Below are 57671 nucleotides of genomic sequence, written 5' to 3' on the forward strand. Positions count from 1 at the left end.
ACGATGGTAAGGTGAAAATCTATGACAAGGAGGACGACGGATCATGGAAGAAAAAAGCCACCATTTCCCATGATGAAGAAGTTAATTCAGCTTCCTTCAGCGCCGATGGTCACCACGTGGTGACCATCGGTGAAGATAACAAGGTGAAAATCTGTAGCCGCAATGACGATGGTTTATGGGAAGAAAAGACCACCATTACCCATGATCGCTTCGTTGAGTCAGCCACCTTCAGTGCCGATAGCCGCTATTTGGTAACTGCCAGTGACGACGGCACAGCGAAAATCTATGGCTATGAAGACGATGGATCATGGAAAGCAAAAGGGACCATTTTTCATGATGAAGGCGTTAATACAGCCACCTTCAGCGCCGATAGCTCTCATTTAGTGACCGCAAGTGACGATCACACAGTGAAGATCTATAGCAAGGTGGGCGATGGGCTATGGGTGGAAAAAGCCACAATTGAACATGATGACACTGTCAGCTCAGCTACCTTCAGTGCCGATAGCCGCTATTTGGTCACTGCCAGTGAAGATTGCACGGCGAAAATCTATGGCCAGGAAGAGGGTGGGACATGGGAAGAAAAAGCCAAAATTTATCATGTTGATTATGTCGATTCAGCTACCTTCAGCGCTGACAGCAGCCATCTGGTGACCGTTAACAATTGCACGGTGAAAATCTATGGTCATGAAGATGATGGGCCATGGAAAGAAAAAACCATTATTTTACATAAGGAAGAGGTCAACTCAGCCACCTTCAGCGATGATGGCAGTCATTTGGTGACCGCCAGTATTGATGGCAAGGCGAAAATCTACGCCCAGGAGTACGGAGAATGGAAAAAACAGACCACCATTCATCATGAGGACGAAGTTTATTCAGCCAACTTCAGCGCCGATGGCCGTTACATGGTGACCGCCAGTGGCGATGGAAAGGTGAAAATTTATGGCCATGACGACGATGGATTATGGAGAGAAATAGCCATCTTTTCCCATAATGGAGAGGTCTTCTCGGCCACCTTCGGTCCCGATGGCCGCCATGTGGTCACCGCCAGTGGAGATTTAACGTCGAAAATTATTGGTCTGGTGGCTGATGGATCATGGGTAGAAAAAGCCACAATTTCCCATGGGAGGAAGGTCAAATCAGCCACCTTCAGTGCCGACTGCGGCCATGTGCTTACCATCTCCGACGGCTATGACAGTGGCTATCACAAGGTGAAAATCACGGAGCTACGAATGAATAATTGATTGTTTGCTTTAACTCTCCAACATCTTTGATAAGGCAGGGAGCGTCATTTCAAACTGCTCAACATTCTGGCAATCGCCGCTTCGGCTCTGGCCAGTCGCGTCTCATTGCTTAGTCCGGGAACTATTGTGCCCTGGGCAACCCCTTTCCATAGGGCATCTCCGGTATTGGCTCTAATCAGGGCAATGGCTATGGTCAGTTTTTCCTGGCCCGGCTCAGTGACCAGTCCCGGCGTTGTGCCAAAAAAGTGAACCAGTTCTGCGTCGGAGACGATGGAATCAGAAGCAATGCCGTAGCGGACAATCAATGAATTCTGGGGTATTTGGTCAGGATCAATCTTCATTTTCGCTGACAGCTGTTTGGCTATCTCGAATTCTATTGTTTGATAAGCATTCTCCCGGTTAGGGAACATCGGGTCCTTTTCTTCAGGGGTGATGGATTCGAACATCAAGCCATCAAAATCGGCTAAAGAGAATCGATGCAGGGGAGAAGCGGTAATCGATAATGGGGCGACCTTAGGGTTTTCCTGAGGAACGGTAACGCTTACGCAGCCTGCAAGTACTATGGAAACAAGCGCCAGCATAGCAATGGATATTATTCTCATTCTTTTCTCCCATGAAGTGGATGAGCTGATTCTATCATTCGCAGAGATAAAATCAGCTCAAGCCCTTCACACCTGTTGGAACTGATAGACTGAGCCCAGTTGCAGAATGTCGGTTAACTCATCCAGTGCTGTACGGGATTCAATCAGAAGTTCAGGATCAGCAAGATCGGCTTCAGTCAGCCTGTCACGGTAATGTTTTTCTACCCATTGGCAGAGTGTTGTATACAAAGTGTCGTTCATCAGGCAGGCCTGATTGGTGGCAGCCAGTTCTTCTGGAGTCAGGACTACTCTCAGACGCAAACAGGCAGGTCCGCCGCCATTATTCATGCTCTGACGCAAGTCGAACACTTTGATGTCATTAATGGGGTTCTCGCGCGCAACCAGACCTTCGAGGTAAGAAGAAACCTGTCGATCACTCTGGCACTCAGAGGGCACAACAATAGTCATATCATGATCGGAAGTGCTGAGCAGCTGACTGTTGAACAGGTAACTTTTCACCGCAGTTTCCACTCTTATCTGACTTTCAGGCACCTCAATAATGCAGAAGTCATTCCGGCTGTTTTTTAGCTCAAGGCTATAAGCACTTCTCAGGTCGTTGTAAACCTGCGCCTGATTCAGGAAGGCTTTCTCGTGACAGAACAGTACATTGCGGTTACCCACAGCAATGACATCGTTATGAAAAACTCCCTGATCAATGACTTCCGGATTTTGCTGTGCAAAGACAGTTCGATGGCTATTCAGTTGATGGTTACGGGCAATGGCCTGGGAGGCCTCCAGGGTTTGGCGAGCCGGAAATTTTGTCGGCGCTGGCTGAGCATCATCAAAGCTGTAACGGCCATAAACAAAAAACTCAACACCTTCGTCTCCATAGTTCTGACAGAAACGGGTGTGATTGGCCGCGCCCTCATCGCCGAAGTGAGAGGTGCTAATCAGGGCTGGATGATGAGTGAAATGCTCCTCGCTGGAGAAAACGGCTTTCAGGATTTTGCCTGTTATTTCATGCTCAATGGATCGGTGAAACTTACTGCACAGGTTTGCCGGTGTGAAATGTACGGTGCCAGACGTTGTGTCGGCGCTGGGTGATACTGTAGCGGCATTAGCGGTCCACATGGTGGATGCAGAACTGCATGCTGCAAGAATTTTGGGTGCCTGTCTTGAGGCCCCGGCAAGAACCTGTCTATCACTGCCGCTAAAACCTAGCTTGCGCAGGGTATAAACGTCGGGTCTTTCATGGGGTGCCAGCACTCCTTGTACTAAACCCATGTCGTGCAGTGCCTTCATTTTAGCCAGACCTTGCAGAGCAGCCTGTTTCGGGTTGGAAGACGCCGACTGGCTTCGGGTTGAGGCTATATTGCCCAGAGAAAGGCCTGCATAATTATGGGTTGGGCCTACCAGGCCGTCAAAATTGGCTTCAACAGTACTATTCATATTTTTTCTGTTCCGATCTCGGTCAGCTTCCTGATGGCATGCATCTGTTCATTAAAGCTTTAAACCCGGCGCCAGTTTTTCCGGTAGTGACAGGCTCTCAGCTTCTACACTGGCAACGGGGTAAGCGCAGTAGTCAGCAGCAAAGTAGGCACTGGGGCGGTGGTTACCGCTGTCACCAATACCACCAAATGGCGCAGCGCTGCTGGCTCCGGTGATGGGCTTGTTCCAGTTGACGATTCCGGCTCGACTCAGGTGCAGGAACTGTTCATAGTCTTCTCGGTTGTCAGCGAAAATACCGGCGGACAGTCCATAACGAGTGTTATTGGCTTGTTCGATGGCTTCGTTGAGCTGGTTGTAACGAAGCACCTGTAGCAAAGGGCCGAAGTACTCTTCATCGGGTAGTTCTTTAATGGCGGTAACATCAATAATGCCGGGAGACAGTAAACCGGTACCTTCCTTCAATTTTCTGCTCGTCAGTAATGATTGACCGCCCAGCTGTTGCAGGCGTGCCTGTGCCTGCAAAATACTGTTCGCAGCCGCTTCTGAGATAACGGCTCCCATGAAGGGCTGGTCTTCATCATTCCATTGGCCTATTTTGATGTTGCCTGTGGCTTCAACCAGTTGATCAATGAAAGTATCACCCCATTCTGAGGCAGGCACGAACAAGCGTCTGGAGCAGGTACACCGCTGACCCGCAGTAATAAACGCTGACTGTATAGTGTCGTGTATCGCCGCTTTTCGATCTTTGACTTCAGTAATGATCAGCGGATTATTGCCACCCATCTCCAGAGCCAGAATCTTGCCTGGCTGACCCCCAAACTGCTGGTGGATGAGCCTTCCTGTATTCGAGCTGCCGGTGAAGAACAGGCCGTCAATGCCTTTGTGCCCAGCCAGAGCCATACCGGTCTCTCTCTCGCCCTGAACCATGTTCAATACGCCTTCCGGTAGTCCGGCCTGCTCCCAGAGTTTGATGGTTTCTTCAGCTGTAGCCGGGGTCAGTTCACTGGGTTTGAAGACAACCGTATTGCCCGCCAGCAGGGCCGGAACAATGTGTCCATTGGGCAGGTGTCCCGGAAAATTGTAGGGGCCAAAAACAGCGACGACACCGTGAGGTTTATGTCGTATAAAAGCACGGGCTCCCGGCATGATGTTTTCTGTCGTTCCGGTGCGCTCACTGTAGGCTTTGATAGAAATTTCAATCTTGCCTTTCATGGCCGCAGCTTCGGTTTTGGATTCCCACAAGGGTTTACCCGTCTCTAAGGCAATGATCTCGGCCAGCAGGTGAGCGTTTTGTTCAACCTGCCCGGCAAACTTACGCACCAGACTAATGCGGTCTTCCAGAGAGCGTGCAGCCCATCCCGGCTGGGCTTTCCGGGCTGATGAAATGGCCTGGTCAACCTGTGAAGGCTGGGCGGCAGATCCACTCCAGACGGTTTCACCACTGGCCGGATTCAGAGAATGGAATGTCTGACCTTCACCCTGAAGCCATTGTCCCTTAATAAATAGAGAACCTTTCATAATGTCACTCCTAATGTATTAGTGTTCAGGGCTGTTTATTGATAATTGTTCCGTTGTGGATTAAAGAGTGGCACGACTCTGAGTTCGTCTCCGTCTCGCACCTTCAAGGCTTCAGCCTGTTTCTGACTGATGTTGACGGATTCCAGTCCTTCAAACGACAGTTGTCCTGCCATGCAACGAAAGTTGCGGAAATGGCTGTTGGCCATTAGCCAGACCGTTTCATCCGTATCCACAAAGTCATGAACCCTGACCCGGTAGCGGCGGGAATCCCTGATTGCCCGGATATCTCTAGGCCGGGTTTCCAGCACCGGACCGCCATCAAAAATGTCGATATAGCCGGTGTATCGGAACCCTTCGCTCTCCAGTAGTTTTCTTGCGGGCACAGTATCCTGATGAGTCTGACCGATGACACTTTGGGCTTTTGCGGGTAACAGGTTGCTGTAGATGGGGTTGCGTGGCATCAACTCGGCGATAAAAGACTTACCCCGGGAGACCTGCTGGTCAGCTTCGACAAAGTCCACGGCAAAGAAATGTCTGCCCAAAGCTTCCCAGAAGGGAGATTCGCCATCTTCATCAGAGAAGCCACGAAGCTCGGCAATGATGTTATCGTCAAAGCGAGGCTCATGAGCAGCCATGAAAAGAAAACGACACTTGGACAACAGGTGTCCATTGCTGGATTTACGGTATTCCGGTGTCAGGAACAGAGTGCAGAGTTCTGAATGACCGGTGTAATCACTGCAAAGCGTCAGGGTCTTGATGCGGGTATAGACATCCAGTTCTCTGGAGGCATGTACCTGAGTGTTCACCTTGTAGTTGTACCAGGGGTCTTTCAGGCCTACTGCGGACTCAATGCCGCAGACACCGACTACTTTTTCCGTTTTCGTGTCTTCCATGACGAACAGGTAGTAAGCTTCTTCCAGAGGCTTTTCAGCCCTGAAGGAGTTGACTGCCCAGTCGAGTTTTTTTTGCACCATGTCGGGATCAGGTTGCAGGGAAGAGAAACCCACGCCGGTCATCCGGGCAATCTGCCAGAGTGCGTCGTGGTCCTGTTCGGTAATGGGTCTGATTAACATCATAAGAAAATGTCAGGCCTCAGTGGTCGTTTTTTATGATTATCGTGATAGAAAAGAGCAGCTTGTGAAAAAACTGTTCTGTCACTTTTGCCTTCCTCAATGACTGAACAAAGTCAGATCATTGGGTTGACCTGGTATCGGTACTTTCAAAAATCTTGTCAGCAGAAACCGCTACGAACCCCTGGTAGAGCTTACCATTGGGCAGTGAGTAGCGCTTGGCAAACTCATAGAAACAGCCGGGGATCGCCCGGTCACCATCGGAGAAGCTGACGCTGACTTTGCCGGCCATGGTGGATGACTGTTCCAGAAGGACTTCGGGAGAACCTTTCACCAGACCTCCGCTTTCATTCAGTATGAAACCATTATCCTGCAGCATACGGTTCAGGACATGGATGTCATCATGAGATTGCAGGTGATTGATGGAGACAGTGAAGTGGTTGGGGCGGTAACCGAGGGCTGCCACCCAGGCAGCGTACTCACTTTCCTGTAATAGCAGGTCATAGTCTTGCAGGCTGACTGTCCAGGGACGCCCTGAAAAGCAGAAGTTATCCAGAAGAACAGATCCTTCAGTCACCTGGTCGACGAGGCTGTGGATAATTTTCTGAGCTTTACCTGATAGTGCCTCAACCAGCAGCTCACTAATAAATACTTTAGGCAGAGTGTCGTCTGGATGCTGGAAATGTTTAGCCACCAGTTTTCTGCCTGGAAATGCATAGTCGCCGCCGACAACATAGCCTGCATCGAGAAAGGGGCGGGCTACTGTTTCGAGATTGACCTTGTCCAGATTATAGGTGCGCAGGGCAATGTGGTCGTTGATCACCATGCCATTATTCTGACTGGCAAAGAGGTCATGGATTGTCCGGGCATCGGGGGTCAGTTCCAGATAATTCTGCCACATGGCTTCCAGAAGGGTTTTGATTTTGTTTGTTTTGGCTTCTGTCATTGCCGTTTCCTCTGGCTTTATGAGCCCATAGTCTTTTAATAGCTGGCTGCCACTCTGACGGGGTCTCCGCCACCCAGTTGCAGCAGATCCGTTTCTTTCTGTGTCAGAGCCGGGGCTTGCGGGTTGAAAGCTGTGCTGATGCATCGAAAAGATCGGGTCGATGTATTGGCTACAAGATAATCGTTGTTTTGTGTATAAGCTGTTTCAGGCTCTGGAGAGTTTATGTGTAGATCAGGTTGATAGATCTGACTGTCACGCAGAGTGGTTAGCCGGTCGGTTCCAGCTTCAAGAGTGGGGCCGGCATCAAAAATATCTACATACCCCTGATAGTTGAATCCCTCCCGTTCAAGGATGTGGAACACTGGTTCCCGGTCAGGTCTGGGTTCACCTATCACCGCTCTTGCCTGTTTGGCGAGCAGGCGTGTGTAAATCGGATATCGGGGCATCAGGTCAGCAATAAAGTTCTTTTCCTGAAGACCGGTCAGATAATTGGCTTTGGACATGGCCATTGGCAGAAAGTGACTGCCCAGACTGTCCCAGAATGCCGAGCGATTGTTTTCATCAACAACGCCCTGAATCTCTGCCAGAATACGGTCAGCAAACCGATCACGATGTTCCGCCATGAACAGCAGTCTCGCCCGGCTCAGCAACTGAAGGTTAGACCAGCTGTCGTGTTTTTGAGAGATGAAGAGAGTGCAGAGGCTGGAGTAGCCTGTGTAATCCTGACAGAGCTTTAAGACGGTCATCCGGTTAATGGTATTTAAGGTTTCGGATGCATGAACGTCTTCATCAACACGAAAGTTATAGAAAGGAACAGAAAGGCCCACTGTGGCAATAATGCCGGATATGCCAAGAATCTCACCGCTGTCCAGATCTTCCAGTACAAAGTGGTAGCTCTCTTCTCGGGCACTCTCGACGTTTTGACTGAGTGAGTCGTGGGTTTTGCAAATCAGTTCTGCCAGATGATCACGGTTTGCAGGCAGGGTCGTCATTGAGTCTCGGGCACTGCTGGCGAGTGCTTCCAGGGCACTAAGGTCTCGATATTCTATAGGTCTGACGACTTTCATTGCCGCGCCTCTTTGCTCTTCAGCCAGGCGTTTCCGCTACCCAGAGCTTCATTGCGGGCCAGTGTAAGCAGTAGGGCCGCACTCAATTTGGCCCTGGGCACCAGACTGCTGATTTTCAGGTACTCCTGTTCACTGTGAATATGTCCACCCTGAACGCCCAGAGTATCGATATTGGGAATGCCTGCTGAGGCCAGGTTATTGCCATCACAGCAGCCGCCGGTGGGTTTTACATCAATGGTCAGTCCCAGTGCATGACCACACTGTCTGGCCAGCTCTAACAGTTGCTGGTTGGCAGGGGAGAGTAGTTTGGGTTTTCTGCTGAAGCCGCCGTGGAGCTCCAGACGGATGCCATTGCGACTGCTGATCTCATTCACGATCATTTGCAGTTCCCGCAGGCACCAGTCTTCATCTTCCGGTTTCTCAAGGCGAATATTGAAACGGCTTATGCATTTGTCCGGAACAATATTGGTTGGGCCGCCACCGTGAATATAGCCGGGATTAAACGTGACACCTTCACGTTTGCCATTCAGGTCGTCCATGGCAGAGACAAAGTCGCACAGAGCACGTATAGCATTTCTTCCCAGATGATGTTCCCTGCCAGCATGAGCCGCTTTGCCATAACAGACGGCGGTAAAGTTTCCGCTGCCCTTGCGTTGACCAGCGAAGCTGCCATCAGGGAAGCAAGGCTCGTAAATCATGCCAAGGTCTACACGGCTGGCGGCGTCTTTTATCAAGGCGGCAGAACCCGGTGAGCCAATTTCTTCATCGGGGTTGAACAGGATTTCCCAGCCGATTTGATCTGCCCAGGGGCTTGCTTCCAGTATTTTAAGCGCATTCAGCATCACAATGATGCCGCCTTTCAAGTCGGTGACACCCGGACCATTGATGGTATCTTCATCAAGTTGGACAACCTTTTGGAAAGAGCTGTCTTTGGGGAATACAGTGTCCATATGGCCGCACAGTAAAACCTTAAGCGGAGCCTCGGGGCGTTTGCGGACTCTCAAAGCCTTGCCTAACTCGTGTTGAACCAATTCTCCCTGATCGTTAATTACTTCATAAGGTGCCAGATCAATGACTTCTTGTTCTCCACCCAGGGATGCTGTCATCCGTCTGAGCCGCTCCATGACCTGGTTAACCCCTGTGGCATTGAGACTACCGGAGTTGATTTCAGCCAGTTCAATGGTGTGCTCAAGCATTTCGGCCTGAAGGTTGTCCAGACGGGTTAACTGGGATTGGAGCGGGGCAAGAAGGTCGGACATGAAACACCATTTTTTCAAAGATGGTTTTTGTTGGAACGCACTATAAACCGGCATTCCCTTCTGATATTTGTTTTGGTTTGGCTATTTTTTCTGAGCTCAAGGCTGTTTCTGAGCCTGCAGCTGTTTCAGTATACGAACTGACGAGCATGATCGCTCTTGATTTTGCGACAGGAAGTATTCTGATACGGACAGTTTGGGGTTGTGACACCGGCCAGTAACACGAGGCCGGTGCAGTCATTCATTATGGATTGACTACCTTGGCCACTGCCCGTTCCAGAGCTGCCATACCCTCACGGATATCTTCGTCCGGAATGATCAGTGACGGTGCCATTCTGAGAACATTGGGGCCAGCTACCAGCATCATCAGACCTTCTTCTGCAGCGGCCGCGAGAAAATCCTTGCCTTTACCGTGCCAGTCTTCGATCAGCTCGGCACCAATCAGCATGCCTTTGCCACGAACTTCCTTAAAGATGCCAAAAGTTTGGTTAATGCGTTCCAGCTCACTTCGGAACAGTTCATGCTTACTGCTGACATTGGCCAGAACCTGATCGTTGTGGATCAGGTTGATGGCTTCGAGAGCCACTGCGCAGGCCAGTGGGTTCCCCCCATAGGTGCTGCCGTGGCTGCCAAAGCCAAAGCTTTTGGCGACTTCGTCGGTGGTTAGCATGGCGCCCACCGGGAAGCCGCCGCCGAGGGATTTGGCTGTGGTCAGAATGTCTGGGATGACGCCGGTGGACATGTAGGCATAAAACTCACCGGTACGGCCTACACCGGTTTGCACTTCATCCAAAACCATCAGGGCTTTGTATTCATCACACAGTGCCCTAACGCCCTTCAGGAACTCAGGATCTGCCGGAATCACGCCACCTTCACCCTGGATGGGTTCCAGAACGACTGCACAGGTCTTCCCGGAAATTGCCGCTTTCAGGGCATCCAGGTCATTGTAAGGCAGGTGAGTCACACCGCCCGGAACTGGTGCGTAACCTTCACAGTAACTCGGCTGACCACCCACTGTTACGGCAAACAGACTGCGACCGTGGAAGGAGCTTTTGAAGGATATGATCTCATGTTTTTCGGGGCCAACATGATCAAAAGAATACTTCCTGGCCAGTTTGAAAGCAGCTTCGTTGGCTTCTGTACCTGAGTTACAGAAGAAGACTTTTTCGGCAAAGGAGATCTCGGTCAGGCGTTGGGCCAGAGCCAGAGCAGGCTCGTTGGTATAGACATTACTCAGATGCCAGAGTTTGTCACTCTGTGCCTTGAGGGCCCTGACCAGTTGAGGGTGGCAGTGGCCGAGGGCATTAACAGCAATACCTCCTGCGAAATCGACGTATTCACGGCCTTCCTGATCCCAGACTCGAGAACCTTTTCCGCGAACGGGGATGATCGCCTGTGGTGCATAGTTAGGCACCATGACGTCGTCGAAGGTCGCTCTGTTAACGGAGTATTCGGTCATTTTTTGTCCTCGGGGCACATGGTTTTTTTATAGTGAGCGCTCTTCAACACAGTATCGAGTGACAAGCGCTGCTTTCGATCATGGCTGATTTAGCTGTTTGACTCCCAACTATAGATCAAAGCCGGAGCAAAGAGTTTACACCAGGCGACCCGGAGTTTTCTCTGAGAACCGTTTTACTGAGAAAATTTTTTCTGAAGCGTTCTGCTATTTTTCATCCTTAAGTTCGCTTCACAGTGATATCAGCTTATGGAATACACAGAAGAAAAAGCTTGGGGGTATGCCAAGGAAAAAAATCACCTGGGATTTATGATTCAGAGAGACCTGCCCGGACTGTTGGCTAAATACGTCAAACCGGGAGCTCGGACACTGGACTACGGCTGCGGTGCAGGATCGATGATTCCGCTATTAAAACGTGCCGGGTTGAATGTAGAGGGTATGGACATTTCAGCCAATATGCTCTGCGTGGCTTTGCACGACCATAAGAACACCGCATTTACCCGCATTAATTCTGCTGCTATCCCCCGTCCTGATGCGTCTTATGATCTGGTGATGCTGTCTTATGTCCTGGTTGAAATAGCTTCTTTATCTGAGATGAAGGCGGTTATCCGCGAAGTGAAAAGGGTGTTGAAACCAGATGGTGTAGTGGTGGTTACTGTGAGTTCAGAACGAAAGTTCCATGGAAATTGGTTGATGGTCAATAATAATTTCCCCGAAAACAGGACGCTTACCAGTGGCTGTCGCGTTAAATGCTCTGTGGCAGACTCTGAGGTGGTCTTTGAAGATTTCTTCTGGACTGATGAGGACTACCGTTTAGTATTTTCTCAATCGGGTTTAAGCGTGCTGGGGTTTCATCAGCCTTTGGGGAAACCGGAAGATGGAATGCCCTGGAAAGATGAGCTTCATTCACCCTTGTTCAGTATTTACGTTTTGGGACGTTGACTGGCACAGCCCTGAGCAGGGCAACAACGTTCATTGGGTATTAAAAGAAGGAGCCTTTAGTTGTTATCATGCGTTTTAAGAGTCTTGATTTTGTCTTTAAACGTATGATCAAGCGTGCTTTTCGAGTATTTTTTCACTATGAATAATCATTGTTTTTTCGGTTCCGGAGATGGCAGCGCAGAGAGGGGGGGTGGGTGAGCAAGCCTTGCAAGGTGGGTTTTCTTTTATATCCTGGCTTCTCATTGCTGGGTTTATCTTCAGCTCTGGAAGTGCTGAGAGCCGTCAATCTGGTGACCGGGCAGAGGGTTTATGAAACTACTGTCATTGCGGAATCATCTGTCAGGAGTAACGTGGGTCTTTCACTTGAGCCCTCTCAGTCGGCGCCGGAGTTTATGGATGTGGTGATTCTGGTCGCTTCAGAAACAGGCGTCGATATTCCTTATGCCTCATTGTCCGGAATTTCTGTTTTGGGAGGGATTGGTAAAGGTGCCAACCTGCTGGCGAGTGCGGGCCTTCTCAGTGGTTATCGGGCTCGACTGGAAGGGGCTGCCGACGCTCTTCAGGCACTCTATCCCCAAGTGGAGTTGAGCCAGACAGCTTTTGAATTGGACCGAAACAGGATGACCTGTGGTGCAGGCACAGCCGCTATGGATATGATGCTCTCTCTGGTTGCTCGAGAGCGGGGAGTTGATCTTGCGGCCAGTGTCTCGGAATTGTTGGTCAGGGATCGTCTCGGTGAGCCGGTGACTTCTTCTTTTGCAACAACTCCCGTCAGAAGGCAACAGCCACAGATTGAGGAAGCAACACAGTTGATGGCTTCTAACATAGAAGAGCCTCTGGGCACCGACGAACTGGCTTCTCTGGTGGGTATTTCTCGCAGACAGCTAGAACGTTTGTTTCGCAAATATCTGGGTACGGTGCCTTCCAGATACTATCTGAAGCTCAGGCTTGAGCATGCCAGAAAGCTGCTCAGGGAGAGTGACAGGTCGGTTCTGGAGGTGGGCATCGCCTGTGGTTTCTGCAATGCTTCACACTTTAGTACGGCGTATAAAAACCATTTTGACCTGACACCCAGAGAAGAGCGTCAATCGTGAGGTTGCCTTATACGGCGGCTTACTGAACAGGACGTCAATACAGGCTGAAAACCTGTTTGCCATCGACAAACGTCATCAGGACTTCGTGGCTTCTGTTTAAAACCGCTACGGATGCACGCTTACCGACTTTGATGCTCCCCAGTTCTTCATGCAGGCCAAGCAGGGTCGCTGGTGTCAGAGACGCCATGTGCACTGCGCTCAGGGGTTCTACATCCACCTTTTCGATCATATTGGCAACGGCGCGGTTGAGTGTCAGGGTGCTTCCTGCCAAAGCACCCGATTCGGTTCTGGCAACGCCATCCTTGACATGAACTGTCAATTGTCCCAGCTGGTATTCACCGTCGCTGAGACCACCTGCGCACATGCAGTCTGTGATCAAAACGGTTTTATCAACCCCTTTGAGGCGATAGACCAGATCCATGACAACGGGGTCAACATGGACACCGTCAGCAATCAATTCTGCATAGATATCCCGGTGGTGCAAAACGGCACCGGCAGTTCCGGGTTGACGATGATGCAAGCCGAGCATCTGGTTAAAAATATGAACGCCACCAACGGCACCGGCTGCGAAGGCTTTCTTGCAGACATCGTAAGTAGCGCCTGTGTGTCCAATCATGACGCGGACATTCTTGCTGGTCAGGTATTCAACAGCTTCAATACCGCCCTCAACTTCAGGGGCCAGCGCCAGTGAGCGGAGGGTGCCACCTGATGCTTCCAGCATCTCGTTTAGTCTCTCTTTGGTGGGGGTCAGGAAGTAGCTGCTTTCATGGGCGCCTTTGAAACGTTCGGAAAAGAATATGGCTTCGCTGTAGGAACCCAGTACTTCTGCACCATCAACACCCTGCCTGATGCAATGCTCAACGTTGCCAAGGGCTGCAAGGTTTCTTTCCCAGGTATCGGTTACCGTGGTGGCAAGGAAGCCGACGACGCCCTTGGCCGCAATGGTTTTTGAGATGGAGTTAATGGCTTCGTAGCTGGCGTCCATGACGTCAAATCCGCCACAGCCATGAATATGGAGATCAATGAACCCCGGAACAATACGACTGTCTCCCAGATCCAAAATGTCCGCGTTTTTTTCAGGCACACAGTCGATAGCCGCGATAAGACCGTCTGCAATTTTCAGAAAACTGTCCTGAAGAATGCCTTCTTCAGTGAAGATCTCTTTTGCCTTCAGATAAAACGTCGTCATGTCTCAGACCTATCAGCAGGAAAATGAGTATGATTGTACCATGGGGCTAAACAGGCTCCGTAGGGTTATGATTACCTACGCTCGGGGGTTATCTGTCCAGAGCCCGGTGAGGTTGTCATCGGTTGTTACTGATGTGAGCTGACCCTGAGAATTTCTTCACGCACTTTAGTGAGCGCTTCCCGAAAGCTGCCATCGTATTGTTGCAGTTTTTCGATGACCTCTGGCAGCATGTCCTTCAACACAAGGCCCGGGTGTTCAGGCAGGGTTTCTGGCATCTGGCTCAATATTTGATTCATTCTGCCTTCTGCCTGAATGATAATGGATTTCAGGCGCTCAAACTCCAACCCCTGATTCTCCAGGTCGGTTTTTCTGCCAGAGCGCGACAGAGCCAGCTTGTCCAGCATTGCCTGAAGCTTGATATCGTGGTTTCCCATCATGCCTTCAATGTGTTGAAGGCCAGCCAGATAGGCAGCAGCGCTGGCTTCTCCCACGGGTGCAACGGGGGTTGCTCTGACGGCGTCAGAAGCTTCTATCAACGCTACTTCTGGTTGCTTACCCTGAGTCATGTCAGCCCGATAGGGGCTGATAGCCGCAATCTGCCCCAGTAGTTCATGGATGATGGTGTAATTGAATTGCAGCATCTCTTCCATGTGGCTTTTCAGGTCTTTAAAAGTGAGTTTTACTTCTTCTTCGACCTGTTGCTGAGCTGAAAGGCCCAACTCTGGATCTTGTCGGGGGGCAGAAGGGGGAGTGGGGCGGTTATTGATGTCTTCGATGGCCATAAGAAATCCGTTTCTGTATGTCGACAGACTTAATTCTAGCCGGAACTAAGGAAATTAAGGCTCAAAGCCTGAATCAGCCCCGTCAAAGACTGACAGGGCAGAGGGGTTCACTTCTCTGCTACAGCCCCTTTGTTAAATCCTTCAAAGGCTACCACCCGGACTGAGTGGTCCGGGTGACGGGTTTTTAGTGTGGAGGCGATATGCTCTGCCAGAAGCTCCACGGTGCTGTCAGTATCAATCAGGTAGCAGTGATCTTCTGCCAGTGTCAGCTCGAAGTAACCCTGGTCGGAGGTGTAGCCAAAGCGAAGGTGATCCCGCTTGCCTATGGTCACTTTCTCCAGCAGATCTTCACGGGTGGCAATGTAGATATCTTTCCAGGTTTCGGCCCAGTCTGCTTCCAGAGTCGGGTCGCGCTTGCCGTCCAGATAGATATGGATAGGAGAGCGATGTCCGTGTGCAATTCGCTGGCAATCACCGAGATGCTTTTTCAGACCGTGGCTGTAGTGGTAGAAAGCACCGGAAAACTGTTCCGGATAAATGTGCAGTTCAACATCACTGACGTTGTCCGGCAGTTCATCCAGCAGGGTTTTTTCCAGATAGGGGATCAAGGCTTCGGGTGTTATTTCCTGAGTATCGACCAGTAAAATGGCAGGGGCGGGAGCCTTGCATTCGATGACGTCACCGGTACTGGTCTGCATTTTGACAGAAAGGTGTTCCTTATTTTCTGTTTTGACGGCTATTGCCTCGTTAGAAGCCGGTATCAGTAGACGGTGGTCGGCAAGAATGTCCAGAGAGGCCTTGATCTGCTTTTTGACGTGACCAAAGTCAAAGACCATACCTTGTTCATCCAGATCGCCCCGGAGCACGACATCGACCAGCCAGGTTTCCCCTACAACCCCGCGCTCCGGAGAAAGGTAACTGAAATCAAGAGTGGTAAGTTGATTGACGAACAGTGCGGTCATTGGGTTCTGGTTCTACTTTGGTTTGAGAAAAGTGGATGAAGAAAAATAATGAGTTAGTTGGGAATTGTAACTCATTTCTCGAGGCGATTCAGTGTTCAGTCAAATTCTGTGAAATGGTTTGTGTTGGGCCGTTATCGGTGAATTGTTGTGTTGAATTGGCATATTATTCGTAGTTTTCTGAATATTTGAAGACGTTGGAGCCCATTGTGGATCGTACCATCACACAGTCTGATCTTGAGTTTGATGCCCGGCATATCTGGCACCCTTACGGGACAACGCCCAGCCAGTATGAACTGTTTGCTGTTGAAAGTGCCTCAGGGGTCAGGCTTCTCTTGAGTGATGGCCGGGAAGTGATTGATGGAATGTCGTCCTGGTGGAGTATGGTCCATGGCTATAACCATCCGGTTATGAATCAAGCCATTAAGGATCAGGTCGATTCAATGTCCCATGTCATGTTCGGTGGACTGACCCACAAACCCGCCATTGAACTGTCTCGCAGACTGGTTGCCCTTACGCCCGAACCGATCAAAACTGTGTTTTTTGCAGATTCAGGATCTGTCGCCATAGAAGTAGCCATCAAGATGGCTATGCAGTATTGGCAGTGCAAAGGCGAGATTCACAAGAACAAGCTGCTGACATTCAAAGGCGGTTACTTTGGCGATACGACCGGCGGTATGGCTGTGTGTGATCCTGACAATGGTATGCATCATTTGTTTACCGGTATTCTTCCTGAACATCATTTTGTACCCCGGCCCGGCTGTGGCTTTTATGAGATATTGGAAGACCACCACATTGAGACGTTTCGCTCTGAACTGGAGTCCCTGAGTCTTCAGGTGGCTGCGGTTATCATAGAGCCTATCGTTCAGGGGGCTGGCGGTATGCACTTCTACTCCCCCGATTTTCTGAAAAAAGTCAGAGCGCTTTGCGACGAGCATGAAGTCTTGCTGATTCATGATGAGATTGCCACGGGTTTTGGTCGAACCGGGAAAATGTTTGCCTGCGAACACGCTGGTGTGATCCCGGACATCATGTGTGTAGGTAAGGCCCTGACCGGTGGCTATATGACGCTATCCGCTGTGATGTGCACTGAAGAAGTCAGTAAGACTATCTGTGCCTCTGGCCCGATCATGCACGGTCCCACTTTCATGGCTAATCCTCTGGCTTGTGCAGCCGGTGTGGCTAGCATGGATATTTTATCCACAGGTGAGTGGGTCAGTCAGGTGGCCAATATAGAGAAAAAATTATGGGACGGACTTTCTCCCTGTAATGATCTGGAGACGGTGGATAACGTCCGGGTTTTGGGGGCCATCGGTGTGGTTGAGTTGAAAGAGCCGGTAATCATGTCTGAAATTCAACCCCGTTTTCCTGAACAAGGAGTATGGGTCAGGCCTTTCGGTAAGCTGGTTTATGTGATGCCACCTTATATCATTTCAGATAAAGACCTGGATACCTTGTGCAAAGCGATTGGTAAGGTTGTGGAATCCATCCGTTAGAGGGCGAAGCCCAAATCACAATCAGTGTTTGAGGACTGGGCAGGGCTGTAAAATTTGGTAATTGGTTATTTTGTTCCAGTCGGCTCTAAAAAGATTCATGCCATCTCTGGAGTTTGTCTACAATTTCACGTGCTATCCGGTCAGGATGGTCAGTATTAAAGTGCGGGGGAATCTTCGTTCAAGCTCCTGGCCTGGCACTTTCCAATGATGGCTGCCTCTGGAGGTTTAATCATGGCTCTCCGTTTTGATTTGCCCGATTTACTGGAAGACTTTGAGGAAGATCAGGATTCTTATGACAGAGAACCCTGCTTTCCCTACCCGGTTGTTGGCGGGTTTCCAGATGATGTCGCCATGAGGCGGCTGATAATTGGCAGTTCATTGACCAGACTGAATGTGCGAAGTGCTCACGCCAGCCTGCGGCTGAGTGTTTCTGTGAATCAAGGTCGTGGACGAATGAAAGTATTATTGAAGCTTCCCTGAGAGTGAATGAGTGCGACAGGGGCATTATCGTGTCTCTGTCAAAGGATTAAACAGATAATGCACATTACCCACACTCTGTTTTAGAATGTTCGGTCATGAGTTTTGGGGCGATTAGCATGACCGAGCGGAATCCATCACTGATAAAAGAGACATTTCCTGTGGGGCCTTTGCAGTGTAACTGCACCATCATTGGTGACCCCATCACCAAAAAAGCCATCGTGATCGACCCTGGTGGTGATCCTGATCTCATCCTTGCCAAGTTGGAGACTCACGGACTAAAATCAGTAGCGTTGATTCATACTCATGCTCATTTGGATCATTTCCTGGCCAGTGGCGAAATCAAGAAAAAGACCGGTGCCCCTATTCATCTTCACAAAGAAGATAAATTCCTCTGGGATAATCTCGAAACACAGTGTCGTATGTTTGGTGTGCCTTATAACCCTGTTCCAGATCCTGATTACTGGCTGAATGATGATCAGGAGCTGCCTTGTTGTGGGGGAGTGGCGATGCATACGCCCGGACATACCCCGGGTTCCATGTGTTTTCACTTTGATAAAGAGAATCTATTGATCGCCGGAGACACACTGTTCCGTCGTTCAATCGGTAGAACGGATCTCTGGGGTGGAGACTTCAAGGCAATAGAGAAGTCCATTCGTGATCGTCTGTACACTTTGGATGAAGTGACCACTGTGGTTACAGGTCATGGTCCGGATACCTGTATTGGCGAAGAAATCCGGGAAAACAGCATTATTCGCGGCTAGGAGAAGTGAACATGATGATGCAGCTAAAAAGAATGTCTTTGGTCGTTGCCGTCGCTGCAATCGTGGCGGGTTGTCATACGACTAACCCTTACACCGGTGAGAAGGAAGTCAACAAAACCACCGCATACGGTGGCATTGGTGCTGTTACCGGTGCTGTTATTGGTGGTTTGATTGGTGGTGGCGAGGGAGCTCTGGAGGGCGCTGCAATTGGTGGTGCGGCCGGAGCCGGTTACGGTTATTACACGGACAGGCAGGAAGCAGCGCTCAGAAAAGAGCTGGAAGGAACCGGTGTTCAGGTGCAACGGGATGGAGATAACCTCAAGTTAATCATGCCCTCTAACATCACGTTTGATACCAATAAGTCAGCGATCAAGTCCAGTTTCTACCCTGTTCTGGGTTCTGTTGCCAAGGTCGTCAAGGAGTTCGATAAGAACCTGGTCGAAGTCGTTGGCTATACCGACAGCACCGGTGGAGACAAAATTAATCGACCTCTCTCTGAGGATCGGGCCAGAAGTGTGGCAGACTATCTGATGTACCAGGGGGTTGCCGGATCCCGCATTACATACTCTGGTGCGGGTGCCTCAAATCCTATTGGTGATAACAGCACCATGCAGGGGCGTGCGCTGAACAGACGGGTAGAGATAAATCTGATACCGGATCCCAAACACCAATGAATATTTAAAAGCCAGTATACCGACGCTGTTCTGAAATGAGTTGTCGGTTTCACTGGCTCGTTCTTGGGTCGGCAGACAGGTCATCCTGCCATTGATTGGTTTTTCTCATAGTGTGAGGATTCCAGAGCTGCTTGCTCTTGCTTGCGGATCACTCGATAGCTTCTGCTTTCTTTCTGGCTGGTCGGGCAGGGGTGAGTGCCGCGAGAACAGAAGATACAGCAGTCACCTCTTTGTGGAGTCATCAGGTTTTTACAGCTTCTGCATTCATAGAGGTAGACGCAGGCGTCCAGTGGCATGGTTTCAGTTTCGGAATGTCCGCAGCTGCTGCAAGTGACGGTTGACTCTGTATTAAGATGAAGTTTCATTGTTAATTTCTCTACTTTCGTTATTTTCTCCAGGGCGTAATGATCCAATGTCGACATTTTGTCTCCTTACTTGAATGAATATTCATCTAAATGGTATGCAAGAAGTGTGACAGTTATGTGTTACTTCGCGTTGCCGGGAGTCAAAAGGTTTTGACCAGAGTAATAATGACGAAGGCTGAATGAAAATACGACGATGAGATGAAATGTTGGATCTGAACATAAGATGGGAGAGACATTTTGACTCTCCCGATCAATGGCAGAATCAGGCTTTTTTGGCGGCAGCCTGAATGGCGGTGAGAGCAATTGTGTAGACAATATCGTCCACCAGAGCGCCGCGGGACAGGTCATTCACCGGCTTGTTCAGGCCCTGTAGCATTGGGCCCACGCTGATGACGTTGGCGCTGCGCTGCACAGCCTTGTACGTGGTATTACCTGTATTGAGATCAGGAAACACGAAGACAGTTGCACGACCAGCAACGTCTGAATCGGGCGCCTTGCTCTTGGCAACAGATTCTACAGACGCTGCGTCATATTGTAACGGGCCATCAACGACCAGATCCGGGCGCTTCTCGCGTACCAGCTGGGTGGCATTGCGAACACGTTCAACGTCTGCGCCGATACCTGAAGAGCCTGTGGAGTAGCTGATCATCGCGATGCGTGGCTCAATACCAAAGGCCTTGGCAGAGTCGGCACTCTGAATGGCAATGTTAGCCAGAGCTTCTGCGTCAGGGTTTGGATTAACGGCACAGTCGCCGTATACCAGAACCTGGTCGGGCAGCAGCATGAAAAAGACGGAAGATACAAGTCCTCCGGCGTCTTTTTTCGGTTTAATCAGCTGAAAAGCCGGGCGGATGGTATTGGCAGTAGTGTGGACGGCGCCGGAAACCAGTCCATCCACCTCGTCCATAGCCAGCATCATGGTGCCCAGAACCACCGTATCTTCCAGCTGAGCTTCTGCCATAGGGGCATTCAGACCTTTATGCTTGCGCAGTTCGACCATGGGCTCAATGTAACGTTGGCTGATACTCCTGGGGTCCATAATAATCAGCCCTTCCGGCAGATCAAAACCGTTATCACGAGCAACCTGTTCAATGACTTCACGGTTACCCAGCAGGATACACTCGGCAATGCCACGCTCCTGACAGATGATGGCAGCCTGGATGGTTCTTGGTTCATCGCCCTCTGGCAGAACGATGCGTTTACGTGCGGCTTTTGCCTGTTGCACCAGACTGTAGCGGAATGCTGGAGGTGACAGGCGACGCTCTGTCAGGCTTCCGCAGTGCTGCTTGAACCAACTGTTATTAAGATTCTCTGCAATGGTGTTCATCACCTTTTCAATACGTTCCATGTCGTCCAAAGGTAACTCATCACTCATGCGGTCCAGACGGGTAGCAGTCGTATAGGAATCATCCTCAGTCATCAGGACCGGCAAGCCTGTAGAAAAGGCTTTGGTGCAGAGTTCCCGGACAGCGCTGGACATTCTGATACCACTGGTGAGTAACAGTCCGGGCAAGGGAACACCGTTGGAGGCTGCCATTGAGGTCGCCAGAACGATGTCATCACGGTCGCCGGCAGTAATGATCAAATTACCGGGCTTCAGGTGATGAATCATGTTGCTGGGAGTTCTGGCACTTAGCGTGTAGGAATTGACACGACGCTGGGCAATGTCACCTTCGTTAATGACTTCACAACCCAGGTGGCGGGCAATATCCAGAGTACGATGTGAGCTCAGTTGAGGGTTATAGCTGATGTAGCCCAGAGGCAGGAAATTCTTGCGAGAGAACTCGGGCAAGGGTCTGAATTGATGATCTTCAGTCAGTTGTTCAACCAGCTCTTTGTCCAGCTTGTTCAGGATATAACCGATGACATTGGGGTTTTTGATGCCACCGAAGCTGTCGGCGGCAATTTCCAGTTTGTCTGCAACATCTTCCAGAGAATCCTTGCCGGGTTCTGAAACCAAAATTATGTCGGCGTTCAGTGTTCTGGCCATATCGCTGTTAAGGCGGTTGGCATAAGGCATGTCACGGGTAGGAACCAGGCCTTCAACCACGACGACTTCAGCGCCTTCGGAAGCATCGTCGAACAGAGCGACAATCTCTTCCATAATCTCATCACCCTTATTGTCTCCCAGCAAGTTTTCAACCTTTTGGGTGGTAATCGGTGTTGGTGGCTCATGGTCCATAATACGCTGAGCCAGTCGTGTAGAACGCTCAGGTCCTTTGTCCGTCGTGTGCAGCTGGGCAATAGGTTTGAAGAATTTTACCCTCAGGCCAAGGGTGTCCAGTGCCCGCACCAGACCCAGAGAGACTGAAGTCAGGCCGACTCCATAGCGGGTGGGGGCCAGAAAAAACGTACGCATAATGCAGCTCCGGAAATGTTTGCAAACAAGTCAAACATGGGGCCTTAAAACAGACCCCAGGCTGAATCAGGCGATCAGGGCCTGAGTGTCACGGGAAATCATCAGCTCTTCGTTGGTGGTAACTACCATTGCAACCGTAGATCCCTCCTGAGTAATTACACCGCTCTTGCCCCGGAAAGTTTCATCATTGAGCTTTTCATCTACCTCGAAGCCGAAAATGCTCAGACGTTCAATGACGTTCTTGCGAATGACACTGGAGTTCTCTCCGATACCGCCGGTGAATACCAGGGCATCAATCTTACCCATGGCCGCAGCAAAACCAGCTACTTTCTCAGCCAGAACGTGGCAGAAAACATCCAGAGTCAGTTGGGCACGCTCATTACCTTCAGCTGCAGCGTCTTCAATAACACGACAGTCGCTGTCCATTTCAGACAGACCCAACAGGCCGCTCTTCTTATTCAGGAGGTCGGTGGCTTCCTCAAGGGTATAGCCCAGAGTTTTATTGAGGAAGTTGAACAGGTTAGGATCAACATCACCGGAACGAGTGCCCATAACCAAACCTTCCAGAGGTGTCAGGCCCATGGTGGTATCAATTGACTTACCATTCTTGATCGCGCAGGCAGAAGCGCCGTTACCCAGATGAGCCACTACCAGATTGCTGTCGTTGATGTCCAGACCCAGCATATCGGCAGCAGCCTGACCGACATAGCGGTAGCTGGTCCCGTGGAAACCGTAGCGACGAACACCGTGTTCTTTGTAAAGATTGTATGGGATCGGGTAGAGGTAAGCCTCTGCTGGCATGGTTTGGTGGAATGCAGTATCAAAAACAACAACATTGGGCATGCCCGGGAAAATTTTCTGAGCAGCACGAATACCCGCCAGATTGGCCGGGCTATGCAGAGGGGCCAGCTTTATGCCGTCTTCAATGGCTTGCAGAACTTCATCGGTCACCAGGCAGGACTGAGAGAACTTCTCACCACCGTGAACAACACGGTGACCAATGGCGGAGATGCCTTCAATCAGACCTTCTTCACGCAGAAGGCCAATAAGGGCTTCCAGAGCTGCTTCGTGTGCAGCCAATCCCAGCGCCTGAGAGCCTTTTACTCCGTTGATTTTCCAGCGCAGAACCGCTTCGCTGCTGTCCAGGCGTTCAGCGATGCCGTTGATTTTCTCTTCTTCCGTTGTCGGGTTGATCACTGCGAATTTGAGGGATGAGCTGCCGCAGTTGATGACTAGAATGCTATCTTTGCTCATTGAAAAAGTACCTAACAGGATACGGGCAATGAGAGGTCGACCGATTGACTCCGGTCACCTCCTGAAGGGGTATTTACCAACAGTATTGCACTCTGCGCACTGAAGCACGCTGAGTGCAATACTGAAGTGTTTGCGTCATGGTGGCCCGTTGGTTTGATGTTCGAAAACCGGGAGTGAATAGAGATAACTTGCAATTCACCAGACGAACATCCGGTCAGAATACGGACGACATTATAAAAGTTAGGATTATAACCACTGAAGCAAGTCAGTGGACTGCGTAAAGATGCGTATTCAGATGCTGTTTTTCAATGCTTCTATTGAATTTTTACAGTCTCGACGGGCGGTTGTCCGCAGAGAGGCAAACCCTATCGTAAAAACCTGCTCGGGATACAAAGGTAATTTAGCCTTTTATCCGCGATACTCAAGGCCTGTCCATTCCGAGGTGACTTCGGGCAACATCTGAATCCACGCTACCAGTTGTTCCTGATAGAGATAAGCGCCCGCGACACCAATAAGTATCAAAGACATGGGAACATAAATGCCCAGTGCACGTGTCAGGTTGGTGGGGGGTAGAGGAGGCTCTCCGTAGTTGTTTTTTTCTTTTGTGCCTGCGCCAATACTGAGCCAGAAGAGGAAAAGGATGTTGACGACGGGAATGACAAGAAATAGCGACAGCCAGCCGCTCCGATCCATATCATGAAGTCGGGTGATGACCAGATAAAGTGTGAGCATGATGGCCAGAATGTGAATGCCCAGGGCCATTGACACAGTCTGTTGAATGGTCAGGGCTGCGCCGATCAGCATCGGTAAATAATCAGGCAGCAGAATGGCAATCGCTTCTATAGCCACCACCAGCCAGCTCATTGCCAGATAACGGCTTCGTCCGATGCGTCTTAACAGCCGCAATGGCTCATTGCTATTTTGTCTGGGGCTTCCTGATAACGGCGTTTCAGTAAAGATAGATGAGTGGTTCTCTTCAGTGGGAGGCAATTTTTTCGAGCCATCCAGGGACATAATCTGACATTGTCCGCCGGCCTTTTTAATGGCTTCTTCGTATTTGCGGGCTTCCTTCTTGGTGACAGGTTTTCGAACCGCATAGGGTTTGCCTGAAAATAGACGGTCAATGCGCTGGGCATCGGCATTGAAGAGTCGAGCCAGATTATTTCTGACTTCAGCTTCGGAAAAGTCAGGCAGAATCTGTCCTTCAAAAATAATTTTATAATCTTTGCGCTTCATCACACGATCCCCTGAGCTCTGGGAAACACCTGTTCAGGGTGTCTCCACTCAGGGCGTCTTATCGGCAGGTATTCAGGAAACGCAAGTCGTTTACCTTCAGAAAGGGCGGACAACAACCAGAATGACAATTCCTATCAGGAACAGAACCGGCACTTCATTAAAAATACGGTAGAACTTGTCTGATTTAGTGTTGGCATTATTGGCAAATTTTTTTAGGAACGCGCCACACATGTGGTGATAGCCAATGAGCAGAACCACCAGTGCCAGTTTGGCGTGCATCCAGCCACTGCTCATATAATAGGACGGGTTGTAACGGAGTAACCAGATACCCAGCACCAGAGTGGCGACCATGGATGGCAGGGCAATGCCTCGATACAGCTTACGCTCCATGATCTTGAATCGTTCATTGCTGACCTGATCTTCGCTCATGGCATGATAAACAAAGAGTCTTGGCAGGTAGAAAAGGGCCGCAAACCAGCAGACCATCGCAATAATATGAAAGGCTTTAACCCAGAGCATTCACAGGATCCTTGAGTGTTGAGTACTAATGACGAACGGAGAGTTACGAACAGAGAGTAGCGGAAAAGAGTCCAGGTTTCGATATCAAGTTGCACAGCTGAGCGGGCTCATGGTCATTGTAGACATTGCTTGCCGTGTGCTGAGCGTTGTTTTGCTGAAACCCGGCTGCTAAAGTGATTTGCCGTTCTGAAGGGGCATAAGATGTCTGAGAGGATTCTCAGATATTTTTTGAAGTTCCGGGTGAATGGCACCACGTTTGAGAGAGAATATTTCCGAAGCGAGTCTTGAAAGACTTTGTATAAATAATTATTCTTATTTTTTAAATAAGTATTCTATTTGGGGCATCGTATCCATGATCAAGGCAGGCATTGTTGGTGGTACCGGTTATACCGGGGCAGAATTGCTGCGTCTTCTCGCGGTTCATCCCGACGTCGAAGTTACGGTGATTACTTCAAGAAAAGAGGCAGGTAACTCTGTCAGTGGGCTGTATCCAGGGCTGCGAGGCAAGATGGAATTGGCCTATTCACAGCCTGATGATGATGTCCTGGCTGCTTGCGATCTGGTTTTCTTTGCAACACCCAACGGAATTGCCATGAACTCCGTGCCTAAGCTGATGGACAAAGGTGTGAAGGTAGTGGATTTGGCCGCTGATTTTCGTCTGGCCAGTGCCAGTGACTGGAAGCAATGGTACGGTATTGATCATGCCTGTCCTGATTTGCTGGCAGAGGCGGTTTATGGTTTGCCAGAAATGAACCGGGAGTCCATTAAATCTGCACAGCTGGTGGCCAATCCGGGTTGTTATCCGACTGCTGCGCAACTGGGTCTGTTGCCGCTGATGGAAAACGGCCTGGTAGAAGGCAATGTCATTATAGATGCCAAGTCCGGAGTCAGTGGCGCTGGTCGCGAAGCCAAAGTGGCCAGTTTGTTGTGCGAAGTTTCTGAGTCATTCAAGGCATACGGTGTGCCAGGTCACAGACATCTGCCGGAAATCAGGCAGGGCTTAGGGAGAATGCCTCTGGAGGGAGTTCAATGCTTCAAAGGCGAGCTGGTTTTTGTGCCTCACCTTGTTCCAATGATAAGGGGGATTCATGCAACGTCGTATGTTTCGGTAAATGATCATTCCATTGATCTTCAGGGGATGTATGAAAACAGGTTCAGTCATGAACCTTTTGTTGATGTTTTGCCTGCTGGCAGTCATCCGGAGACCCGTTCAGTCAAATCCTGCAATCAGTGCCGTATTTCCGTTCATCGTCCACGGGGTGGTGATACCGTAGTGATTCTGTCGGTTATAGATAATCTGGTGAAAGGAGCAGCAGGTCAGGCGATCCAGAATATGAATATCATGTGCGGGCTGAAGGAAACAGCGGGCCTTGATGCGCCTGCTCTGATGCCTTGACTTTTTCAAGACAGGGTTCGCAGTAGCAGGAGGTGTCAGCTTCAGGGATCAGCATTAAAACAGCTGGTGTATTGACTGAGGGTTTCTTCAAGTCTTTCATACACCAGCACTGTTTGGCAGGTTTTCCTGCACTGATGGCGCAATGATTTTCCTTTTGGCAAAGGGGGCAGCGTTTTGGATTCACGGATTATTCCTGTTTTGAAAGCATGATACTACGGCAGCTTTTCCAGTAGGTCCGGTCTGATTCTGGCCATTTGGTAGGTGCTGCTGTACTGGCCTCTGCGGAAGCAGTCAAAGCGGGAGGTCCCTTCAATTTCAAAGCCGTACTTTTTATACAGGGCAATAGCTTGTTTGTTCTCTGTGAACACGCCCAGTTCAATACGAACAACATTCAGCCAGTTATCACAGAGCTGAATCATTTCATCAACCAGCCTTGATCCTACTCCTTGTCCCTGAAAATCAGGATGTACACTGATGCCGAAAGTCACAACGTGTTTTTTACGTGGCTTACTGAACATACGAATACCGAGATGACCTGCAACCTTGCCGTTGACTTCTGCAACCAGTTGAATAGATTCATTGCTTCGGGACTGGAACAGTTCTTTCCAGTGGTCGCAGTGGTTATAGGGGATCTGGGAGGTGTTTTCTGCCAGGTCTTCATATTCAAACATTTCTGCAATATGAGGAAAGTCCCGGTCTTCCTGGTGTCGTATTTTTATTTCCATGATCTCTACTTCTATGTGGTACCCTGAAAACCTCAGTATTCTCTACCAGAATGTTCGATGCAAGTTGTATGACAGAGTGTTAACGGAGGCCGGATAATTGACGATGGCTGTCTTCCAGTCGCAGGTTCTGACGGGAAATAATGAAGAAAGGTAGTGGTTATGAGAAATAATCATGCAGATTGTCTCTATATCAATGTTGCAGGGGTTGTATCTGCTGATTTTCACGATATCTTTAATCGTGTTGTACTCATTGCTTCTGGAGTTAATTGAGATACAATTAGCTTAGCTTTAAGTTATGCCTTATATTTATGTCTTGCGTTTCGAAGTTCCATAGTTGTAGATCTTCCTGATAAATCATAAGTAGTAGCGACGCTTTCAGCTAAGCGGTCATGTTGTGTGACCACCCTATTTTTGTTCAATTTCAGGAATTGATTATGTCTGCTTCCACAGGAACAGTTAAGTGGTTCAACGAATCCAAAGGTTACGGCTTCATCAGCCAGGACTCTGGCCCGGACGTGTTTGCTCACTTCAGAGCGATCGTTGGTACAGGCTTCAAAACTCTGGTTGAAGGCCAGCGTGTTAAGTTTGAAGTGACCCAGGGCGCTAAAGGTCCTCAGGCTGAAAACATCGAAGTAATCGACTGATTACTCTTCACGCTCCCTCTGGGCAGTGAATAATAAAGGCAGCGCTTAGCGCTGCCTTTCTGCGTTTAGACGATCTCTTTGATGATTCTGGCCACCAGCATGACCAGAATCAGGATGATGGCTATTTTCGACAGTCTTGACTGTTTCTCCCGGCTCATGGGTTTGCCAAACCGTTCTGTTGCCATGACCACCACGGCCAGCGCAATAAAGAGGAGAAACAGTATCTTCAATAATTCCATGGTTGTCTTTCACTGTGGACGTCGAGCTCGTCTGCCTGCCTGATGGTCTGGTAACCCCCCCAGACTCTTGTCGTGGTCGTCAGGATACAGATTGCAGCAAAAATTGCAGCTAGAATCGGGAAATACTGAGGGAGCAAACAGAAGAGCACAAAAATAGCGATGGTTTCTGTGCCTTCCGCCAGTCCATTCAGGTAATAGAAGGACTTGTTGCTGAAGTTAGGATCTGAGAGACCTTTCTTTTGAGCCATAATCGCGTAGGCCAGAAAGCTGGAGCCCGTTCCCATAAAAGTGCAAATCAGTAGACTGGCCATCAGGGCGTTTTTTTCAGGATCAGCAAAGGCAAAACCAAGCACAACGGCTGAATAAAAGATGAAATCCAGGGTAATATCCAGATAGCCACCGGCATCCGAGGTGTGTGTTATCCTTGCCAGGGCGCCATCCAGCCCATCCATCAGACGATTACAAAGAATGACCGCAAGAGCCGGCAAGTAGAACTCAAATGCCAGCAAGGGTACGGCCGTTAATCCGATCAGGAAACCGGTCAGAGTGATCTGATCAGCCCGAACACCCATTTTTTTTAGTGGACGGGCGAGAAGGTTCAGAGGCGATCTGATCCAGAGGGAAGTCCATCGATCAAGCATCATTGTCTCAGGCAGTGAGTAGTCACGGTGGGCTATCATACCTTGATCGTGCTATAAGAGTCGAAGTGTTACTATTCTGAGCCGCCGGAGTGGCGGTTTGTGATGGTGAGTAGGCTTGTGTATAGTCTTGCGAATTTGAATGCATTGGGTTGTCAGGAGCTTCTTGGGATTATTTCTGAAAGCATAAGTTTACCCGAAAAATTCATTATGCCGCTTTTTTATCAGGATAAGTGAGATGCCAGATCCTCTTTCTGTTTTTCAGGGCGTCAAGCCGCCGGGTAGTATGAAGGTGGTGCGTCATGACCCCGGCAGGGAGCTTAAAATCAGGCTTTTTGTCCTACTGGCCTTTGTTCTGGCTTCGGCTCTTTCCTATTATCTTGGGGGACGGTTTTCCGATACCGAGGCAGCCATACTCAGGCAGGAAAACTCAGAACTCAGGAATCAATTGCAAAGCCTGGCGGGTGTCGAGGAGTCGCTCAGGCAGGAACTGGTCATCCTGGAAAGAACCAGTAAGGTGGATCGCGAAGCTGCAAACAGTGTTCGCACTGTTATTCGGGATCTGGAAGATGAGAAAGCTCTGCTGAGTAAGGATCTGGCATTTTACAAGAGTATTCTTGCTCCGGAAGATACTGCTGAAGGTATAAAGCTCTACGCATTTGATCTGCTAAAGGGTGAAGAGGAGAACCAGTATCGCTTCAGAATGGTGGTCTCCCAGGTGGCCAGAGACAACCCGTTTCTCAAAGGGACTCTGAATGTCTCTGTCAGGGGGGTGAAAGATAACAAGAAAGCGTCTTTGTCCCTGATGGAGCTGGCCGGGCTGGAAAAATCCCAGGCACTTGAGTTCCGTTATTTTCAGGCTTTCCCTGAAAATCGTGACTATATCGATTTGACTCTTCCCGATGGGTTTAAGCCCGAGAAAGTGACAGTCAGCATCAAGGTCAAAAGCGGTGCAGTGCGGAGCCTTACCAGCGTTCTGGACTGGCAGGAAGAGCTAGACGCCGATATAAAAAATGAGTTGACCGACAGCGGTTGAGTCCTTGAGTAGTTGACTGCTTTACTGGGTTACTTGGATAATGGGCTCAGCCTATTATTACAGCTATACATATCAGAGGTGCTATAGAGCAGGGCTCTGAAAGTAGATAGAGACAGCGTGGCTGCCTGTGGCGATCAGGTAGCACGGGAGGATAAATGAGCGCAGCAGTTGAAACGGTAATGCCGGACCCGATCTTACTGACGGATGATGCCGCAAATAAAGTCAATCGGCTCATGGAAGATGAAGATAACAAGTGCCTGAGGCTTCGTGTTTACGTGACTGGTGGTGGATGTTCAGGTTTTCAATACGGCTTCAAATTTGACGATCAGCTGGCAGACGATGATACCCTGGTTAAAAAGAAGGGAGCTGAAATGGTCGTGGATTCACTGAGTTATCAGTATCTTGTGGGTGCCGAGGTAGATTACGAAGAAGGATTGGAAGGTTCCAGATTTCTGGTGAAAAATCCCAATGCAACCGCCACTTGTGGATGTGGCTCTTCTTTTTCCATTTGAATGCTCTTCCTATCGGGCGGGCCCCTCCGCCCGGATATTCCTTCTCTCTCCCGCCATTTTTTTGACCAGAGCAATGCTACAGGAAATATACTCTTTCAGGAGTCTATGACTCGAAAGTCGTCGCAATGCGTTGAACTTGAAGGACTATTATACTGATAGGAATATCAATGCATGCATGGATGGTGTGTGATGGCAAATGTCTCAGGTTCTCAGGGAAGTAATGGATCCTTATATACTCCACTGCCCGTTGAGGGGGGCTGGAAGAGTGCTGTCAAAGCACTGCTGGGAGGCATGCTGAGAAAAATCAGAAAAGCAGACCCCCATGGTCTTCCTTCTCTGAAGTCTGAACAGTCGAAAGGCAAGCAACGACTATCGAACCCTCCAATAGAGCTTAAGTCAAGAGCGGCAATGAAGACTGAATGTAGGATTTTTATTCAGGTGCTCCCTCAGGAAGGTCGATCTGTTTCTGCTTTCACTCCAGAGCCAGGGTTGCGAAGGTCCGGCCAACAGGAGAGGAGTGGAAATGAAGTTGAGTCAAATCAACGCATTAAGAAGCAGCCGCCGACAGTGGCTTCCAGAAGAGGTAAATCAGTGCCCAAGCAACCTCTTCAGCCAATGGTTCAGGTCGATGAGCTTGTTCAAAACAGGCAGCAAGAGCAACCGGGCAATAAAGAAAAGCCAATTCCTGTCCCTCGAACGAGAAGAAAAAACAGGGATGACCTCAACCGCTCCCCGGATCGAGGCATGACCCCTCAAGCAAAGCCACGTAACATTGTCAAACGACCAATTGCTGAACATGTAAAACCTGAGCGGGTCAATATTTATGATGTACCCAATAATCTAAAAAAAGAACCACTATATGATGTACCCAGGAATCTGAAAAAAGAGTCACAGTATGATGTACCCGGGAATCTGAAAAAAGAGCCACAATATGATGTACCCAGTCATCTGAAACAAAAACCAGAAGATAGTTTGCGCGGTAACCCAGAGAACACTGCTGTATATGTTGTCCCCAAAAGTTTGAACGTTAGTACATTACCCCTGTCTTCGAGCCAATCAGTGACGGATCGTTCTGATTCTATCGACCCATCTACCGGCGAACATGTGTACGAATCGATAGATGATAAGGACTTTGAGCTGGAGATGCTTGAAATAATGCTTGAGTTGGAGAATGACTCTCAGAATCTTGATGATGCTTTCAGCCTTCACTCATTGTTCAATGATGTTATTCGGCTTGAGCAAGAAATGAACCCCCTGGTTAAATTCTTCAAGCGTCAGAGACCCCCAAAGTCAAATCCACGCGAGAGGGCTGCGCACATGAAACAGGAGCAATTACTGATGAAGCAGCAATCAGATAACAAGGGTTTTGCTAAATTGAGAGAGTCTATTGAGTCTTTAACGGCTAAAGGTTTCAGCTCTATTCAGGAAGGGGACAAGGTGAGAAGTCGTGTCGATAAAATTAATAAAGCTCTTGCTCCGGCACTTATAGCCAAGTACGGTGCTGATGAAGCCAAAAAACGACTGTTGAAAATTCCGAAAAGTTAACAAATACCCCGATATTTCTTTGGACTTTTTGCTGATCAAGCGTTTTCACAAATTTTCAGGGTCAGTTACCCAGCCGGGAATATAGCCCCAAGAATCCGCTCATCAGAAGCCCCTGTCACAGCAGGAAGGTTGCCAGGCTTTCCTGAGAGTGTCTGTCTGGCGAGCCAGGCAAAGGCTACTGCTTCTACCCAGTCAGGTGCTATGCCAAGCGAGCCTGTGGTTGCAATGGACAGTGGGGTCAGCTCATTTTCAATGAGTTTCATCAGCAGCGTATTATTGGCCCCGCCACCACAAACCAGTACTTCTTTGGCCGATGGGGCGTATTGGCAGATATCCAGGGCAATGGTTTTTGCTGTCAGTAAAGTGAGTGTGGCGGCAACGTTTTCAGGTTGCAGTCCAGAAAAACCTCTCAGGTGAGAGTCCAGCCAACCTGAGTTGAAGAGTTCCCGGCCAGTGCTTTTGGGCGGTATTTCAGAAAAGTAACTGTCATTCAGCATGGCATTCAGCAGTTGGTCATCCACGGTCCCTGATGCGGCCCATTGACCATTGGCATCAAAGCGTTGGTTGAGATGCTGCTGGCACCAATAATCGATCAGCACGTTACCGGGGCCTGTATCAAAGCCTGTGACAGGCTTCCCAGAGTCTGCGGGTAACAAACTGATATTGGACATCCCGCCAATATTCAATATGACTCTGTCCAATGTGGGGTGGCTGAAAACAGCATGGTGGAAGGCAGGAACAAGAGGGGCTCCCTGACCGCCTGCCGCGACATCCCGACGTCTGAAGTCAGCAACAACGGTTATGTTTGATAGCTCAGCAATCAGGCTGGGGTCACCAATCTGCAAGGTGAAACCTTTTTCCGGGCGGTGGCGGATGGTTTGTCCATGACTGCCGATGGCAGAAATCTGGTCCGAATTAAAATTGGCCTGCTCTAACAGTCGCCTGACTGCAGCAGCCGATTCCCGGGCAAAGGCAGGCTCTGCTACTGCCATTCGTTCAATTTCATCAGGACCTGGTAGTGTCAGGGAAAGAAGCTGTTTTCTGAGATTTTCGGGGAGAGGATGGGAAATAGCTTCTAGTTGTCGACAGTTTCCTGATGGTGAGTGTTTGGAGGTCTCGCCCTCAAATTCAACCAGAACTGCGTCTATAGCATCAAGGCTGGTGCCTGACATCAGGCCAATAAAGTATTCAAGCATATCTCTGGTATTCCTTCATGCCTCCTTCCCTGGGAGCTATGGTCGTTGTTTCGACTCTTTCTCGTTCTTGGCCAGCATCGTTGTTCCGTGCTTTTCCAGCTGGGCCATGGTTTTGTTGGCAAATGCCATAAAACGTGCCCTCTCCGATTTGGGTATCGGTGAGGCATCAGGCAGTTTGACGGTGACCGGGTTTCTGTGAACACCATTGACCCGGAACTCGTAATGCAAGTGCGGACCCGTTGCCCAGCCAGTCTGGCCTACATAGCCAATAGTTTGTCCCTGCTTAACCTGGCTGCCTGTCTTGAATCTTTTGTTGACACGGCTCTGGTGGGCGTAAACGGTAACAATATTATGGGGGTGCTGGATAAAGACAACGTTGCCAAAGCCATTTTGCCAACCTATAAACTGGATTTTGCCGTCTCCTGCCGCTTTGATGGGAGTTCCGGTAGGAGCAGCGTAGTCTGTCCCGTTATGGGGGCGTTTGGTTTTGAAAATTGGATGAAGACGGTTAGGGTTAAAGCTTGAACTGATTCGGGTGAAGTTGACAGGCGTTCGCAGGAAAGCCTTTTTCATGCTTTTGCCATCCGGCGAGTAATAGTTGCTATTACCGTGGCTGTCGGTGTAGCGAATGGCGGTAAAGGCCTCACTCTGGTTAACAAAGGTCGCTGCGATAATATTGCCGTCACTCAGCTTTTCATTATCCAGATATTTCTCTTCGTACATCACGTTGAAACTGTCGCCACTGCGAATATCCAGAGCGAAGTCGATGTCCCAGCCAAATATGCCCGCCAGCTCCATGGTCATTTTCTCACTCAGACCGGCATTCTGGCTGGCAAGAAAAAGAGAGTTTTTAATGGAAGCTTCTGCGAAGGCAATACGAACTTCGGGCTCAAGAGTTATTTTTTTACCAACGTAGCCATCTCCCTCTCTTTCATAGAGGATGCTTTCAAGTTTGTTCTGAACATAGTGCAGCTGAGTCAATATACCTTCACTGTTTACACGATATTCAAACGTTTGCCCTGGGCGGATATCGGTCAGGTTTTTGCCCAGTTGCGGGGTTTTGGCGACTTCATAGACAACCCTCGCACTTAAACCCATATCGTCAAACAGGGTTGAGAGATTATCGCCGGACTCAATGGTAATCCTTTTCCGGGAGCCCAGAGTGGCTTCTTCTGTAGCCAGGCGCTCGGCCTCATCTCTGGCAAGGCGTTGAGCTTGTGTTTCCAGAGGAGCAGCCTTTTCTTCAAAAGCCAGTTCTTTCAGTGTTTCTTTGGGGGATTCGGGTTGAAACTCATCAATGAGCAGCTCGGTTTCGGAGCGTTTGGCTTCAACTTGTGGAGAGGGTAGCAGGCCAACTACGGTCATCACCGCAGCGGCCACACCCGTTACCAGCAACAGGTGTCTTTTGGGAAAACGCTTGATGCCACCGGCTCGCTTGCGCGTGGCACCTCTGGGAGAAAAATTGGTCATTGCACTTTTTTGCTTTTGAAATACCTTTACGGGTGCCTGCCACTTTCATGGTTCGGATTAGAAGATATTTCTTGTAGCTCGTTGCTGTTTGGTTAAAGTTTTGTGACGAATATATAAATTATATCTCTAAAAGCTACATAATGAATTGACTTATAGCTATAAACGAATTGTAAATGTTTTGTCGGTGGGTGACAGAAAATCGACGTCGGCTCGCAATTTCGAACATCAACAATGGCAATAACGGCTGGTGGCTCTATACATTAATAGTTGAAAGCTTCCAATCTGCCCGATTCTGTTTGTGGCTTTTTCTGAAATTCGGTAACCAAACCGCTCTAAAGGTTAATTAATGTAAGTAAACCCTTTTTTCCGGCTTTGTTCTGAAGTCGTTTTATTGTACTTTTACCCGCTAAATTGAGTCCAAGGCTGCTTCGGCAGTGTTCAAATCAAGAGACTGGCCTTTTGCGATTTCTCCCGGTCTCTTTGACTTCATAGCAGGATAGGTAAATGTCTGAGAGTCAAAATCCGCTTCTGAAAGATCTGCAGGCCCGCCAGCTTATCGCGCAGACCACTGCCGTGGAAGAGCTGGACGCTCATCTGAGCGAACAGCCAAGAGTTCTTTATTGCGGCTTCGATCCGACTGCAGACAGTCTGCACCTGGGGCATCTGGTTCCTCTGCTGGTCCTGAAACGTTTCCAGATGGCTGGGCACAGGCCCATTGCATTGGTGGGTGGTGCGACCGGCCTAATCGGGGACCCCAGTTTCAAAGCGGCTGAGCGACAGTTGAATACACCTGACGTTGTGGCCGGTTGGGTTGACAAAATCAAGGGGCAGGTCAGCCAGTTTATCGAATTTGACTGCGGTGAGAATGCAGCATTGGTCGTCAATAATCTGGAGTGGACCGGTGAGATGACGGCTCTGGATTTTCTGCGTGACATCGGCAAACATTTTTCCGTCAATGCCATGATCAACAAGGAATCCGTTCAGCAGCGACTGAATCGGGAAGGTTCCGGCATATCTTTTACCGAGTTCTCCTACGCCCTGCTTCAGGGAATGGATTTCGCTGAACTTAACCGCCGTTACGACTGTACTGTCCAGGTAGGTGGCAGTGACCAGTGGGGTAATATCGTGGGTGGTATCGATCTGTCCCGTCGTCAGAATCAGGCCAGAACCTTTGGCCTGACCGTGCCTCTGATCACCAAGTCCGATGGGACCAAGTTTGGTAAAACCGAAGGTGGTGCGGTCTGGCTGGACCCTTCCAAGACTTCCCAGTACGCTTTCTACCAGTTCTGGATGAATACTGCGGATGCTGATGTATACCGCTTTATGAATTTCTTCACTTTCCTGCCACAAGAAGAGATTGAAGCGATCAGGCAAGAAGACGAAGCCCGCGAAGGTCGTCCACAGGCACAGAAGATTCTTGCCAAAGAAGTCACCCGCCTTGTACATGGTGAACAAGGCCTGAAAGCTGCCGAACGTATCACGGAAGCCTTGTTCTCAGGAGAGATTAAGAGCTTGTCCGAAACGGATCTTGAGCAGCTGAAGCTGGATGGGCTGCCCAGTGCCACCATCAAGCGTGATGAATTGGAAGGCAACCCCATGACCCAGCTGTTTACAGAAGTGGGTTTGGTTAAGAGCGGTAAGCAGGTAAAAGATGCTCTGGGTCGCAATGCGGTATTCTTCAATGGAGCCGCCCGTGGCGCAGTTGACAACATGAACCTGCCAGAGTGTTTTGCTGAAGAAAATGCCATGTATGGACGCTTCTTCCTGGTAAAGCTGGGCAAGAAAAATCACTTCCTGTTTGAAGTGATCTAATGGCTGGAAGCTCTGTCGACTTCAGAGCCTTCTGTAAAGCTTTTCATGAGCAAATCGTTTATGGAATGGTCTGCAAGGTGTTTCTGGGTAATGTCGACAGGGTATAGTTGTGGTTTCCGATACTGCCTTCGAACGGTCTGGGTGGGTAAGGTAAGCCATATTGCGTTCTGATTTGGAGCGGTTTTTGCTTTATGCTTCAGTGTCACTCACTCAGGAATTCTTCATGCATCCTCAAGCCGGTAAAGTTGCCAAAGACGATATGCTGACCAATATTCCCCGTCTGGTCAGCGATTATTTTGCTATTCAGCCCAATCCATTAGATCCCTCTCAACGAGTCCGGTTTGGCACTTCAGGACACCGGGGGACTTCTTTCAGGGCCTCTTTTAACGAAGCTCATATTGTTGCTATCACACAGGCTATCTGTGAATACCGTCGCGAACATAATATTACCGGACCCATGTTTGTTGGCATGGATACCCATGCCCTGTCAGAGCCAGCATTGATCAGTGCTATTCAGGTATTGGCAGCCAATGGTGTAAAGGCTCGGATTCAGGAAGGCAGAGGCTATACACCGACTCCGGTCATTTCCCATGCCATTGTTTCCTATAACCGGAATCAACAGGACAGGGCGGACGGTGTTGTTATAACACCTTCCCATAACCCGCCTGAAGACGGTGGTTTCAAATACAACCCTCCCCATGGAGGTCCAGCCGGTGGAAATGTCACCAACTGGGTTCAGGATCGAGCCAATCAACTGCTTGCAGAGGGTCTTGAAGGCGTTGAACAGATGTCGTTGAATGACGCTCTGGCTTCCGGGTTTATCACTGAGTACGATTACGTCACACCTTATGTTGATGATCTGGAAAATGTCATTGATATGGAGGCCATTCGCAAGGCAGGTATCAAAATGGGTGTCGATCCTCTGGGGGGGGCCGGCCTTCATTATTGGGAGCCCATTGCCAAGCGTTACGGGCTTGATATTGAGCTGGTCAGCAAAAAGGTTGATCCTACTTTTTCTTTTATGCATGTCGATAAAGACGGCAAGATTCGTATGGATTGCTCTTCAGCCTATGCCATGGCAGGTCTGATCGAATTGAAAGATCGGTTTGATATTGCTTTTGGTAACGATCCTGATTTTGACCGACACGGTATCGTGACTCGTGAACATGGTCTGCTGAACCCCAATCATTATCTGGCGGTGGCGATCAATTACCTATACAGCCATCGTGTGCACTGGTCGGTCAATGCCAAAATTGGTAAGACGCTTGTGTCCAGCGCCATGATTGATCGTGTAGCGAAAGGATTAGGCAGAGAAGTGGCTGAAGTGCCGGTCGGATTCAAATGGTTTGTCGACGGTTTGGCTTCTGGCGAGCTGGCCTTTGGTGGTGAGGAAAGTGCGGGGGCGGCTTTCCTGCGCCGTGATGGGGCCGTCTGGTGCACAGACAAGGATGGTTTCATCCTGGCGCTTCTTGCTGCTGAGATCATTGCTGTTACTGGCAAGGATCCGGGTGAGCATTATCAGGAAATGACTAAAAAGTATGGCTCTCCGGTTTATGAACGACTACAAGCTACTGCTTCTGATGAGCAGAAGAAAGTTCTGTCAGCCATGACCCCTGATATGGTTAAAGCAAGTACTCTGGCGGGTGATCCCATTACTGCCAAATTGACCCATGCCCCGGCAAACGGTGCTGCTATTGGTGGCCTGAAGGTCGTTACTGAAAAAGGCTGGTTTGCTGCCAGACCCTCTGGTACTGAGGCGGTTTATAAAATCTATACCGAAAGTTTTGTCGGCCCTGATCACCTCAAGCAAATTCAGGAAGAAGCTAAAGCTGTGGTTTCTGAGCTATTTGCTGCCAGTTAAACGTTTTTCTTCACTGTCTCCAAACACCTTTCCGGCAGTGTTTGCTGGAAAGGGAGGTGTCTCGGCAATCTGAAGTCTAATAGTTATGACCATATATCCATCGTCTTTTATGTCTGGGTTTATGTTTGATCCTCAGCGGGAACTGATGCATATTGATGCTCCGACCAGCTTAGCGCCTTTGCAGTTGGGATAGTTGATGCAGATTCAGCAATTTATGCCAACATACCTATCTTTGTAATTATCAGTAAACTTTATTTCAGACTGGTGCTAAGGGCGGCTATCAGTTGCAAACACTCTCGACTGGGTCTGTTGAGATTTTGTTTTTTGTGCTCAGGCAGGCTATCAAAATGGATAAATCTCTGGTATCAAGAGGGCTGCAAAACTCTTTGATGATTAACTGCCAGAACAGAAGAAGCAATTTGGAGCGATAGCAGGCTAGTCAAGAAGCTTTTGCGAAAACGTATTCAGCAGCTATCAGCTGAAAAACACCTATAATAATAAAGTGATTTATATGACAGAGTTCGACTACATCATTGTAGGGGGTGGCTCTGCAGGCTGTGTTCTGGCCAACCGCCTGTCTGAGAATAATGACCATCAGGTCTGCCTGGTAGAAGCAGGAGGCAGTGACAAGTCTCCATTGATATATATACCTGCCGGCGCAGCAATCACTGTGCCTCACGGTTTGCATAACTGGCAGCTGAATGCCCAGGCTCAGTCCACCATGAATAACCGGGATATATACTGTCCCCGGGGAAAGACTCTGGGTGGTAGTAGTTCGATCAATGCCATGCTCTATATCAGAGGGCAAAAAGAAGATTACGATCAGTGGGCTGCTATGGGGAATGACGGTTGGTCTTTCGATGATGTCTTGCCCTATTTTCTAAAATCCCAAAACCAGGAACGAGGTGCTTCTGGATTTCACGGCACCGGTGGTCCACTGAATGTTGCTGACCCCAGAAGTAAGCACTGCTTGAGTGAAGCTTTTATCAATGGTGCAATAGAAATCGGAGAAAAAGACAATCCTGATTTTAATGGTGCTGAGCAGGAAGGTGTAGGCTGGTATCAGGTAACACAGAAAGACGGCCAAAGATGCAGTTCAGCGGCTGCCTATTTGCATCCTGTCAATGATAGAACCAATTTGACAGTCATGACCAACAGTCATACTGCCAGAGTTATCCTTGAGGGAAAAAAGGCTATAGGAATTGAAGTCGTTCGAGGTGTTACCAGAAGGAAACTCTTTGCCCGAAAAGAGGTGATTCTTTCCGCGGGAGCTTTCGGTTCTCCCCAGATTATGCTGCTTTCAGGTATCGGTGCCAGAGACAGACTCGAGCCCCACGGCGTTGATTGTTTACATGAACTGCCAGGCGTTGGCGAAAACCTTCAGGAGCACCCTGATGTTCTGGTTGTCGCCAGTGACAAGACTGCCTCATCAATGGCTTTCGCCAGACCATTGGGAATGGCCAGAGGTATTAAGGAGGCAGTGAAATATTTCCACAAGAAAGAAGGCTTTCTGACAAGCAGTCTTGCAGAGTCGGGGGGATTTATAAAATCCTCACCGGAAGTCGAGAGGCCTGATCTGCAACTGCATTTCATCCCTGCGGCTATGGAAGATCATGGTCGTAAACTCTCAAGATACTTCCAATACGGGTTTTCGGTTCATGTCTGTATCCTGAGGCCGGAAAGCCGTGGTCGTGTATCCCTTAAAAGTGCATCCCCCATGGATCACCCTGCGATCGAACTGAATCTTCTGGAAAAACAGGCCGATATGGATCTTATGGTACGTGGTATCAAAAGAGTTAGGCAGATTATCCAGTCACCAGAGATGTCCCGGTATGCTGGGGAGGAGTATCTGCCAGGGTCGGGTATACAGGATGATGATGAGCTTGAGTCTTATATAAGAAATAATGGCAATCACATCTACCACCCGGTGGGAACCTGCAAAATGGGAAATGATGACATGGCAGTAGTCGACACCAGTCTGAAAGTCCGGGGGCTGGAAGGTTTACGTGTGATTGACGCCTCAATTATGCCAACCCTGATCAGCGGGAATACCAATGCGCCTGTGATGATGATTGCTGAAAAAGCTGCAGATCTGATTCTTCGTGAAAACCAGCCAGAAACTCACACTGATAAAGTGACGGAAAAAGAAGAGTTAGCGGTCTAAGATCGCTATTAATGCCTCTTGTGCCGGGCAGTAATGGGCACAAAAGAAAAAGCAGTGTGTTTTGATAAGTGTTAGCTATGGCATTCATCAAAACACAACACTTCCCTGCCCTCATCAATGTGATATTCAGATCGTCAATCGTGCAGTTTTTCATACGCACGTAATCTGATACCCGATTGACAGGTGCATTCCATTCCAGGCCCTTGTGAGGCTGATGCCACCCGTACATCTTCGACAAGGCGAAGTTCCGGGTGACATTGCCTTATGGACTCTGGGGACAGACTGACAATAACTGTCAGGCTGGCAGGGATTCTTCCCGGGAAGTCTGTGTGCTCTGGCTTGTGCCTTCTCCACCGCCAGGAATGACACGAGTAGCTATCAGCCCCTTGGGTCCCTGGCCAATTTCAAATTGCACGAGTTGTCCGGCTTTCAAAGTTTTAAAACCGTCCATTTCAATAACGGAGTAATGTATGAGTACGTCTTGATTTTCAGTGGCTTCCTGAGCCTGGATGAATCCATAACCCTTGGGGTTGTTAAACCACTTTACTGTACCTTCCAGCATAGCTTCCATTTCCTTCTTGGTCGCTTCCATACAGCACGATTCCTACATTATTAACATTGAAGGAACTGCCGGGAAACAGCAACCCTTTGTTGTTTTATTTTTAGTCACATGTCTATTCTGCGTCGTCCATATCACAGAGCTCTTTCTTGGTGATGTCTTCTTGGCTAGAAAGTTTTCATGCCGAGAATACAGCCTACATTTCCATATAGAGCTAAACCTATTATAAGACCATATTGACGCGAGATAACAGCCTATTTTGATATTCAGGAATAGATACGACAGTATTTTTGAGAATTAATTTTGCTGTTCAGGATTCGTGAGGTTTATCTGTTTTTTTTGGGTGGTCCCTGAACGGCTGGTAACTCTCTCATCCAGGACCATTCAATCCAGGAACCGTCATAGTTTTTTATCCTGTTGTATCCCAGCAGCTCGGAAAGAACAAAAAGCGTATGGGCGGAACGCACTCCGGACTGACAGTAAACGATGATTTCTTTATCCGGTGTGATACCCGCTGATTGAAACAAACGTCTTAATCGTTCTTTGTCGAGGAATCCATTTTCATTGACTGTCTGCTTGTACTCAAACCAGATACTGCCAGGAATCCTGCCATGGCGATAGGCTCCTGACTTTCTGGTTTTTCCGGTGAATTCATCCAGGCTTCTGACGTCCACTAGTAGGGCGTTCTCTTTTTTTGTTTGAATGGACTTTACCTGCTCAATCTCAGCAAGCCATTGAGGATGGGGTGTACCCGTAAATTGGTATTGGGATTGTTTGGGTGTTTCAGGTGATTTGAAATTGAGCTTCTTCTTGTGGTTTTCCCAGGCTGACAGGCCACCATTAAGGATAGAGGCCCGATCATGACCGTAGAGTTTCAGTAACCACCAAAGACGGGCTGCATTCATGCCTTGCTGGTCATCGTAGAGGATAATCTCCGTTTCCGGATTAACGCCCAGTTGGCTCAATAGCTGAGAGAGTTTCTGTCTGCTGGCTCTCATTCCCGAGAAGGGGTAATCATGTTCATCAGCCTGAAAAGCAGGGCGCCAGATATTGTGAGCACCGGGAATGTGGCCTAGCAGCTGGTAGCGTACCCTGGGGCGTACGTCCAGAATCAGCAGATTAGTGCTCAACCGGATCTTTTGCTCCAGATCATCAAGACTGATGAGCGCGTTTGAATAGACTCGCACTGTCATTACAATAGATAACAGTAAGATCAGATGAGCCAGAGGCTTCTTGCAAGGCAATAAAATCGCTATAAGGCTTAGCTTTGAATGGAAGCACTGAGTTCCATGGAGCCAGGAGCTGGCAGGGGAAATTGAGCCATAAATCGCCGATCGATCCAGTCTTTCCAAAGCCATATTAAACGTCCTCTGGCAGTAAAACAGCCTCTTGATGCAATGGCCCGACCATCGGCACAGCTTAGTAAGGAAAGAAATTGATTCTGTGGACGGTAAGGTTCCAGCGTTTTTTTCTCTAACAAATTACTTATATTTTGAAACAGGACCGGAGCCTGCCGAACCGCATAAACCCCGGACTTGACCAACTTTGAGTGAATGAATTCAGCGATATCACCGCAAGCGAAGACATTGTCATGGCTGATGGATCTCAATGTGGAGTTAACCTGGATAAACCCCTGTGAGCTGGTAGCAAGCGTGCTTTCAGATGGCCAGCGAGCAGGAGCAGCGGGTGTGGCCAGTATCAGAGCGTCATATCGCAGATGCTCATTTTGATCACTGGTCAGCGTTTTGTCTTTGACATTGGTTACCCGAAAGTTAGTATGAATTTTAATGGGCTTTCGTTCAATTTCCTCTATAACCATTTTCTGAACTTTTATAGGATGACCCGGCATGATGCCGCGAGTTGTGACAATATGTATTTTGAGGGAGTGAAGATGTTCGAAGCGTTGGTGGAGGGCCAGAGCTACCTCAATACCTGCTGCACCGGCGCCCATAATGACCAGAGTAAAGCTATCGTTCTGCTTAATATGTTCAGGCAAAAGTTGATTCAACCAGAACAGAAAGGATCCGATAGGTTTTATGCTGATAATGTCTTTTGCATCAATGACACGGGCTTGTGTCGAGCCTGTATTGATGGAGAGTATGTCATACTGAAGGCGGTTGCCATTCTCAAGAATCAATTCATTCGCTTCAGTATCCACCCCAGAGAGAGTCGCTCTCACAAATGTGCACTTTGATTCATTGGCCAGCAACTCAAGATCAATGTGGGATTGTTCAGCAGTATAATGCCCTGAGATGACACCGGGAAGCATCCCTGAATAAGCGGTGTAGCGGGAGGCAGAAACCAGAACAAAATGGGCTGGAGGTTTTTGCCCCTTCTGAAGTCTTTTCAGTATTAGTGCATGTGTATGGCCCCCACCAGCCAGAACAACGGTAGGCCGGGTGGTATCGGTCATGCTGTTTTCTCAGTTGTAGGGTTAACCATTTTATTTGAACTCAGACGGCATTATTCTGACTTTACAGGTATCGGCATCAGAGCCATAAAAAACCGGATCCTCTCTGGAAGATCCGGCTAATGGTTAAAAGTCAGGCTGCTTCGGTCTCTTCATTTTCTTCCTGCTTGGGCAGGCCATAAATGGTTTTTACGCCACCCCACTCATCAACAGACTCCATATGCACATCAAAGCCCCACAGTCTGTGGATATGTTTGATGATTTCACGAGTACTGTCGGAATCTACCGGACGACCCTGGTGCATGAAATGACGTAAGGTAATGGAGCGGTCACCACGTGTGTTTACGTTGTAAACCTGAATGTTAGGTTCACGGTTGCCCAGATTGTATTGAGCGGCAAGAGACTCTCTTACCCTGCGGTAACCGGAGTCGTCATGAATGGCTCTGACTTCAAGGTATGGGTTGATTTCATTATCGTCGATGCAGAACAGCTTCAGATCTCTCATTACCTTGGGTGAGAGATACTGCATGATGAAACTTTCATCCTTAAAGTTCTTCATGGCAAAGTGCACAGCTTCCAGCCAATCTGAACCTGCCAGGTCAGGGAACCAGCGACGATCTTCTTCCGTCGGGTTTTCACAGATCCGGCGGATGTCCTGAAACATGGCAAAACCGAGAGCGTATGGGTTAATGCCACTGTAACGGGGATCATCAAAATCAGGCTGAAACACCACGCTGGAGTGCGAATGCAGGAACTCCATGATGAAGCCTTCAGTAATGTGCCCCTCGTTGTACATTTCATGCATCAGGTGATAGTGCCAGAAAGTTGCCCAACCTTCGTTCATCACTTGGGTCTGGCGCTGTGGATAGAAGTATTGAGCTACCTTGCGGACGATCCGAATCAGTTCTCGCTGCCAGATATCCAGAAGAGGGGCATTTTTCTCAATGAAATAGAGAATATTTTCTTCCGGGTCCCTTGGATAACGCTCAGTCTGCTTAACTTCATGGTCTTCACGAAGAGGAATGGTTCGCCACAAGTCATTAAGGTTGCGCTGAATGTATTCTTCACGCTCTTTGACCCGTGCTTTTTCTTCTTCTGGTGAAATAGGGCGAGGACGCTCATAGCGATTTACCCCCTGATTCATAAGAGCATGACAGGCATCGAGAAGCTCCTCTACCGCATCAACACCGTGTTTTTCTTCGCACTCGGCAATGTAGTTTTTAGCGAACAACAGATAGTCAATGATGGAGTCTGCATCCGTCCATTGCTTGAACAGATAGTTACCTTTGAAGAAAGAGTTGTGTCCATAACATGCGTGCGCAATAACCAGTGCCTGCATGGGCATGGTGTTTTCTTCCATAAGGTAGGCAATACACGGATTGGAATTGATTACAATCTCATAAGCCAGACCCATTTGTCCGCGCTGGTAGCTTTGCTGGTTGCTCAGAAACTGTTTACCGAAGCTCCAGTGGTTATACATCAGTGGCATACCCACAGAAGCATAGGCATCCAGCATCTGCTCGGAACTGATGACTTCTATCTGGTTAGGGTAAGTTTCCAGCTGGTAGCGTTTTGCCAGCTTTGCCAGTTCTCTGTCGTATTCTTCCAGCAGTTCAAAGGTCCATTCTGAGCCTCTGGAAATAGGCTCTGCACGGCGAGATGACTTCTGACAATCGGCTGTTTTGGAGGAAGGCTCTGCTTTATGCGGATCAATGTCCTGCTCAAAGCGTTTCTTATCAGGCATTTTGGCCCTCCTTCTTTTCGAACAGTTTACGGAAGACCGGATAGATCTCTGCAGGATGTCGTATTTGTTGCATGGCAAAATGACCTGCGTGATTCTTTTCGATCATTTTGTATTCATGCCACAGGTTTTGGTGGTGACGATCAGTAATTTCTACGTAGGAGTAATACTGAGTCAGTGGCAAAAGTTTGTCGACAATAATATTGCGGCACTTGGCAGAGTCTGCTTCCCAGTTATCGCCGTCAGATGCCTGAGCTACATAGATGTTCCACTCATTGGGGGAATATCTTTCAGTAATAATGTCGTCTGTCAGTGTCAGTGCTGACGATACAACAGTGCCACCGGTTTCCCGGGCATAAAAGAAGTCGTGCTCATTACATTCACGGGCTTCACTATGGTGACGGATGAACACAACTTCAATTTTTTCATAGTTGCGCTCCAGGAACAGATAGAGCAGCAGAAAAAAACGCTTGGCAATGTCCTTTATTTCCCGGGTCATGGAGCCTGACACGTCCATGACACAGAACATGACTGCCTTACTGGAAGGTTGAGGCACTTCCACCAGATTGTTGAATTTAAGGTCAAACTCGTCGATAAAGGGTAGACGTTTAAGCTTTTTGTTCAGCGCATTAATCTGATCTTTCAGCTCTTTTCTCAGAGTTTCATCGTTGCTTTCAGGGCTCACTTCCATTTCACGGAGTCGACGTTTCAGGGCGCGAATCTCTTTTCTTTCTTTACCGGAAAGCGCTATTCGGCGGGCGTGAGCTGCCCTCAGGGAGCGTACTACGTTTAACCTGTCAGGAGAACCCGCCGTCGTGTAACCCGCTCTTTTCAGTTTAAAGTCGGTAGAGTCCTTGAGTTCTTTGCGAACCAGATTAGGCAGCTCAAGATCTTCAAACAGATATTCAAGGAACTCTTCGCGATTAATGGAAAAAATGAAGTCGTCTTCACCGGAACCGCTGTTGCTGGCTTCGCCTTCCCCGCTGCCCTGTCCACCACCGCCTTGAGGGCGCTGGAAACGATCACCGGTGGTGAACTCTTTGTTGCCAGGATGAACCTGTTCCACCCGGCCACCCTGACCGTGATGAAAAACCGGTTCTGACACGTCTTTTTTGGGAATGCTGATGTCACTGCCGCTATCAACGTCGGTAATAGAGCGCTGATCAACAGCCTCCTGTACTGCCTCTTTTACCAGACCTTTGTAGCGCCTCAGGAAACGCTGACGGTTGACCGTACTTTTCTTTTTCGCATTGAGGCGTCGGTCAATTATTATGCTCATAGGACGCTCTCCTTGGGTACTCAGACCTGGCTATTTGTTCTATCCAGGACTATTTTGCTACTGTCATGGCAATGTCGTTTTTTCCTGAAAAATGACCATTTTTCTTGATAAACGACATACTTCTACACTGATGTCTTGTCTGATAAAACATGATGTAGAAGCGCCCGCGAAGGCGCCGTGGTGACTCATCATGAACGCTGCCGGGTATTGAACGGCAGCGCAGGGGCTCATGAGTTACTGAGACTTGCGAACCCGGATGTACCACTCGGACAGCAGGCGAACCTGTTTTTCTGTGTATCCATACTCAACCATACGCTTAACAAAGTCTGCATGTTTGCGTTGGTCTTCGTTGGAGCCCTTGGCATTGAAGGAAATTACTGGCAGCAGATCTTCTGTGTTAGAGAACATCTTCTTCTCGATCACTGCACGCATTTTCTCGTAGCTCAACCAGCTTGGGTTCTTGCCTTCGTGATTGGCCCGGGCACGCAGGACAAAGTTAACCACTTCGTTACGGAAGTCTTTCGGATTAGCGATGCCGGCAGGCTTCTCAATTTTTTCCAGTTCATCATTCAGGGCACTGCGATCCAGAATGTGACCGGTGTCGGGATCACGGAATTCTTGATCCTGAATCCAGAAATCAGCATAAGTGATGTAGCGGTCAAAAATGTTCTGACCGTAATCTGAATAGGACTCCAGATAAGCGGTCTGAATTTCCTTACCCAGAAATTCAACATATTTGGGTGTCAGATATTCCTTGATGAAGCGCATGTAGCGATCAGTCACTTCATCCGGGAACTGCTGCTGTTCAATCTGCTGTTCCAGAACGTACATCAGGTGCACAGGGTTGGCTGCGACTTCGGTGGAGTCGAAGTTAAAGACCTTGGACAAAATCTTGAATGCGAAACGGGTAGAGAGTCCGTCCATGCCTTCATCAACACCTGCGGAATCTTTATATTCTTGCAGTGGTTTCGCATTAGGGTCGGTGTCCTTCAGGTTCTCACCGTTATAGACACGCATTTTGGAATAAACTGAAGAGTTTTCGGGCTCTTTGATGCGGGACAGAACGGAGAACTGGGCCAGCATTTTCAGAGTATCAGGTGCGCATGGTGCGTTCTTCAAAGAGCTGTGTTCCAGCAGTTTTTCGTAGATACCCACCTCTTCTTTGATGCGTGTGCAGTAAGGAACCTTAACAATGTTTACACGATCAATAAACGCTTCGTTGGTCTTGTTGTTGCGGAAGGTCTGCCATTCGGATTCGTTGGAGTGCGCCAGCAAGATACCTTCAAAAGGAATAGCACCCATGCCTTCTGTGGAGTTGTAGTTACCCTCCTGAGTAGCAGTCAGTAGAGGATGTAGTACTTTCACAGGGGCTTTGAACATCTCTACGAATTCCATCACACCCTGATTGGCACGGCAAAGTGCTCCTGAGAAACTGTAAGCATCCGGGTCATCCTGGGAGAATTCTTCCAGCTGACGGATGTCTACTTTACCGACCAGACTGGAGATGTCCTGGTTGTTCTCATCGCCTGGTTCAGTCTTGGCAATAGCCACCTGGTTCAAACGACTTGGGTAAACTTTTACAACACGGAACTTGGAAATATCACCTCCAAACTCGTGTAGGCGCTTAACCGCCCATGGAGACATGATGTATTTCAGGTAACGACCGGGAATACCGTATTCTTCGGTCAGAATCTTGCCATCTTCCTCGGGATTAAAGAGACCCAGTGGTGATTCAAACACCGGAGAGCCCTTGATAGCATAGAAAGGTTTCAGTTCCATCAGAGCTTTGAGGCGCTCTGCCAGAGATGACTTACCGCCACCTACAGGACCCAGCAAATAAAGGATCTGTTTCTTTTCTTCGAGACCCTGTGCGGCATGTTTGAAGTAAGAAACAATCTGTTCGATCGCTTCTTCCATGCCATAAAACTCCTCAAAAGCGGGATAACACTTAATCAACTTGTTGGAAAATATACGACTCAGACGCGGATCACGAGACGTATCAACAATCTCTGGTTCGCCAATGGCTGAAAGCATTCTCTCTGCCGCATTTGCGTAAGCACCAGGGTCGGTTTTGCAAAGATCCAGATACTCCTGAAGACTTATCTCCTCTTGCCGAGTCGATTCGTACCTCTCCTGGTAATGAGAAAAAATTGACATATCAGGCTCCCCCTCGCCATGACCTCCATGATCACCGGCGTACTAATATTATTGTTGGTCTGGGCACTGTATTGTTAATGCAAATGGTTATTGTGAACCACACGACACTCCGGTTTTTAAGAATTCATGTTGCAGGAACTCTACTTATGCAGGTGTCTGTATGTTGATATCACAGTAAATGTTATAGAGGCTATCTGTATAAATGTCTACTTATTTTCGGACTTTTTCTTGCGTGGGTCGAGAAGGGTAACTTATTGATATAAAAGGAAAAAAACAAATCTTTGGGAGGGGCAATCCTCCTATCCTAAAGGGGTTTTCAGGCAGTCGCCAGTGAAATTTTTTGAACGTTGGAGTCGTTGAGGGTGTCTGTCGCTTAATAGCCTGATCTTGAGCCATCTTTACTCTCGTCAGGAGTTTTTGTTATGCATACGGCTCAGGTTGAAAATAATTAGAAGACTGTGTTGCGCTGAATCTTGTTTTTCAACTTGAAGCGGTCGTAATGCCATATCCAGAGCTGAGGGTTCTCCCTGATCACCTGCTCCATTCTGTGCATCAGTCGTTGGAGGTCATGCTGAGTGTTCAGCTTTCTGTTACCGGTTTGGGTTAGTGGCAGAGGCTCAAAATGCAACTGCCACTGATTATTTTCAAAAGTGCAGTGATGAAAAAGAACGGGCGCTTTCAGAAGATGAGCCGTCATGATGCCGCTCGCAGGGGCTCGGGTTTTCTGTCCAAAAAATGTCACAGGCATCTCTTCTGAGCGGAGGTCACTGTATAAAAAAACGGCTTTTTTCTGTTTCAGAGCCTGAAATACCGCTGTGGGGTCTCCTTTTGTAGTAGGTTCAATACCGGCCTTCAGAAGAAATGCCTTGCCGAGCTTATGGGTTAATGGCGACTGTTTTCCTGAACCAATCAGGGTAGTTGCTGGTAAACCCTGTTGTGAGAGTGCCAATGTTCCCAGATCGGGTGGACCCATATGGAGAGAGAGTATGACCACGCCCTTGTTTTCTGAAAGGGCCTGGGCAATGACGTCCTGATTATGCAGCAGGTAAACCACTTTATTAAGTGAAGGAAGAGCAAGAACATAATCAACGGTATAACGAGCAGACTGGCGAATGATTTGTTTCTGCCTCTTCTCAGAAACAGACAACAGAGCCATTTGCACTGACGCCCTGGCAATATGGCTCTTTTTAGCTTGTAGGGCACAGGAAAATATCAGGCCCATGACAGAATAGAAAACCCGAGGTGTCCGGGATAAGAACCCGATTAAAAGATCCACCGCTGAATCCTTCCAGCTTGATTTTATGAGTATCGACATTTTTATTTTTGTTGTGCAAAAAAATTGTAACAATGAGATTAGGATACGGAAGACTTTCTTGCTAGTTGATAGGCAAAATTTGTACGTTATTGTTTCTGTCCTACAACGTCCCGGTTTCAGGGAAGATGCTTCGATGCTGTATTCCATGATGCTATTGTAGTGAGGTTAAATGAGCTTCCTGGCGGGTTATGTTCTTAAAAGAGATGAGCTAAATAGTGATTTTCTAGTCAATTAACGTGTTAATTTTGTTTAGAATAAGGATCGATCTTCATCCTTTAGGGGATGCTGCGCTGATAATGTTTGATGGCCTCAGCCACGGAGAATCATGACAGGATTCCTGATTTGAGGCTGCTTAGTTGGATTGCTGTTTAATGATTTTTCTTTCTTACCTTCTGCTTGGTGCTCTGGCCGGGACTCTGGCTGGCCTGTTCGGGATCGGTGGCGGGCTGATAATTGTTCCGGTACTGGTTTTCAGCTTCAAGCTGCAGGGGTTATCTCCTGATATTTTCACCCATCTCGCTGTGGGTACCTCTCTTGCCACTATTGTTGTCACTTCGCTCAGTTCGATTCGTGCTCATCATGTCAAGGGGGCTGTGCAGTGGCCTGTTTTCAGTGTTTTGACTATCGGAATTCTGATGGGGTCATGGCTGGGGGTTCATACTGCCATCCAGATGTCAGGTCCGATGCTTCAGAAAGTCATTGGGATTTTTGCCTTGGCAGTGGCCGCAAAAATGTGGTTTGGCTTCAAGCCTTCTGAAAGCAGTAGGGTGCTGGCAAGACCTGTGTTGGTGGCAGCCGGAGGCGTCATAGGCTGGGCTTCCAGCATCTTTGGAATCGGTGGTGGAACCCTGTCGGTACCACTTTTGCGCAAGTACAACCTCTCTATGACCCAGGCAGTAGCGACTTCTGCTGCGTGTGGGTTGCCGATTGCTTTAATGGGAACCGCGGCTAACATGTTTCTGGGTCATGAAAACGAGCTGTTGCCGACGATGAGTACCGGTTACGTCTACTGGCCGGCATTTCTTGGCATTGTCCTGACCAGTGTACTGTTTGCTCGCTTTGGAGCTGAGTTAGCCCACAAGCTGTCTTCTGAAAAGCTGCAAAAACTGTTCGTTGTCCTGTTATTGATAGTAGGGTGTAAGTTTCTTTTCTCAATGTAAAAGGGCCTGGTCAGCTGGCTCAATCCTCTATCCAGCTGATACACTGGTCCGCCAAATGTACTTCTCTCTGACTGAAACAGAAGAGTACGTAACAGTTAACCTTGAGAACTATCCGGAATCCTCCTGTGATCCCATATCCTCAAATTGATCCCGTTGCGATCAGCCTTGGACCTCTCAAAGTCCACTGGTACGGTCTAATGTACCTGGTGGGTTTTGCCGGAGGCTGGTGGCTGGCTGTTCAGAGAGCCAAAAAATCAAACGGTTTATGGAATTCCGAACAAATTGGGGATTTATTATTCTATGTCGCCGTTGGGGTCATAGTGGGCGGGCGCATGGGCTATGTGCTGTTTTATAACTTTGATTATTTTCTGCAAAACCCACTCTGGCTGTTTAGTATCTGGGAAGGTGGCATGTCTTTCCATGGTGGTTTATTGGGGGTTTTGCTGGCCGTATTCCTCTTTGGCCGCAAGATCGATAAGAACTTCTTTCAGATGACAGACTTCGTTGCCCCTTTCGTTCCTCTGGGACTGGGCATGGGTCGTGTGGGTAACTTTATTGGCGGTGAGCTATGGGGAAGGATAACAGATGTTCCATGGGCCATGGTATTTCCGACGGATCCCTCCCGGATGCCAAGACACCCATCACAGCTTTACCAGTTCGTTATTGAGGGGGTCATCCTGTTTGGAGTGCTCTGGTGGTTCTCGGCCAAACCTCGTCCCCGTATGGCCGTGTCCGGTCTATTCCTGTTGATCTATGGTGTTGGGCGCTTCTGCGTAGAATTTGTTCGGGAACCTGACCAGCAGCTGGGCTTCATTGCTTTTGACTGGTTGACGATGGGACAGTTGCTGACGGTGCCCATGATCCTTCTGGGTGCGGGACTTATGGTGGTAGCCTATAAAAAGTTTCCACTGGTAGATGGTCAAAATCAGGATGATCGGGTCTGGTTGAAAAAACATGCGGTCAAATCTGGTAGGAAAGCAGCCATGAGTGGAAAGAGCAGCCGTGAGCGGAATTAAAAGCCATGAGCAAATAAATAAAGGATCAATGCCATGAAACAGTATCTCGATCTCCTGCGTCATGTGAAAGAGCAAGGTACTTTCAAATCGGATCGAACCGGCACTGGAACATACAGTGTTTTTGGCTATCAAATGCGCTTTGATCTGTCGAAAGGTTTCCCACTGGTCACCACCAAGAAGTGTCATCTGCGCTCCATTATTCATGAATTGCTCTGGTTCCTGAAGGGTGACACTAATATTGCCTATCTGAAGGAAAACGGTGTCAGAATCTGGGATGAGTGGGCGACGGATGAAGGAGAACTGGGCCCTGTTTACGGCAAGCAGTGGCGAAGCTGGGAAAATGCAAACGGCGAAACGTTTGATCAGATTCAATGGCTGTTGGATGAAATAAAAACCAATCCAGACTCCAGAAGGCTGGTCATCAGTGCCTGGAATCCCAGTGTGCTGCCCGATGTAAAGTTCAGCCCTAAAGACAATGCCGCTATGGGTAAACAGGCTTTGCCTCCCTGTCACTGTCTGTTTCAGTTCTATGTTCTGGATGGCAAGCTTTCCTGCCAGCTCTATCAGCGCAGTGCTGATATTTTCCTGGGTGTGCCTTTTAACATCGCATCTTATGCGTTACTCACGATGATGATTGCCCAGGTATGTGATCTGAAGCTGGGGGATTTTGTTCATACCTTTGGTGATGCCCATCTTTACTCCAACCATCTGGAGCAGGCAGAAGAACAGCTGACCCGTAAGCCTTTTCATTCACCAACAATGAAGCTGAACCCTGCCATCAGGAATCTTTTCGAATTTACCATTGATGACTTTGAACTGGTTGATTATAAGGCTCACCCTCACATTAAGGCGGCTGTTTCTGTTTAAGCGGTTTTCGTGCTTTTCAGGTGCTCTGACGTATCAAACCAAGGATTGTTGTTGCGTCAGCTTGAATCATTACTTTTCTTCATTACCATAAGGCGCTTCAACTTGGATAGAGTGGAGAACATGAAACATCTCGGTATCAGGCCGGGCTTTTACTCCAGTGTATTCGACATAGACTTCTGACTGCGATACAGCGGCATCTTCTGCATAGCGACAAATGGCTTCGTCGCTCGTGCTCAGTTTTACAACATTGGGTACTTCAACCTCATAAGTTTCATAAGTTGAAACCGTTGTGAATTCATATTCACGATTATCAGGATTGTATTCAAGAGAGGGTGTGTAAACCGGTCTGCTTTTCATAATCCTGGCGGTGCCACCCAAATGAAGGTATACCAAACAGTTGTGGCTCACTGACCAACGGGCTACATGAAGCACCAGCCCGAATGTTTGCCATTGACTGAAGACCCTTGAATTTTGTACCACCGGATCTAAATCAATGCCATTGGGGTGTTGAGTAAATGAAGGTGTTTTGGAAAAGCTGCTCTCAACCGGTTGAACATCAATCACTCGATAACGACTGTGAGTAGCGAAAGTGTTATACCAGAATGGATATTTGTATTTGATCACCAGAGGCCTGTTGGAAACTTTCAGTTTGTCCCAGAGGTAATAATACTCAGGCTGTACTGATATCTCGTAGGTTTTCGCAGGGTAGTTTTTTCCAGTCAAGGCGCCTTCCCCTGCCAGAAATTCCAGCTCTCCGGATTCCCAGATAAAGCCCGTCTGCCAACCTTTTGAGGAAACGGTGCCAACCAGGAAGCCGGTTCTCCACCATCCTTCCTCGTCTGCCTGCACCTGCTCGGAAAGCAGCTCGGGTTTTAAGGGGGGCGTCGACCAGGCAGACAGACAAAATACTGAGATCAACAGGCTGATGATCCATTGAGATCCCTTCATGATGGAGTCCTTATTGAAAAATGAAGCTATACAATTCAGAGTAGCAGCATCAATGAAGGGGTTTTTATGCCTCCGGGTCATAGGCTTTTTCCGTATCCCGGTGGCAAGAGCATTCTGATACAGTATCTTTCGGAATTAAGGTGTCCATCTTGCTAACCGGCATGATGCCGTATTCTACGAAAACCGTTGTAAGGCGAGAGAAGAGATTGAACAACCCATGAAATTGTATGCCAGACAGCAGGGAAAGGGTGAGCACCTGATCAGTGTGCACGGACTATTTGGATCGCAGGAAAATCTGGGGGCTATCAACCGTCAGTTGGCGCAGAAGTTCAGAGTACACGGTCTGGATGCGCGCAACCATGGTCGCTCTCCTCATGATGACGCCATGAACTATTCCGTCATGGCAGCAGATATCATTGAATATCTGGATGATCAACAAATTGAGAAGGCACACCTGCTCGGACACTCCATGGGCGGCAAAGTCGTGATGGAAGTGGCTCTGACTTATTCCGAACGAGTAAACAAACTGGCTGTCATGGATATAGCTCCGGTGCAATACAAGGTACGTCGGCATGACGATGTTTTTGCAGGTTTGTTTGCTGTTGATCTGGAGGCTATCCGGAAGCGGGCTGATGCTGATCATGCGCTGCGCCAGCACATAGAAGAGCCGGCTGTTCGATCGTTTCTGCTGAAGAACCTTTATCGCAATGGCGAGGGACGTTACCGTTGGAGAATGAATCTGGAAGCCATTCATCATCACTATTTAGAGATACTGGCAGGTCATTCCGGGGAGGAGGCTTTTGAAGGTGATGTATTATTCCTGAAGGGCGGTAACTCGGATTACATTCTCGCAAAACACCGGGAAGAAGTTCTGAAACGTTTCCCGAAAGCGACTATGAGAGAGATTGCCGGAACGGGACATTGGCTGCATGCTGAAAAACCAGAATTGGTAGCTCGTACTTTGCAGCGCTTTCTGGAGTCTTGAGGCTATAAGAAAAGCCACCTGTATTGTGTGGCTTTTCTGCATCAAATCTAATTTCTGGGCTGTTGACCTTGGATGTCATCTAATTGACTGAGATCATCGTCGTCATCAAAATCGTCGTAGGAATCGGCGAGATTTTGTCGGAGGGACTTCTTATCCCAGTAGTCATCAATGCCCTGTCGAATGGATTTTTGCTTTCTCTTCTTGCAGCGTTCTTTAGCAGTTTGTCTTTTTCTGTATTCCTGACCTGAATCCCAAAAGATCTTATCCTGGTCATCGTACTGCATTGCCCTTACCCTGGACATAACCTTACTTCCTTTTTTACTACTCCTATTTTCCAATCTAGAAAAAAACAGTCAGGGTATTAATAAGAAATGCTGATATCGAAGAGGGTTATCAATAGCCATTAGCAGTCAGATCCAGTTTCAGGGAGTCGCTTTCCAGTCGGACCACCAGGGTATCAACGGTGCCATCAGGCATTAGCTCAAGCTCTCGATAACCCGGCCAGCGGTCATCCAGCATAAAATGATCGGATTCAGGCTTGAACTGGACACAGGTAGAAGGAGTAGAAAGAAAGCGGACATTCTGGATGAACTGATCCCGCTCCTGATGGATATGACCGTTGATGACCACCCGGACACTGGAGTAGGACTGGATCAGGTTCATAAACTGATCGGCGTTCTTCAGGCTGATCTTGTCCAGCCATTGACTCTCAATGGTGTATGCAGGATGGTGAAAAGCCACCAGCGTATGTTTATCGGGGGTCTCAGAGAGGTATTTCTCCAGAAGCCGGAGCTCTTTGTTGGATAAAAAGCCCGGAACCTGACCTGGAATCTGGGAGTTCAGCATAATGATCTGCCAAGGCCCTAAATCCAGATAAGGGTTCATGGCTTCCGGGCTGACCTGATGCATCAGGTGGGCATTGTCATGATTTCCACAGGTCCAGAGATAAGGTTTATCACTGGTATCCAGAACTGCTTTCAGCGATTGGTAGGATTCTAGACTTTCGTCCTGGGAGAGGTCACCGGTGACAAGGAAAACGTCTGGATTAAAGGGTGTGGACTGAATCTTTTCCCAGACGTTCAGTAAAGTTCGATGGGTGTCTGCTCCCATTAGCCTGCCATCAGGAGAGCCGAATAGATGGGGGTCTGTTAACTGGATGATGCGTATTCCGGTCATAGGCTGTTCCGCAATTCATTATTGAAGCCAGGCAGTATTCGTCATAATTTTATCAGGGAGATCATAATACAACAGTGATTCTTCGCACGTTTTCAGGTTCATTTCAGATTTGGCCTAAACCATGACTGAGGCAAAAGTTCAGCCATTCAGAAAAAAACTGATTCAACTGTCCCTTTTCATCAGGCATGAGCATCTTCTCATTGGGATAAGGGTAAATAGCCTTGAAGTGCCGGTCTTTATTGAAACTGATGATCTCGGCCATTCTGACATCGAGATAAATCCGGACTCGGAACTCGGGCAGCTTCAGCCACTCACCCCAGGCTGCATCCAGATCAACTTGCAGAACAGTGGTAAAAGGAGCTCGCTCCAACACCTGAAACCATACCCGTCCCTCCCGGCCAGCGAAATAAAATGAGAGAACAACGTCATCTTTGTGCTCCAGATCGGGCAGTAGAAGCATGAGTTTGTGGAAATTCCTCTCACACAGGTTTTGCTGTTTGATCAGGTCGGCCTTGTAGCGAGCCTTGTCTGTTTTAGTGTTCATAAGCCAATCGTAGTGCATGATCCTATGATAGAGGAAGCTGATCAGATCCGGAATGATCACTATCTAACTATAAGACAGTGGTTGATGTTTCGATGCTGGTTTACTGATTAAAGGATGACTTAAAGTCTGTCGCTCGTATGAAGAAGTCAGTTAAAATTTTTTCAGATTCGGTTTATTGCTTTTGACGACAGGTAAACTAGTGTAAATTCGGCGAGTTGCGCTTGAGTTACAACGGGTGAACCGACATCATCGTTCGGCTTTCGGGCCCATTTTTCAAGGAACTGGAGATATGCCACAAACTTATCGTAAAGGCTTTTTACTGGCAGCCCTGGTCGGCTCAATTATGTCAGCCCAAGCGGCCGAGACAGAATATAATTTATTGGAAGTATACAATCTGGCGCTGAAAAATGATGCCCAGCTGGCCGCTGCACGTGCCGATATGATGGCGACTCAGGAAGGTAGCAGCCAGGCAAGGGCCCTCTTGCTGCCCAATTTATCTTTGTCAGCTGGAACACAGTACAACAAAACATCCTCTGAAGCAGCAGCCCGTGATATCAAAGATGACTATAACTCTCATACTTGGGGAGCCACTCTAAGCCAGCCATTGTTCAATATGGCCAGCTGGTTTGGTTATGATTCTGCCAAGTTTCAGAGTGCTCAGGCGGAAGCTACTTTTGGTTACGAGCAACAGAATTTGATTCTCAGGGTTTCAGAAGCCTACTTCAATGTGCTCAGAGCTGAAGACAGTCTGATCACTGCTACAGCCGAAGAGAAAGCGGTTAAACAACAGCTGGACCAGGCTCGTGAACGCTATAATGTAGGCCTTATTGCGGAGACTGATGTTCTCGAAGCCAGGGCACGTTATGACGATGCTCGAGTGGCCCGGATTGATGGTGAAAATAACCTTTCAGTGGCTTATGAGGCTCTGCGCACAATCACTGATCAGGATATTCAGGACGTTGGCAAGCTGAATAAAACCATGCCCGTCAGTGCTCCTGCGCCTGCTATCTCTGATGAGTGGGTCAACAACGCGATCAAGAGCAACCTTCAGCTTGAGGCAGCACGTGAAGGCCTGAAGGCAGCAGAGAGCAATATCAAGGCCAAGAAGTCAGGTCATGCACCGACTGTTGATGCTTTTGCCAGCTATAACTATAACTCCAGTGATTCAGACTCTGCCAGAACGATCACTGATCCTGATAACGGGAGATTGACCGGTGATGGTGACCAGACAGTAGTGGGTGTTAAATTCACACTGCCTCTGTTTGCCGGTGGTGCAACCAGCTCCCAGGTGCGTCAGGCTACTTATCAGATGGAATCGGTTCAGCAGAATTACGACAAAGCATTGCGTGAGATAAACTCCGGTACCCGTAACCTGTTCCGTAGCGTCAATTCGGATGTCTCTCGTGTAGAAGCCCGTTGTCAGGGAATCGTCTCTTCTGAAAGTGCGTTGAAAGCGACTGAAAGCGGTTATGAAGTCGGTACCCGCAACATTACCGATGTTCTGGATGCCCAGAAAACATTGTTTGCTGCCCAGCGTGATTACCTGAATGCCCGCTATGACTTCATTGTGAACACATTGAAG

At 48.6% G+C, this 57671-nt stretch carries 54 protein-coding genes (1 of these 54 running past the window's edge); 20 read left to right on the forward strand and 34 right to left on the reverse strand.

Features of this window, described 5'->3' with window-relative positions; genetic code table 11:
• On the forward strand, positions 1-1241 hold a 1241-nt coding region (locus KDK19_RS21640; RefSeq protein WP_257292926.1), incomplete at its 5' end, for a WD40 repeat domain-containing protein.
• Positions 1242-1285: 44 nt separating this feature from the next.
• Here the strand turns inward: KDK19_RS21640 and KDK19_RS21645 are convergent.
• The 8 genes from KDK19_RS21645 to KDK19_RS21680 all read right to left on the reverse strand — a co-directional run bounded on the left by KDK19_RS21645 (position 1286) and on the right by KDK19_RS21680 (position 10587).
• Positions 1286-1843: a DUF4136 domain-containing protein gene (locus KDK19_RS21645; RefSeq protein ID WP_257280236.1), complete on the reverse strand. Its 558-nt coding sequence runs from the start codon at positions 1841-1843 to the stop codon at positions 1286-1288.
• A 66-nt stretch (positions 1844-1909) separates the two neighbouring features.
• Positions 1910-3271 carry an N-succinylarginine dihydrolase gene (astB, locus tag KDK19_RS21650; protein ID WP_257280235.1) on the reverse strand — a complete coding sequence of 454 codons (1362 nt, stop codon included), beginning with the start codon at positions 3269-3271 and terminating at the stop codon, positions 1910-1912.
• A gap of 51 nt (positions 3272-3322) precedes the next feature.
• Positions 3323-4789: a succinylglutamate-semialdehyde dehydrogenase gene (gene astD, locus KDK19_RS21655; protein WP_257292927.1), complete on the reverse strand. Its 1467-nt coding sequence runs from the start codon at positions 4787-4789 to the stop codon at positions 3323-3325.
• 35 nt (positions 4790-4824) lie between these two features.
• Complete coding sequence (astA, locus tag KDK19_RS21660) at positions 4825-5865, reverse strand: arginine N-succinyltransferase (protein ID WP_257292928.1); 1041 nt, start codon at positions 5863-5865, stop codon at positions 4825-4827.
• Between the two features lie 115 nt (positions 5866-5980).
• On the reverse strand, positions 5981-6805 hold the full coding sequence (locus KDK19_RS21665; RefSeq protein WP_257280233.1) for a DUF1338 domain-containing protein: 825 nt from the start codon (positions 6803-6805) through the stop codon (positions 5981-5983).
• 35 nt (positions 6806-6840) lie between these two features.
• On the reverse strand, positions 6841-7872 hold the full coding sequence (locus tag KDK19_RS21670) for an arginine N-succinyltransferase (RefSeq protein WP_257280232.1): 1032 nt from the start codon (positions 7870-7872) through the stop codon (positions 6841-6843).
• Positions 7869-9131, reverse strand: coding sequence for a hydrolase (locus KDK19_RS21675; protein ID WP_257292929.1), 1263 nt, complete (start codon positions 9129-9131; stop codon positions 7869-7871). Before KDK19_RS21675 ends, KDK19_RS21670 begins: the two co-directional genes overlap by 4 nt.
• A gap of 241 nt (positions 9132-9372) precedes the next feature.
• Entirely contained in the window at positions 9373-10587 is a 1215-nt protein-coding gene (locus KDK19_RS21680; RefSeq protein ID WP_257292930.1) for an aspartate aminotransferase family protein, read from the reverse strand.
• Between the two features lie 246 nt (positions 10588-10833).
• Here KDK19_RS21680 and KDK19_RS21685 point away from each other — a divergent pair, with 246 nt between their 5' ends.
• Complete coding sequence (locus tag KDK19_RS21685; RefSeq protein ID WP_257292931.1) at positions 10834-11526, forward strand: bifunctional 2-polyprenyl-6-hydroxyphenol methylase/3-demethylubiquinol 3-O-methyltransferase UbiG; 693 nt, start codon at positions 10834-10836, stop codon at positions 11524-11526.
• A gap of 194 nt (positions 11527-11720) precedes the next feature.
• Positions 11721-12620: a helix-turn-helix domain-containing protein gene (locus KDK19_RS21690; RefSeq protein ID WP_257280229.1), complete on the forward strand. Its 900-nt coding sequence runs from the start codon at positions 11721-11723 to the stop codon at positions 12618-12620.
• A gap of 34 nt (positions 12621-12654) precedes the next feature.
• On the opposite strand, the gene nagA is transcribed toward KDK19_RS21690, so the two are convergent.
• The 3 genes from nagA to KDK19_RS21705 all read right to left on the reverse strand — a co-directional run bounded on the left by nagA (position 12655) and on the right by KDK19_RS21705 (position 15553).
• A complete protein-coding gene (nagA, locus tag KDK19_RS21695; protein WP_257292932.1) occupies positions 12655-13809 on the reverse strand; it encodes an N-acetylglucosamine-6-phosphate deacetylase in 1155 nt (384 codons plus the stop codon).
• A 125-nt stretch (positions 13810-13934) separates the two neighbouring features.
• Positions 13935-14591: a hypothetical protein gene (locus KDK19_RS21700; RefSeq protein WP_257280227.1), complete on the reverse strand. Its 657-nt coding sequence runs from the start codon at positions 14589-14591 to the stop codon at positions 13935-13937.
• A gap of 107 nt (positions 14592-14698) precedes the next feature.
• A complete protein-coding gene (locus KDK19_RS21705; RefSeq protein WP_257292933.1) occupies positions 14699-15553 on the reverse strand; it encodes a 6-carboxytetrahydropterin synthase in 855 nt (284 codons plus the stop codon).
• Positions 15554-15759: 206 nt separating this feature from the next.
• Here KDK19_RS21705 and bioA point away from each other — a divergent pair, with 206 nt between their 5' ends.
• From bioA to KDK19_RS21725, 4 genes are all read left to right on the forward strand, one after another.
• Positions 15760-17046: an adenosylmethionine--8-amino-7-oxononanoate transaminase gene (gene bioA, locus KDK19_RS21710; RefSeq protein WP_257280225.1), complete on the forward strand. Its 1287-nt coding sequence runs from the start codon at positions 15760-15762 to the stop codon at positions 17044-17046.
• Positions 17047-17277: 231 nt separating this feature from the next.
• Positions 17278-17526 carry a hypothetical protein gene (locus KDK19_RS21715; protein ID WP_257292934.1) on the forward strand — a complete coding sequence of 83 codons (249 nt, stop codon included), beginning with the start codon at positions 17278-17280 and terminating at the stop codon, positions 17524-17526.
• A 116-nt stretch (positions 17527-17642) separates the two neighbouring features.
• Positions 17643-18287 carry an MBL fold metallo-hydrolase gene (locus KDK19_RS21720; RefSeq protein WP_257280223.1) on the forward strand — a complete coding sequence of 215 codons (645 nt, stop codon included), beginning with the start codon at positions 17643-17645 and terminating at the stop codon, positions 18285-18287.
• An 11-nt stretch (positions 18288-18298) separates the two neighbouring features.
• The gene (locus KDK19_RS21725) at positions 18299-18961 is read left to right on the forward strand and encodes an OmpA family protein (protein WP_306671278.1); all 663 of its coding nucleotides are present in this window, start codon (positions 18299-18301) and stop codon (positions 18959-18961) included.
• 80 nt (positions 18962-19041) lie between these two features.
• Here KDK19_RS21725 and KDK19_RS21730 read toward each other — a convergent pair whose 3' ends face one another.
• From KDK19_RS21730 to hemJ, 5 genes are all read right to left on the reverse strand, one after another.
• Positions 19042-19383, reverse strand: coding sequence for a GDCCVxC domain-containing (seleno)protein (locus KDK19_RS21730; protein WP_257280222.1), 342 nt, complete (start codon positions 19381-19383; stop codon positions 19042-19044).
• A gap of 205 nt (positions 19384-19588) precedes the next feature.
• Entirely contained in the window at positions 19589-21685 is a 2097-nt protein-coding gene (gene pta, locus KDK19_RS21735) for a phosphate acetyltransferase (RefSeq protein ID WP_257280221.1), read from the reverse strand.
• A 66-nt stretch (positions 21686-21751) separates the two neighbouring features.
• A complete protein-coding gene (locus tag KDK19_RS21740) occupies positions 21752-22939 on the reverse strand; it encodes an acetate kinase (protein WP_257253474.1) in 1188 nt (395 codons plus the stop codon).
• Positions 22940-23347: 408 nt separating this feature from the next.
• Positions 23348-24175, reverse strand: a complete 828-nt coding sequence (locus KDK19_RS21745; protein WP_257253475.1) for a DUF805 domain-containing protein — start codon at positions 24173-24175, stop codon at positions 23348-23350.
• A 96-nt stretch (positions 24176-24271) separates the two neighbouring features.
• Positions 24272-24694, reverse strand: coding sequence for a protoporphyrinogen oxidase HemJ (hemJ, locus tag KDK19_RS21750; protein WP_257253476.1), 423 nt, complete (start codon positions 24692-24694; stop codon positions 24272-24274).
• A gap of 352 nt (positions 24695-25046) precedes the next feature.
• Here hemJ and argC point away from each other — a divergent pair, with 352 nt between their 5' ends.
• The gene (argC, locus tag KDK19_RS21755; protein WP_257280291.1) at positions 25047-26090 is read left to right on the forward strand and encodes an N-acetyl-gamma-glutamyl-phosphate reductase; all 1044 of its coding nucleotides are present in this window, start codon (positions 25047-25049) and stop codon (positions 26088-26090) included.
• Here argC and KDK19_RS24660 read toward each other — a convergent pair.
• The 3 genes from KDK19_RS24660 to KDK19_RS21765 are packed head-to-tail and all read right to left on the reverse strand — an operon-like array spanning position 26035 to position 27040.
• The gene (locus KDK19_RS24660) at positions 26035-26274 is read right to left on the reverse strand and encodes a cysteine-rich CWC family protein (protein ID WP_368736489.1); all 240 of its coding nucleotides are present in this window, start codon (positions 26272-26274) and stop codon (positions 26035-26037) included. The genes argC and KDK19_RS24660 overlap by 56 nt on opposite strands.
• Before the next feature lie 28 nt (positions 26275-26302).
• A complete protein-coding gene (locus KDK19_RS21760; protein ID WP_257253477.1) occupies positions 26303-26815 on the reverse strand; it encodes a GNAT family N-acetyltransferase in 513 nt (170 codons plus the stop codon).
• A 42-nt stretch (positions 26816-26857) separates the two neighbouring features.
• Complete coding sequence (locus KDK19_RS21765; protein ID WP_257253478.1) at positions 26858-27040, reverse strand: hypothetical protein; 183 nt, start codon at positions 27038-27040, stop codon at positions 26858-26860.
• Positions 27041-27249: 209 nt separating this feature from the next.
• On the opposite strand from KDK19_RS21765, the gene KDK19_RS21770 reads away from it, so the two are divergent.
• Positions 27250-27459, forward strand: coding sequence for a cold-shock protein (locus tag KDK19_RS21770; protein WP_034832746.1), 210 nt, complete (start codon positions 27250-27252; stop codon positions 27457-27459).
• Between the two features lie 65 nt (positions 27460-27524).
• On the opposite strand, the gene KDK19_RS21775 is transcribed toward KDK19_RS21770, so the two are convergent.
• On the reverse strand, positions 27525-27698 hold the full coding sequence (locus KDK19_RS21775) for a hypothetical protein (RefSeq protein ID WP_257253479.1): 174 nt from the start codon (positions 27696-27698) through the stop codon (positions 27525-27527).
• Positions 27686-28378 carry a CDP-alcohol phosphatidyltransferase family protein gene (locus KDK19_RS21780; RefSeq protein ID WP_306670857.1) on the reverse strand — a complete coding sequence of 231 codons (693 nt, stop codon included), beginning with the start codon at positions 28376-28378 and terminating at the stop codon, positions 27686-27688. Before KDK19_RS21780 ends, KDK19_RS21775 begins: the two co-directional genes overlap by 13 nt.
• Before the next feature lie 196 nt (positions 28379-28574).
• Between KDK19_RS21780 and KDK19_RS21785 the strand changes: the two genes are divergently transcribed.
• The 3 genes from KDK19_RS21785 (at position 28575) to KDK19_RS21795 (ending at position 31429) form a co-directional block, all read left to right on the forward strand.
• The gene (locus KDK19_RS21785; RefSeq protein ID WP_257292935.1) at positions 28575-29372 is read left to right on the forward strand and encodes a DUF6776 family protein; all 798 of its coding nucleotides are present in this window, start codon (positions 28575-28577) and stop codon (positions 29370-29372) included.
• A gap of 155 nt (positions 29373-29527) precedes the next feature.
• On the forward strand, positions 29528-29884 hold the full coding sequence (erpA, locus tag KDK19_RS21790; RefSeq protein ID WP_257253483.1) for an iron-sulfur cluster insertion protein ErpA: 357 nt from the start codon (positions 29528-29530) through the stop codon (positions 29882-29884).
• 189 nt (positions 29885-30073) lie between these two features.
• On the forward strand, positions 30074-31429 hold the full coding sequence (locus KDK19_RS21795; RefSeq protein WP_257292936.1) for a hypothetical protein: 1356 nt from the start codon (positions 30074-30076) through the stop codon (positions 31427-31429).
• Positions 31430-31494: 65 nt separating this feature from the next.
• Here the strand turns inward: KDK19_RS21795 and KDK19_RS21800 are convergent, their stop codons facing one another.
• Both KDK19_RS21800 and KDK19_RS21805 read right to left on the reverse strand, forming a co-directional pair.
• Entirely contained in the window at positions 31495-32625 is a 1131-nt protein-coding gene (locus KDK19_RS21800; RefSeq protein ID WP_257280218.1) for an anhydro-N-acetylmuramic acid kinase, read from the reverse strand.
• A gap of 36 nt (positions 32626-32661) precedes the next feature.
• Entirely contained in the window at positions 32662-34095 is a 1434-nt protein-coding gene (locus KDK19_RS21805; RefSeq protein WP_257280217.1) for an OapA family protein, read from the reverse strand.
• Positions 34096-34599: 504 nt separating this feature from the next.
• Here KDK19_RS21805 and tyrS point away from each other — a divergent pair.
• The 3 genes from tyrS to KDK19_RS21820 all read left to right on the forward strand — a co-directional run bounded on the left by tyrS (position 34600) and on the right by KDK19_RS21820 (position 39932).
• The gene (tyrS, locus tag KDK19_RS21810) at positions 34600-35907 is read left to right on the forward strand and encodes a tyrosine--tRNA ligase (RefSeq protein WP_257280216.1); all 1308 of its coding nucleotides are present in this window, start codon (positions 34600-34602) and stop codon (positions 35905-35907) included.
• A gap of 223 nt (positions 35908-36130) precedes the next feature.
• Positions 36131-37768, forward strand: a complete 1638-nt coding sequence (gene pgm, locus KDK19_RS21815; protein ID WP_257280215.1) for a phosphoglucomutase (alpha-D-glucose-1,6-bisphosphate-dependent) — start codon at positions 36131-36133, stop codon at positions 37766-37768.
• 511 nt (positions 37769-38279) lie between these two features.
• Entirely contained in the window at positions 38280-39932 is a 1653-nt protein-coding gene (locus tag KDK19_RS21820; RefSeq protein ID WP_257280214.1) for a GMC family oxidoreductase, read from the forward strand.
• A 295-nt stretch (positions 39933-40227) separates the two neighbouring features.
• Here KDK19_RS21820 and KDK19_RS21825 read toward each other — a convergent pair whose 3' ends face one another.
• The 7 genes from KDK19_RS21825 to KDK19_RS21855 form a co-directional block, all read right to left on the reverse strand.
• Entirely contained in the window at positions 40228-40524 is a 297-nt protein-coding gene (locus KDK19_RS21825; RefSeq protein WP_306671300.1) for a cold shock domain-containing protein, read from the reverse strand.
• Positions 40525-40817: 293 nt separating this feature from the next.
• Positions 40818-41849: a sulfurtransferase gene (locus tag KDK19_RS21830; protein WP_257292937.1), complete on the reverse strand. Its 1032-nt coding sequence runs from the start codon at positions 41847-41849 to the stop codon at positions 40818-40820.
• Entirely contained in the window at positions 41753-42904 is a 1152-nt protein-coding gene (locus KDK19_RS21835; RefSeq protein ID WP_257280212.1) for an FAD-dependent oxidoreductase, read from the reverse strand. The genes KDK19_RS21830 and KDK19_RS21835 overlap by 97 nt, the downstream gene beginning before the upstream one ends.
• Before the next feature lie 130 nt (positions 42905-43034).
• Complete coding sequence (locus tag KDK19_RS21840; protein WP_257280211.1) at positions 43035-44645, reverse strand: SpoVR family protein; 1611 nt, start codon at positions 44643-44645, stop codon at positions 43035-43037.
• Positions 44638-45921, reverse strand: coding sequence for a YeaH/YhbH family protein (locus KDK19_RS21845; protein ID WP_257292938.1), 1284 nt, complete (start codon positions 45919-45921; stop codon positions 44638-44640). The genes KDK19_RS21840 and KDK19_RS21845 overlap by 8 nt, the downstream gene beginning before the upstream one ends.
• Positions 45922-46155: 234 nt before the next feature.
• Positions 46156-48078: a PrkA family serine protein kinase gene (locus KDK19_RS21850; protein WP_257254353.1), complete on the reverse strand. Its 1923-nt coding sequence runs from the start codon at positions 48076-48078 to the stop codon at positions 46156-46158.
• A gap of 448 nt (positions 48079-48526) precedes the next feature.
• The gene (locus KDK19_RS21855) at positions 48527-49354 is read right to left on the reverse strand and encodes a hypothetical protein (protein ID WP_257280208.1); all 828 of its coding nucleotides are present in this window, start codon (positions 49352-49354) and stop codon (positions 48527-48529) included.
• Positions 49355-49764: 410 nt separating this feature from the next.
• On the opposite strand from KDK19_RS21855, the gene KDK19_RS21860 reads away from it, so the two are divergent.
• The 3 genes from KDK19_RS21860 to KDK19_RS21870 all read left to right on the forward strand — a co-directional run bounded on the left by KDK19_RS21860 (position 49765) and on the right by KDK19_RS21870 (position 52436).
• The gene (locus KDK19_RS21860) at positions 49765-50553 is read left to right on the forward strand and encodes a sulfite exporter TauE/SafE family protein (protein WP_257254348.1); all 789 of its coding nucleotides are present in this window, start codon (positions 49765-49767) and stop codon (positions 50551-50553) included.
• A 125-nt stretch (positions 50554-50678) separates the two neighbouring features.
• Positions 50679-51569 carry a prolipoprotein diacylglyceryl transferase gene (gene lgt / locus KDK19_RS21865; protein ID WP_257254349.1) on the forward strand — a complete coding sequence of 297 codons (891 nt, stop codon included), beginning with the start codon at positions 50679-50681 and terminating at the stop codon, positions 51567-51569.
• Positions 51570-51602: 33 nt separating this feature from the next.
• A complete protein-coding gene (locus KDK19_RS21870; protein ID WP_257254350.1) occupies positions 51603-52436 on the forward strand; it encodes a thymidylate synthase in 834 nt (277 codons plus the stop codon).
• A gap of 69 nt (positions 52437-52505) precedes the next feature.
• Here KDK19_RS21870 and KDK19_RS21875 read toward each other — a convergent pair whose 3' ends face one another.
• Complete coding sequence (locus KDK19_RS21875) at positions 52506-53384, reverse strand: hypothetical protein (protein WP_257292939.1); 879 nt, start codon at positions 53382-53384, stop codon at positions 52506-52508.
• A 217-nt stretch (positions 53385-53601) separates the two neighbouring features.
• Between KDK19_RS21875 and KDK19_RS21880 the strand changes: the two genes are divergently transcribed.
• Positions 53602-54369, forward strand: a complete 768-nt coding sequence (locus KDK19_RS21880) for an alpha/beta fold hydrolase (RefSeq protein WP_257288395.1) — start codon at positions 53602-53604, stop codon at positions 54367-54369.
• Between the two features lie 47 nt (positions 54370-54416).
• Here the strand turns inward: KDK19_RS21880 and KDK19_RS21885 are convergent, their stop codons facing one another.
• From KDK19_RS21885 to KDK19_RS21895, 3 genes are all read right to left on the reverse strand, one after another.
• A complete protein-coding gene (locus KDK19_RS21885) occupies positions 54417-54671 on the reverse strand; it encodes a hypothetical protein (protein WP_257280205.1) in 255 nt (84 codons plus the stop codon).
• A gap of 91 nt (positions 54672-54762) precedes the next feature.
• A complete protein-coding gene (gene cpdA, locus KDK19_RS21890) occupies positions 54763-55545 on the reverse strand; it encodes a 3',5'-cyclic-AMP phosphodiesterase (RefSeq protein ID WP_257288396.1) in 783 nt (260 codons plus the stop codon).
• Positions 55546-55648: 103 nt separating this feature from the next.
• Entirely contained in the window at positions 55649-56089 is a 441-nt protein-coding gene (locus KDK19_RS21895) for a DUF1249 domain-containing protein (RefSeq protein ID WP_257280203.1), read from the reverse strand.
• A 289-nt stretch (positions 56090-56378) separates the two neighbouring features.
• Here KDK19_RS21895 and KDK19_RS21900 point away from each other — a divergent pair, with 289 nt between their 5' ends.
• Positions 56379-57671: the 5' portion of a TolC family outer membrane protein gene (locus KDK19_RS21900; protein WP_257280202.1), read on the forward strand. 108 nt of this gene lie beyond the right edge of the window; 1293 of the gene's 1401 nt are visible here — the first part of the coding sequence; it begins with the start codon at positions 56379-56381; its stop codon lies off the right edge, out of view.

This window comes from Endozoicomonas sp. ONNA1 (genome assembly GCF_024606325.1).
GTDB lineage: Bacteria > Pseudomonadota > Gammaproteobacteria > Pseudomonadales > Endozoicomonadaceae > Endozoicomonas_A.

Coding starts and splice junctions, on each gene's coding strand:
- KDK19_RS21740 (WP_257253474.1), bottom strand. CDS start 22,939: ATGAGCAAAGATAGCATTCTAGTCATCAACTGCGGCAGCTCATCCCTC.
- KDK19_RS21770 (WP_034832746.1), top strand. CDS start 27,250: ATGTCTGCTTCCACAGGAACAGTTAAGTGGTTCAACGAATCCAAAGGT.
- KDK19_RS21805 (WP_257280217.1), bottom strand. CDS start 34,095: ATGACCAATTTTTCTCCCAGAGGTGCCACGCGCAAGCGAGCCGGTGGC.
- KDK19_RS21675 (WP_257292929.1), bottom strand. CDS start 9,131: ATGTCCGACCTTCTTGCCCCGCTCCAATCCCAGTTAACCCGTCTGGAC.
- KDK19_RS21835 (WP_257280212.1), bottom strand. CDS start 42,904: ATGACCGATACCACCCGGCCTACCGTTGTTCTGGCTGGTGGGGGCCAT.
- KDK19_RS21715 (WP_257292934.1), top strand. CDS start 17,278: ATGGCTCTCCGTTTTGATTTGCCCGATTTACTGGAAGACTTTGAGGAA.
- KDK19_RS21870 (WP_257254350.1), top strand. CDS start 51,603: ATGAAACAGTATCTCGATCTCCTGCGTCATGTGAAAGAGCAAGGTACT.
- KDK19_RS21795 (WP_257292936.1), top strand. CDS start 30,074: ATGGCAAATGTCTCAGGTTCTCAGGGAAGTAATGGATCCTTATATACT.
- KDK19_RS21820 (WP_257280214.1), top strand. CDS start 38,280: ATGACAGAGTTCGACTACATCATTGTAGGGGGTGGCTCTGCAGGCTGT.
- KDK19_RS21730 (WP_257280222.1), bottom strand. CDS start 19,383: ATGTCGACATTGGATCATTACGCCCTGGAGAAAATAACGAAAGTAGAG.
- argC (WP_257280291.1), top strand. CDS start 25,047: ATGATCAAGGCAGGCATTGTTGGTGGTACCGGTTATACCGGGGCAGAA.
- erpA (WP_257253483.1), top strand. CDS start 29,528: ATGAGCGCAGCAGTTGAAACGGTAATGCCGGACCCGATCTTACTGACG.
- astA (WP_257292928.1), bottom strand. CDS start 5,865: ATGATGTTAATCAGACCCATTACCGAACAGGACCACGACGCACTCTGG.
- KDK19_RS21875 (WP_257292939.1), bottom strand. CDS start 53,384: ATGAAGGGATCTCAATGGATCATCAGCCTGTTGATCTCAGTATTTTGT.
- KDK19_RS21825 (WP_306671300.1), bottom strand. CDS start 40,524: ATGGAAGCGACCAAGAAGGAAATGGAAGCTATGCTGGAAGGTACAGTA.
- KDK19_RS21830 (WP_257292937.1), bottom strand. CDS start 41,849: ATGGCTTTGGAAAGACTGGATCGATCGGCGATTTATGGCTCAATTTCC.
- KDK19_RS21720 (WP_257280223.1), top strand. CDS start 17,643: ATGACCGAGCGGAATCCATCACTGATAAAAGAGACATTTCCTGTGGGG.
- hemJ (WP_257253476.1), bottom strand. CDS start 24,694: ATGCTCTGGGTTAAAGCCTTTCATATTATTGCGATGGTCTGCTGGTTT.
- astB (WP_257280235.1), bottom strand. CDS start 3,271: ATGAATAGTACTGTTGAAGCCAATTTTGACGGCCTGGTAGGCCCAACC.
- KDK19_RS21775 (WP_257253479.1), bottom strand. CDS start 27,698: ATGGAATTATTGAAGATACTGTTTCTCCTCTTTATTGCGCTGGCCGTG.
- KDK19_RS21850 (WP_257254353.1), bottom strand. CDS start 48,078: ATGTCAATTTTTTCTCATTACCAGGAGAGGTACGAATCGACTCGGCAA.
- KDK19_RS21760 (WP_257253477.1), bottom strand. CDS start 26,815: ATGGAAATAAAAATACGACACCAGGAAGACCGGGACTTTCCTCATATT.
- KDK19_RS21700 (WP_257280227.1), bottom strand. CDS start 14,591: ATGGCCATCGAAGACATCAATAACCGCCCCACTCCCCCTTCTGCCCCC.
- KDK19_RS21725 (WP_306671278.1), top strand. CDS start 18,299: ATGATGATGCAGCTAAAAAGAATGTCTTTGGTCGTTGCCGTCGCTGCA.
- KDK19_RS21685 (WP_257292931.1), top strand. CDS start 10,834: ATGGAATACACAGAAGAAAAAGCTTGGGGGTATGCCAAGGAAAAAAAT.
- KDK19_RS21840 (WP_257280211.1), bottom strand. CDS start 44,645: ATGCCTGATAAGAAACGCTTTGAGCAGGACATTGATCCGCATAAAGCA.
- nagA (WP_257292932.1), bottom strand. CDS start 13,809: ATGACGACGTTTTATCTGAAGGCAAAAGAGATCTTCACTGAAGAAGGC.
- KDK19_RS21885 (WP_257280205.1), bottom strand. CDS start 54,671: ATGTCCAGGGTAAGGGCAATGCAGTACGATGACCAGGATAAGATCTTT.
- KDK19_RS21800 (WP_257280218.1), bottom strand. CDS start 32,625: ATGCTTGAATACTTTATTGGCCTGATGTCAGGCACCAGCCTTGATGCT.
- KDK19_RS21680 (WP_257292930.1), bottom strand. CDS start 10,587: ATGACCGAATACTCCGTTAACAGAGCGACCTTCGACGACGTCATGGTG.
- KDK19_RS21665 (WP_257280233.1), bottom strand. CDS start 6,805: ATGACAGAAGCCAAAACAAACAAAATCAAAACCCTTCTGGAAGCCATG.
- pta (WP_257280221.1), bottom strand. CDS start 21,685: ATGCGTACGTTTTTTCTGGCCCCCACCCGCTATGGAGTCGGCCTGACT.
- KDK19_RS21860 (WP_257254348.1), top strand. CDS start 49,765: ATGATTTTTCTTTCTTACCTTCTGCTTGGTGCTCTGGCCGGGACTCTG.
- KDK19_RS21785 (WP_257292935.1), top strand. CDS start 28,575: ATGCCAGATCCTCTTTCTGTTTTTCAGGGCGTCAAGCCGCCGGGTAGT.
- KDK19_RS21780 (WP_306670857.1), bottom strand. CDS start 28,378: ATGATAGCCCACCGTGACTACTCACTGCCTGAGACAATGATGCTTGAT.
- KDK19_RS21705 (WP_257292933.1), bottom strand. CDS start 15,553: ATGACCGCACTGTTCGTCAATCAACTTACCACTCTTGATTTCAGTTAC.
- KDK19_RS21645 (WP_257280236.1), bottom strand. CDS start 1,843: ATGAGAATAATATCCATTGCTATGCTGGCGCTTGTTTCCATAGTACTT.
- astD (WP_257292927.1), bottom strand. CDS start 4,789: ATGAAAGGTTCTCTATTTATTAAGGGACAATGGCTTCAGGGTGAAGGT.
- KDK19_RS21880 (WP_257288395.1), top strand. CDS start 53,602: ATGAAATTGTATGCCAGACAGCAGGGAAAGGGTGAGCACCTGATCAGT.
- cpdA (WP_257288396.1), bottom strand. CDS start 55,545: ATGACCGGAATACGCATCATCCAGTTAACAGACCCCCATCTATTCGGC.
- KDK19_RS21845 (WP_257292938.1), bottom strand. CDS start 45,921: ATGAGCATAATAATTGACCGACGCCTCAATGCGAAAAAGAAAAGTACG.
- KDK19_RS21670 (WP_257280232.1), bottom strand. CDS start 7,872: ATGAAAGTCGTCAGACCTATAGAATATCGAGACCTTAGTGCCCTGGAA.
- KDK19_RS21745 (WP_257253475.1), bottom strand. CDS start 24,175: ATGAAGCGCAAAGATTATAAAATTATTTTTGAAGGACAGATTCTGCCT.
- pgm (WP_257280215.1), top strand. CDS start 36,131: ATGCATCCTCAAGCCGGTAAAGTTGCCAAAGACGATATGCTGACCAAT.
- tyrS (WP_257280216.1), top strand. CDS start 34,600: ATGTCTGAGAGTCAAAATCCGCTTCTGAAAGATCTGCAGGCCCGCCAG.
- KDK19_RS21895 (WP_257280203.1), bottom strand. CDS start 56,089: ATGAACACTAAAACAGACAAGGCTCGCTACAAGGCCGACCTGATCAAA.